The organism is Flavobacterium sp. UW10123, from assembly GCF_040538975.1.
GTDB lineage: Bacteria > Bacteroidota > Bacteroidia > Flavobacteriales > Flavobacteriaceae > Flavobacterium.
This window is the reverse complement of record NZ_JBEWQE010000011.1, coordinates 57,672-115,342: the sequence shown is the minus strand read 5'-3', so window position 1 is coordinate 115,342 and position 57,671 is coordinate 57,672. Positions and strand designations below refer to the sequence as shown.

The following is a 57,671-nucleotide window of genomic DNA, read 5'->3' as shown; positions in this document are numbered from 1 at the left end:
TATATTTTTAATACTCTTTTTTCTAGGTTAAAGTTTCAGTTTTCTAGATGACAAAGTATTTCACTTTGCCCCTTTGAACCTTTGTTACTTTGCCCCTATTCAGAAACCTGAAATTTCGTTCTCTTGCTTCCTTCGTACATTTCATATTTTACCAAACGTGCTTCAAGGCTTCCATTGAAAAGTTTGATTTTTCTTGAAGGTTTTAATCCAACAAACTTTAAAGCTTCAAGATTTGCTGTAATAAACCAAGCATTTGTTCCTGGATAATTTTTCTTTAAAGTGTCTCCAATATTCGCGTAAAATCTTTCCATGTGAATATCTAAACGCTCATCATAAGGCGGATTGAAAACAATATGAAGCTTTCCTTCTGTTTCCTTTTCCGTATCAAAGAAGTTTTCTTCGTAGATTTTAATGTAATCTTCTAAATTGGCATTTCTGATATTATCTTTAGCTTTACTAACCGCACTTGGCGCTTTATCAAAACCTTTAATAGTATAATGAAACTCTCTTGTTTTTTTCATTAAACTATCTACAATTGTATCAAACAAATCATTATCCCAATCTTTCCATTTTTCAAAAGCAAATTCTTTTCTGTTGATGTTTGCTGGAATATTGCAAGCAATCATTGCAGCTTCTGCCAAAAAAGTTCCAGAACCACACATAGGATCTAGAAAATGACTTTGTCCATCCCATCCCGATAATAATAGAATTCCTGCTGCTAAAACCTCGTTAATAGGAGCTATATTCGTAGCCGTTCTATATCCACGCTGGTGAAGCGAAGCTCCTGAAGTATCTAAAGCTACCGAAACTTGATCTCTGTCGATATGAATGTTAATACGTAAATCTGGATACTGCTTATCAATACTTGGACGTTGTCCTGTTCTCTCTCTAAACTGATCTACAATGGCATCTTTACATTTCTGAGAAACAAATTCAGAATGATTGAAATAAGTAGAATGCACCGTGGTGTCAATCACAAAAGTTTGGTTCGCATTTAGATATTTTGACCAGTTTAAACCCGAAATACCTTTGTATAATGCTTGCTCATTGTTTGCTCTAAAAGAATAAATCGGTTTTAAGACTTTAAGTGCTGTGCGCAAAGAAAGATTGGCTTTATACATAAAACCTTTGTCTCCTTTAAAGCTCACCATTCTCACTCCTTTTTCAACGTCCTGAGCTCCAAGCGTGCGTAATTCTTTTTCTAATATTTCTTCAAAGCCAAAAAAACATTTGGCAATCATTTTAAAATTTTCTTCCATTTCTTTTTCAATTAAAAAAAGCCAATCGCCATAACATTTTATTATACTGATATAAATACGTATCGTAGCGAAATAGTTATTTTTCGGCAAAAATACACTAAATTTGCCGGACTTTGAATTAATTGAAATAGAATAAATGTCCGAAAAGCATAACGACTCAATCCAAAATCAAGAAGGCGACGATCAAAACTGGTACTCTTCGTGGTTTGACACGCCTTATTATCACATTCTTTACAAGGATCGTAATTATCGTGAAGCTCAGGTTTTCATGGACAATTTAACGCATTACCTTAATTTGCCTGAAAAAGCAAAAGTTTTGGATTTAGCGTGCGGAAAAGGCCGCCATTCTATTTATTTAAATCAATTAGGCTACGATGTTTTAGGAGCAGACCTATCTGAAAACAGCATTGCCGAGGCCAGCAAAAACAGTAACGAAACATTGCATTTTAAAGTGCACGATATGCGTGAACCTTTTGAAGAAAAGTTCGACGCTATTTTCAATCTTTTCACCAGTTTTGGCTATTTTGAAAGCGACGACGATAATCTGACAACCTTAAAAGCAATCAAAGAAAGTCTATCTGAATATGGTTTTGCTGTTATCGATTTCATGAACGTGGCAAACGTTATTGAAAACCTTGTGCCTGAAGAAGTAAAAACAGTTGACGAAATAGACTTTCACATCAAAAGATATGTTGAAGACGGACATATTTTCAAAGAAATTGATTTTGAAGACAAAGGCAGAAAATATCATTTTACAGAAAAAGTAAAAGCACTAACTTTGAAAGACTTTCAGGATTTAATGGACGAAGCCGGGATTTTCCTGCTGGACATTTTTGGAGACTACAAACTCAAAAAATTCCATAAAACCGAAAGTGAAAGATTAATCATGATTTTTAAGTAAATTGGTTAATCGTTTAATTGTTTAACCGTTTAATCGGCAAAAAAAACAATTAAACGATTAAACGAATCAACGGTTAAACAAATATAAATGAACTATTTATTACCCTTATTTTCTGTACTTTTAGGATATAGCGCGGCTTTGTTTATAAAACCCGAAAACAAAACCAATTTAAAATTACTGCTGGCTTTCAGCGGTTCTTTTTTGTTGTCGTTAACCGTAATGCATCTTCTTCCAGAAGTTTACGAATCGCACAATCATAATATCGGAATCTTTATAATGATCGGAATTTTATTCCAAATCGTTTTAGAGTTTTTCTCAAAAGGTGCCGAACACGGACACGTTCACGGACATGCTAAAATGTCTCAGATTCCGTGGCTTTTGTTTATTAGTCTGTGTATTCATGCTTTTTTAGAAGGTTTCCCTGTAAGTCATCATCACGGTTTAGCTATCGGAATTGCGATTCATCATTTGCCAATTGCCGTAATTCTAACCACTTTTTTCATTAATGCCGACTTAAACAAAAAAGCCATTTTTGCCTTCATGCTTGTCTTCGCTATTATGACTCCTTTAGGGACAATAGCTTCAGAATATTTATCTTTTTTAAATGACTATTATACCGAAATAACAGCAATCGTAATTGGAATTTTATTCCATATCTCATCAACAATCATTTTTGAAAGCAGCGAAGGACACAAATTCAACGTTGCTAAAGTTTCTATGATTGTTCTCGGAATTTTATTGGCATTCTTTTTATAATGTGTCAATTAGAAAATGTGCCAATTAGAAAATTATCATTATCTAATTGGCATTTTTTAATTATCTAATTTAGTTAGCTCTCTTTTTCTCATCCTGATTTCCAAAAGCACGTTCTTTTACATTGATTTTCTTATTTCCAAAATTGTAAATCACAGACAAACGAACAAATCGGTTACTATTGTTTTGATCGTAAATCTGTTTCATACCATTTACAACCGAAGTAAAATCTTTTAAGTAAGAAGTATTAAAAATATCATTTGCCAAAAATGCGATTTGCATCGTTTTATTAAGCAAGTCTTGTTTAAAACCAATATCAAAACTTGACGTATACCCTATTTTGTATAAACCGCTTTCATAAGGTGGCGTATAGCTAAAATCGATTTGAAGTTTAGAATTTTTCCCTAAAACAAAAGTATTATTTGTAGAAAAATCTATTTCTAAACTATTTGACGGAGTTGCATTGATATCTTTTATAAATTCTGTTTTTGAGCCTAAAAAGTACAAAGAATTTTCGCTTGTCCACCAATCTGCAAAAGTTGCCGAATATGTTTCTCCAATTCCATAATTCAAACTTTTAAAATAATTATCTCTTGTTACAATTTGTGTATTTGTTTCTGGATTTGAGGTAAACAAAACGCCATAACCGTTTGTGATTGCATTGACAAAAACAGTAGTTCTCAAAATTTCTTTATAAGAATATCCAAACTCAAAATTGTCACTAAACGAAGGCTGCAAAAACGGATTCCCTTCTGAATAACTATTACTGCTTATATAAATTCGAAACGGATTCAATAAATCAAAACGTGGTCTGTTGATTCTTTTTCCATAATTTAAGGTAAAAGTATTGTTGTCGTTTTTCTTATAAGATGCAAAAACCGTTGGAAACAATTTCAAATAATTATTAACCGTTTCCTGATTTAAAGTTTCAGAAAAACCTTTTGTCTGCGTATTTTCCAGTCTCAAACCAACTTGAAAATTCCATCTTTCATTGATTTTTTTATCTCCGTTAACATAAAACGCCTGATTATTTTCCGTGTAATTAAATCGGTTTGATTGTAAAGGATCTAATTCTGGAGTTCCTGAAATCGTATTATAATAAAGTAAATCACTTACACTGTTTGTAAAACTCATTTTCGCGCCATAAGATAAATTCAGTGCTTGAAACGGATGCTCCATATCAGCCTTAAAACTCCAATTATGAATATCTTGGTTTGAGATATTACGCCCCGACTGATTTACATCAACAAAAGTTCCATCTGCTAAATAGTCGTTTGCGATAAACTCACGATCAAATTTTGAATTGTAATTAAAGTAATCCACATCAAAAGATAATTTTCGGTTCAGCGAATCCAGTTTTGTTATCAAATGCGCATTATACGTTAAACTTCCCGATGCTCTGTCTGCGTAACTTTTATTGATGGTATAATTTTTTAATTGATTCTGAGTATCATATCTGTCTATCACAATATCCGATTGAAAATCTGGATTATTTCTGTCGTTTATAAATTGAAAGCCCGCAGTTGTTTTTTCTGAAAAATCATAATCTAAAGCTAATTTCCCTGATAGATTTTCATTTTTCATTTTTGTCGTCGCGCTCATATTTGAAATTCCGTCTTCAAAATATACTTTTGAAATTTCATCTATATTCATATATCCCGTTTTTCCGTTGACGCTTGCCGAAAGACGAAACTTATTTTTGTTATAAAAGAAATTATCTCTCAAAGTAAAAATTCCATATTTGTTTTGATCATAAGAAGCTGTAATAGTATTTTTCCAAGAATCGCGAGTCCCTTTTTTCATAATAATATTAATCAATCCACCAGTTCCTTCAGCTTCATATTTTGCAGGCGGATTACTGATAATTTCAATATTCTTGATGTCGCTCGCAGAAATTGATTTTAAAAAATTATTCAATTCTTCGCCCGTTAATTCAATAATTCTTCCATCAATCATAACTCTCGAAGTTCCTTTTCCTAATATATTTATCATATTGTTTTGCACTACAACACCGGGTGCGCTATTGATGGCGCTTAAAGCATCTCCTCCAACATTGGTTACATTATTTTCAAAATTATAGACCAAACGATCCGTTTTTTGCTCGATGGTTTTCTTTTTAGACTGAATCACAACTTCAACTAATTTTGTTTCGTTTTCTTTAAGCGTCATAACCCCTAAATCTGTATCTTTTTCTAAGGAAATTTTATTTTCATAATCAGTAAAACCCAAAAGACTTATCCCTATTTTATAAGAACCATTTTTAAGATTGATTTCAAAAGAACCATCTTGGCTTGAAGTTGTTCCTTCAATAATTTTTCCTTCTAAATTTGAGATTGTTATTTCTGCCCATTCTAAAGGTTTTGTTTCGCTTGTAATTTTTCCTTTTAATTTTAATGTTGATTGTGCCAAACAAAATAAAGGCAATACTAAAAAGATAAGGAGATGTAATTTTTTCATGGTTTCTAATTTTAACTTGTTCGATTAATTTGAAGCAAAGTTGCCTTAGAAATTTTGAGTATGCGACCGACAAAAAAAGTCGAACCAATTTCTTCTCAGAAAATTGGTTCGACTTTATAAGATGAAAAGTACGACTTTTTACAAAACCTTAATTAAGAAGCGTTTCGATAAGCCGTAGGCGTTAAATTTGTATATTTTTTAAAAGAAGTATTGAATGATGATTTAGAATTAAATCCTACCTCATACAAGATTTCTAAAACAGTTAAATCTTTTTTGGAAGGATTTTTTAAAATTTCCATTGCTTTTTGAATGCGATACTCATTCACAAAATCAAAAAAATGTTGATCCATTTGGTGATTAATCAAAATCGATAAATCGCGAACCGGAATATTAATTTGATTACTTAATTCTTGTATTGTTAATGACGGATCAAGAAAAGGCTCTTTCTCTATCATATATTGTTTTAAAGTTGAAATCTGGGTCTTAATTTCTTCGTTTTCATTTTCTATTTTTTCAGTTATTTCATTTTCATTTTCATTTTGCGGAAGAATCTCTTTCGTTAATTTTAATCGAGAATTGATTCCTCTAAAAAGTTCCGGATGATTTAATGCTTTCATAACAAACCAGCATATTACGCTTAAAGCCATAACGATCATCAAAACATTTCCCCAAAGAAAAATATCTCTGGAAGCGGTATAGCGTAATAAATTTTTTGAAGCTGTAATAGAATGCATAACTACAAAAACACAATTCATCTGAAAAAGCCATTTGTAGGTAGACGTACTAGGATTGGTATAATTTTCGAGATAAATTCTTTTGTATTTTCTTAAAATCAAGAATATACTTACAATATAAAACCAATACTGAAATTCGATTAGAATTTGAAAAAAGTAAATTTCAAACATTGTACTGTAATGTTCTAAAATAAATTGCTTTTCAGCACCCGATTTCAAATAAATTCTCGGCATTAAAACAAAATTCATCACTATAAATGGAAGTGTAAAGATTAAATGCCTCCATTTTAATCTAAAATCAGAATAACAAACTGCTAAAACATAGAGATAAATTAAAGGCATTTCTAACAAACACACCGTACTTCTAAACAAATCTATATTTATATATTCTATAGGAAATGAATAATCCATTAATCCGCTAAAATCAATCGCTGACAAAATAATAAAACAAGCAAAAAGTCGGTTGGCCAATTTATTCTCCGTCTTTACAGTAAGTAAAAAAAGTGCCAATAATAACGAAACAAAGACAGCAATACGGGCAACACTATCTAAAAATCCTAATTTATCCATTTATCTTTTTATATTAAACAAATATAATATTTTAGTTTATGTAACAAAGTCACATTTTAACCGTCTTTATGCAGAAAAAATAGAAGAAAAAAAATGATTTTAAATCTCTGAGACTTTGCAAGATTGATATAAAATATATTAATTTTGACGAGTCTAAATAACGATAAAATGACATTTACGAAAACTACTGAACAAGCCTCAAAATATGAACATTTAGAGAAGATGTCTGTTCATGAACTGTTATCTAATATAAACCAAGAAGACAAAACTGTGCCTTATGCAGTCGAGAAAGCTTTGCCGCAAATAGAAGCTTTGATTCCGCAAATTGTTGCAAAGTTAAAGTTAGGCGGCAGATTGTTTTATATTGGAGCAGGAACCTCTGGCCGACTTGGTGTTGTTGATGCTTCTGAATGTCCGCCTACTTTTGGTGTTCCGTTTGATTTAGTAAATGGCATTATTGCTGGTGGTGATACAGCCATAAGACGTGCCGTAGAAAACGCTGAAGACAGTACTACAAATGCTTGGATCGATCTTCAAAATCATAATATCAATTCAAACGATGTGGTTATTGGAATCGCTGCTTCTGGAACTACTCCTTATGCTATTAGCGGTTTGGAAGCTTGCAATGCAAATAATATCGTTACAGGATGTATTACTTGTAATGCGGGAAGTCCGTTGGCATTAACGGCTCAATTTCCTATTGAAGTTGTAGTAGGTCCTGAATTCGTTACAGGAAGCTCTAGAATGAAAGCCGGAACTGCACAGAAATTGGTTTTAAATATGATTTCAACTGCTGCAATGATTCAGCTTGGAAAAGTGAGAGGAAACAAAATGGTTGATATGCAGTTAAGCAATGTCAAACTCGTTGATCGTGGCGTTAAAATGATTATGGACGAGATTTCAGTTTCTTACGAAGAAGCTTCTGAATTATTGAAAAAATATGGCAGCGTAAGAAATGCCGTTGATAATTATAATAAGTAAAAAGTTTTCTGTAAAACGTGAAATGTTGTTTCAAACCGCAACTTGAAACAAAGAAAACTTTAAACAAAAAACAAAATGGCAACAAACAAAGAATTACTAAAAAAAGGAGTGAAATATTTATCAGGCGCTCTGCCTCTAATGTTTCTTGGGCCAACATTGATTTATAATGCTTTTCAAAATCAAGGCAACAACTGGCACTATCTAGTTTTAGGAATTGGTATTGTGGCTTGTCTTTCTTCTATGCTTTTAATCTTTTTAGGATTGAAAATCATTATGAAAGGTATATTTAATGACTAAATTGGTCTTCTAAAATAAACCTGTCAGGTTTTAAAAACCTATCAGGTTTCGTTCAACTTTTTAATCTAAATAAATATGGAAAGTCTAATTCACATTCAGAAAACATTTGAGAAAGTTGTTTATATCGATAAGAAAGTAAATAATCGCGAGTTTGAAGATTGTGTTTTTAAAAACTGTGATTTTTCCAACAGCAATTTCAATTCTAATACTTTTCTTGACTGCGAATTTATTGACTGCAATTTATCTATGACAAGTTTGGCAGGAACAAGTTTAAAAAACGTCACTTTCAAAAACTGTAAACTTCTTGGAATTGCTTTTAATGAATGTGACGATTTTTTATTTCAGGTTTATTTTGAAGATTGCGTTCTTGATTATGCTCTTTTTTCAAATAAAAAGATGCCTAAAACCAAATTTATCAATTCATCTGTACGCGAAGTGACTTTTATAGGAACCAATTTAACAAGTTCTATTTTTGATAACTGTAATCTTGACGGCGCTATTTTTAACGAAACACAATTGGCGGGAGTTAACTTTAAAACGGCTTACAATTACAAAATTGATCCTGAATTTAATCCGATGAAAAAAGCACAATTTTCTACTGAAGGAATTGTTGGATTATTGGATAAATATGATATAAAAATTATATAATAAATTATTTTTTTATTGTTCTCAGCGCTTTTTTAATAATATAAAGCGTTTCTTTTGTTGGACTTTGTTTCTCCCATTTTGCACATAAATCTTTTACAAAATCTGGTCTTGTTTTACTGGCATCATTCAGCCAATTTCCAACACTGTCCTGAACATATTTTGAAGGATCACTTTTTAAAGAATTTAGAATTTTTAAAGCCAATTCTGGTTCTTGTTTTAGTTTTTGGATATGCTCACACCAAACTCCTCTTGGTCTGGTCGCTTCGGTCGCAAAACGTCTTATATTCTCATCTTCACTAAAAGTCCATTCCAATAAAATTTCAAGGCTTTCTTCTAAATTGTTTATAATATTGGATCGAATTGCTAACCATGAAATTTCTCTTACACCAAAATGTTTATCAGCTGAGAGAAACTGAATTTGCTGTAACATTTCTTCAATTGTAAGCTCTTCTTTTTTTCCAATTGTATAAGCAGACCAGCATCGAACCAAATCCGATGTATGTTTCGAGATTATTGAAAGTATCTCAGCATCATTATTAAGAATTGATTCAGTTAGTATTCCTGTTCCTATAGCTTCATTTATAGTATTTACGGTTTGTTTTTTCAAATTTATGATATCTGTTAAAATAGGCTCCAAATATTGAATTCGGTTACTTTCTTTCAATAGATTCTCTAAAAGCTTCGTTTGATTCACAGCAAGCCATTCTACCAGATTAGCAGTTTCAATTTCTCCTTTATTGAGCTGTTCTAAAACAGAAGCAGGAATATCTTTTGCCGATCTAGCTCCTTTACGCTTTATATCTTCCATAGTTTTTACTTTGATACAATTGATCTTTTATTATGCTTAAAATTTTGATTATTTTTGTAAAGATCGGAAAGCCCGATAACACTGGCAATACCGCACATTTTTATCCCATAGGGATATAAAAGTCAATTTTATGCAAATGAAGGAACGAAACACTGAAAATAAAATTTGTCCACTAGAAATTGCTGTAAATTCTATCAGCGGAAAATGGAAAATTCCGATTGTCTGGCAGATAAATGATGGCAAAAAAAGACCTAGCGAATTTTTGCGTGGCATTGCAAAAGTGGACAGACGTGTTTTAAATCAGCAGTTAAATGAAATGGTTGAAGATGGTATATTGATAAAACATTCGTTTAACGAACTTCCTCCACGAGTCGAATACACTTTAACCGAAACTGGAAAACAATTAGTAGAAATTCTCTGGAAACTAAATGACTGGGGGAAAATATTGATTCAGGAAAACAAAATAGAACTTCAATCTTAAAATAATCAGATTATGAATGCAGATCACTCTTATCTAGAAAGTGTCAAAAAGCAATTTTTATATTATAAAATGCTTGGCGAAAAGGCAATTGACCAACTTGAGCCAACACAGCTTTTCGTTTCTTTTAATGATGACACCAACAGTATTGCAACGATCATAAAACATATTTCGGGCAATATGCTTTCGCGATGGACTGATTTTCTAACTTCTGATGGAGAGAAAGAATGGAGAAACCGTGACACCGAATTTGAAAACGATTTGCAATCTAAAGAAGAAGTTTTACAGGTTTGGAATAAAGGTTGGAATTGTCTCGAAAATGCTCTAGAGGGTTTAAAACCCGAACAGCTTTCAGATATTATTTACATTAGAAATGAAGGTCATACGGTTATTGAAGCTATAAATCGTCAATTAGCACATTATCCTTATCATGTCGGACAGATTGTTTTCTATGCCAAACAATTGAAAAACAGCGAATGGAATAGTTTATCGATTCCGAAGAATAAATCGGGAAATTATAATGCTGAAAAGTTTGCCAAAGAAAAAGAAATCAAGAACTTTACCGATGATGAATTAAAGAGATTGAAGTAACTAAACAATCTATTGAAAATAGTAGTCCTAGCCCTGATGGTAGCGGCATCCTTTTGTGCTGGGGTTCAGCACAAAAGATATAGCGGACAGCAGGAATCAGCTCCTAAAAAAACAACTTAATTAAAAATGAAAAAAATAGTATTCTTATTTCCAATACTCGTTTTAGTATCTTGCTATAACACAGAGCATAATTGTAAAGATTTTAAAACAGGTAAATTCAAATTTGAAACCGAAGTCAACGGTGAGAAAAAAACAACTTATTTTGAACGTAAAGACGATATTGAAATCGAAACTTTTGAAGGCAAAACAGATACGGCAACCATTCGCTGGGTAAGCGACTGCGAATATGTGCTGCAAAAAAAACATCCAAAAAATATGGCTGAGGAAAAAGCCATCAGTATGAAGATTTTAACGACTTCTAAAGATTCTTACACTTTTGAATTTGGCTTGGTTGGTTCTGAAGAGAAACAGCGAGGCACAGTTCATAAAGTTGACTAAACATATAGTATAAAGCTCCTTTCTGGAGCTTTTATTTTATTATTTGATATGAATCTCTCGCAAAGGCGCCAAGTCGCAAAGTTTTAAAATCCTTTGCGACTTGGCGTCTTTGCGAGATTAAACTTCTCAAGTTTTACTTAAAATAAACTTTAGTGTTTATTTTACGTTTAATTTTTAAATAGTATTTTAGAACTTTAATCTAGCCACATGAAAAATACCATTTCACAAAGAGTCGCGGACTTTTTAAAGAATTATCCGCCGTTTAATTTTTTGCATCAGAGAGATTTAGAAAAACTGTCTGAACAGATTTCTATTATTTATAAAGAAAAGGATGCTGTGGTTTTTGCCGAAAATGACAAAACTCACGACTCTTTTTATGTCGTTCACAAAGGCGCTGTGGCTTTGAAAAAAAGCACTAAAAATACTGTTTTAGACATGTGTGACGAAGGCGATATTTTTGGACTTCGTCCGCTTTTGGCACAAGAAAATTACATAATGGAAGCTGTAGCGCATGAAGAAAGTATTCTTTACGCTATTCCGATTGCCGTTTTTAAACCCTATGCTCTTGAAAACCGAAATGTTGGTAATTTCTTGATAGAAAGTTATGCTTCTAATACGCGAAATCCGTACTCTGATATTCATAAAGACAAATTATATGGTGATGATCAGCTGAATGAAAACCTGCATTCGAGCAATCATTCATTTGACTTAGCGCCAATCAAATATTCGAAAAAAATAGTTACCTGCAGTCCGTCAACAACAGTTAAGGAAGTGGCAAAGATTATGAATAAGAAAAAAGTCGGCGCGATTTTGATTGTAGATGAAATGCTTCCAATTGGCATTTTGACCGATAAAGATCTTCGAAATAAAATTGTTACTGGCGATTTTCCGATTACGACTACTGCTGAAACGATAATGACGAAACCGGTAATTACATATCCTAAAAAAATGACGGTTACCGAGGCTCAAATGGCGATGATGAAAAGCAATATCAGTCATTTGTGTTTAACTAAAGACGGTACAGTAAATACCAAAGCGGTCGGAATTTTATCGAAACACGACGTTATGGTGGCGCTCGGAAATAATCCCGCGGTTTTGATAAAAGCGTTAAAACGTACTAAAAAAATTAAAGAGATAAAGCCAATTCGCAATCGAATTATGCAATTGCTTCAAGGTTATTTGGATCAAAATATTCCGATGACTTTGATTACCAAAATCATTACAGAATTAAATGAAGCCTGCACTACTCGAGTTATCGAAATTTGTTTAGAAAAAATGAGCAGTCCGCCACCTGTAAAATTTGCTTGGTTAGCGCTTGGAAGTCAAGGACGTGGCGAACAAATGCTGCATACGGATCAGGATAATGCGATTGTATACGAAAATGTCAATGAGGTTTTTAGAGATGAAACTAGAGTGTACTTTCACAAATTTGCAGGACTTGTCAATAAAGGTCTTTTTGAAATTGGCTATGATTATTGCCCTGCCGATATGATGGCTTCAAGTCCAAAATGGTGTATGAGTCTGGATGAATGGAAAACTCAAGTACATCATTGGATTACCAATCCAGGGAAAAATGAAGTTTTACTCTCGTTTATTTTCTTCGATTACAGCAAAACTTATGGCGATTCCGAAACTGTAAATCAATTATCAGATTATATTTTTGAAACCATAAAAGCTAATCCAATTTTTTATATGCATTTGGTGAGCGGTGCTTTGCAAAGTCCTTCGCCGACTGGCTTCTTTAGACAATTTTTAGTTGAACAAGATGGCGCAAACAAAGATAATTTCGACATCAAAAGAAGAGCTTTAATGCCTTTAACCGACGCTGCACGCGTTTTGATTTTATCTCATTCGATAAAAGGAATCAGTAATACGGCGGAACGTTTTGAGAAATTGGCCGAACTGGAACCAAATAACAGAGAATTATATTTGTCTTGTTCATATTCGTTTAAAGCTTTACTGAAATTTAGAACCAAACAAGGATTGTTGCATCATGATTCTGGTCAGTTTATCGAATTGGAGTCTTTAACCAAAATGGAAAAAATTAAACTGAAACGTACTTTTAAAACTATAAAAGAACTTCAGGAACTTATTTCAATACGTTTTAATATCTCAAATCTAGTATAATAATGAGTTTATTCAATTTTTGGAAGAAGGAAGAAAACAATCTATTCGATGAAAATGTTACAATCGAAGAAACTCGTTTTGTGGTTTTAGATACCGAAACTACTGGATTTGATTATGATAATGATCGTATTTTGTGCATTGGCGCATTGATTCTTCAAAACGGAATTATTAATGTACAGGATAGTTTTGAAGTTTATTTGGAACAAGATCATTATGATAAATCGACCGCTCAAATTCATGGTATTTTAAAAGATCTGCTTGTCAAACGGCCGACTGAATTAGAAGCTTTACAGCAGTTTTTAGATTTTTTAGGAGACTCGATAATTATTGCACATCATACCATTTTTGACGTCACGATGATCAATAAGGCTTTAGAAAGAAATGGACTTCCGCAATTGACAAACAAAACTTTAGATACGGCTTATTTATACAAAAAGACTTTAATTCAGTCACATTTATTTGAAAGGAAAGATCATTATACTTTAGATGACTTAGCCGATAAATTTGATATTTCAAAAAAAGATCGTCACACTGCTTTGGGAGACGCATATATAACTGCGATTGCTTTTCTCAAGATTGTTAAAAAACTGAAAGAGAAGAAAGCAACCAATTTAAATCAGCTATTCAAATGATTTTAAGATTTTTTTAGGAGTCTTAAATTTACATTCACAACTTTCAATTTACCTTTTCATAATATAAGACTTACATTTATTAGCGTTAAGAAAAAATTAACATAACGTGTACTTTGTTTTAGAGAGATAGCTTTGCCTTAATCAAAAAAATAAAAAACACTTATGAAAGCTAACTTTTTAAAATCAGTTACCTTGCTTGGACTTGCAGGTCTTACTGCAATAAGCTGTCAAAATGATGACAAAGATTCAAAAAACGATGTAAACGCAAGCATCGATTTTACTTCACATTCAAAAGTACCTCCTTTTGTCTATGCTCAAACAGGTTTTGAAAACTTAAAAATCAGTACTTTAATTACAAGTGCAGATGTACTTCCAAATTCACCTTCTTTTGTTTATGGAGCACAGCCAGACGGAGCTGGATTAATGAAAGATCCAAATGGTGATGGATACATTATGATTACCAACCACGAAATTATCCAATCTGTATCAAGAGTTTATTTAGATAAAACTTTCAAACCTGTAAAAGGAGATTATATCGTTGATGGTGTTGGAGGTCTTACTCGTTTATGTTCTGCTACTTTGGCAACTCCAGAAATTCATGGGTTTGGACCAGTTTTTTTAACTGCAGGAGAAAGCGGTCAGGAAAGTATGGTTCACGGAATTAACCCTCTTGGATTATCTTCTGATAAAGCAAGAAAAGACAGAGTTTTACCAGCTTTAGGGAAAGCAAGTATGGAAAACGCTGTTCCGCTTCCAAAAGAAGCTTATCCTGGGAAAACAGTTATTTTAATTGGAGAAGATCAATCGTATGCAACTTCTCATGTAAGTGCTGGTCAGTTAATCATGTACGTAAGTACAGTTGGTGATTTATCTAACGGAAAATTATACGCTTTAAAAAGAACTGACGGAAATCAGGTTGAAACTACTATGAAGTTAAACAATTCATACCCAGTTGAATTTGTTGAAATTCCGAATGCAAAAAACTTAACTGGAGCTGTAATCAATACAACGGTTAATGATTTAAAAGCAATTCGCTTTTCAAGAGTTGAAGACGTAGATTACAGAAAGGGAAGCGCAAGCAACAATAGAGAAATCTATTTTACTGCAACTGGTCAGGCAACTAACAACGCTCCTGTTGAAGGATACACCATGTGGGGAAGAGTTTATAGAGTAAAATTAGACGCAACAAACCCATTAAAAGGAACTTTAGAATTGGCTGTTGAAGGTGACAGTACTCCTGGAACTGGAATTATCAATCCTGATAACTTATGTGTGACTGAAAACTATGTATATATTCAGGAAGATGGAGACAGTTATTATGCAGATGCGAAACACGATTCGTACATCTGGCAATACAATATTGCTACAAAACAAAATAAAGCGTGGTTAAACATGAACCACAAAAGAACGGATACAGCTTGGAATACACTTTATAACCAAACAGGTGAAATGAGATTTGGAAGCTGGGAATTTGGAGCTATGCAAGACATTTCAGATATCATTGGTGTTCCAGATACTTTCACTGTAAATATTCACCCCCATACTTGGCAAAGTGATGCATTTAAAAATGCTGATGGTTCAGGAACTCAAACTAACAAAGAGGGAGGACAAACTGTAATTATTAGAAACGTACAACGCTAATAATTTCTACCAAAATCTATTGACAACCCTTATTTTCCGATAAGGGTTGTTTCTATTACAACTCCACTATGAAATTAAAATATTTTACCTTTCTATTCCTACTGTTTTCTTTTTTCTATTCATGCAAAGAAAACGAAGCCTTAAAACCAACGGTTAAACAAGAATTGCTTGTCGATTTAAGTAAACTTAGTAATGAAATAACTCAATTTCAAAAGCTTACAAAAAGCAATTCTTCACAAAAAGAAATTGTAGAGCAATTTAAAAAATCACGTCTGGCTTACAAAAAAGTCGAATGGGCAATTGAATATTTTATTCCTGAAACTGCTAGATTTATGAATGGCCCTGCTCTTGACGAAATGGAATTGGAAGAAAACCGATCATTTGAACCTCATGGTTTTCAAGTTATGGAAGAAATGATTTATCCAGAATATGACAGTAAAAGCAAAGAAGATTTAATACGAGAATTGAATATTTTTAAATCGAATATCAAACAACTTAAAAGTACTTTTGAAGTCATTACAATAAGTGATGATTACGTTTTGGATGCCATTCAGCAGAATGTTTTTAGAGTTATTGCTTTGGGAATAACTGGTTTTGATAGTCCGATTTTGCAATCTTCAATTCCTGAAGCCAGAGAAAGTTTAATCTCAATTCCTGAAACTCTTGAAAAGATTAATGCAGGTAATAAATCATTGTCTGCTTTAAAAGAAATTACTAAAAAAGCTCAAAAGTACTGTACCGACAATACTAATTTCAATGCTTTCAATCGCGCAGTTTTCATTTCAGAATATTTAAATCCGATTTCAAAAAATTTAAAAGCTTTTCAGAAAGAAGAAAACATAAAAAATGTCAAGAAAAGCAGTCCGCTAAAACCAACAATTGAAACTTTATTTGATAAAGATGCTTTTGATGTAAATGCTTTTGTGCTTTCTAAAGAGTATAATTTTGCTAAAGAAAAAGCGGTTTTAGGCGAAAAATTGTTTTATGACAAAAGTCTTTCCAAAAATAATGACCGAAGCTGTGCAACTTGCCATAATCCAGAAAAAGCTTTTACAGATGGCTTAAAAACAAATGTTTCATTAACTGGAATGAATTTACCACGAAACACTCCTACTCTAACTTATGCTTCTCTGCAGAATGCTCAATTTTGGGATATGCGTCAACTGGACTTAGAAAAACAAAGTGTTGATGTGATTCAGAATAAAGATGAAATGCATGGCTCAATGGAAAACATTCATGCTAAAATTCAGCAGGATAAAGAATATGTTGCACTCTTTAAAAAAGCCTATCCAAAAAATTCAAAACCTGAAGCTTGGCAGATTCAAAATGCCATTGCCAGTTATGTACGCTCATTAAATGCTTTTGATTCGAGATTTGATGAATATATGAGAGGAAATAAGAATATCTTAAACAAAGAAGAAATTGAGGGAATGAACCTGTTTATGGGAAAAGCAAAATGCGCGACTTGCCATTTTACGCCTTTATTTAATGGAACTGTTCCTCCAAGTTATTCCAAAACCGAACACGAAGTTATCGGAACTCCGAGTGAGCCGTCAGGGACATCCTTAAGTCCAGATAAGGGCCGTTACATTTACAACCAAATGCCTCAGTTAATTGGCGCTTTTAAAACGCCAACTGTTAGAAATGCAGCTGTAACTGCTCCATACATGCACAACGGAGTTTTTAAAACTCTAGAAGAAGTGGTTTCTTTTTACAATAAAGGTGGCGGAATTGGTTTAGGTTATGAAGTAGAAAACCAAACACTTCCTTTTGACAAACTAAATTTAACGGTAAAAGCAGAAAAGGCACTAGTTGCTTTTATGAAAACGCTAACAGATAAAAAATACCAGTAAAACCAAAATAAATCTCTATTAAACAAAAACGCCGAAAAGCAATTTTTTCGGCGTTTTTTCATTTTTTTATTCTTCTATGAAAAGTCGATAAGGAAATACGTTTGATGACCTATTTTTTAAGTTCTTTATAAAACTTTCACATAAATAATCCCATTCTGTAGTTGATAGATAATTTCTCTCTGTTGCATTTATTTTTAGATAAATATCTACCGTTCTACTAAAACCTGCTTTTACAGAAATTTCTTTTCGCGTTCCTTTTTCTATTCTTATATCTGTTAGATAGCTTTTAAAATGATTAAACCCAAACGCTTTTATATCTGCAAATGTTACGATTCTGCCACGAGTAAGTAAAGCATTTCTATAAGCCAAAATACGGTCTTTATTATTCTGCTTGTTCATTCCGCCCACAGTATTGGTAACCAAAACTGCCTCTTTACTTACAAACAGCATATCTTCTTTAGATTCTAAAACAGTTCCTGCTTTGATGTCATTTCCTTCTTCTGCACAAGTTGACCAATAATGTATAGCAAAGGACTTTCCTAAAGATTCGTCAAACTTTGGCTTAATCATTATGTAAGGATCATTATTTTTAGAAAAACTACTTTCTCTCGCCTGTTGTTCTACAGAAGCTAAAAGCTGATTTATTTCAACCAAAGAACTGTTCATAAAGTCTTTACCCAAACCGGCAAAAGAAGAACTTTCATCTTTTAACAAATCTAATACATTTTGAAGTAACTCTGATGCACTTCTAGAATCAAATCTCGAAACACCGCCTGTTCTTAATACGGCATTTCCTTCTTCAAGCACACCATCTTTAAACTCTTTTATTTCATAATGATTATTGAATCCATCGATAACGGTATCAACATCCAAATAGAAATTATTGTCTGTTTCTAATGCGATATAAGACAAGAAATTACCAAGCGTTTTATTGATAATATGCTTCTTTTTGTTTATTACAGGGAAGCAATTTGCGGTAAAAGAAACATTGTCTAATATTTGCGGAATTAACGATTCTGGAAAAATCATTTTTACCCAAATAATCGGATTATCATTTCTTTCTGTTACAGCTTCAAAGCATTTATACTCTGAACTGTATTCATTAAGCGGTTTATATTTTAATGATCCTTTCAGGGTATAAAAATTATCAAAATAAAACTCATTTACTTCCTGCATAATTTCGCTCAAATGCGTGTAATTACGATTGATAATATTCTCAATATCAATATTGTTTACAGGAACATTGTAACCTTCTTCTACATCAATTTGCACATCATCCTGAAAACATTTCATTTGCTTTAAATAGTAATGAAACATTTCTTTCTGATGTATATTTTTAATGTCAATATATAACATTAAATCTTCGATTTCTTCAACTTTCGGATTGGTTAATTCAATTCCTAAGAACACAACACCAGAAGGCAATGAATTCTTATAATCTCGTATGCTATCTTTATAAAAAAGATTCGAAATCTCAAACAAATTACGCTCATACGCCACATATTTTATCTCTGCAGACGACAGCTTTACTTCTAATGTTGGCGACAGCGCAATTTCTTTAGTAATTGGCGCCAAAGGATTGTAAATATTATGAATTCTTCGATTTGCCGACATCTGATTCTGCAGTGAAACTTTCATATTATTCTCTATAGGTAAAGCATGCAAAATTGCTCTTGCAGGTTTTACTCCTGTAGTAACTTCTGGAAACATAATTTCTAAAACCCTTTCAACTACACGAGTTTTTGAGTCTTCAAGCTCATGAGCTACTTTTTCTAACTCGTAAGACAATGCATTAAGCATCATTGATACTACAGGATCAAAAGATGTTTCCATCTCAACATCTGAAAAGCCCCATGACCTAGCAGCTCTTTTTAGCACTCTGTCTTTTATTCTGTCTTGTCTCATTATTTATTATAGTATTGCTAAGAACCTTTTTAAACTAAATGATATATTAATAAAAAGCTTAATCTATTTTAAAAAACAATTCTCTTTATAAATTTTTCTTTGCCAATCTCCCCAGAATCCGATTATTTTCTAAGAACCATTGTCCATTAAAATTCTGAAGTTTTATGTTCTCTCTAGAACTCGAAAATGGCCCTGGATTTTGCTGAATTATTTCGATAAAATTTTCTTCAACCTTAGAAATAATTGCAACATGACCATAAGGATTAAGCAGTGATTTATTATAAATTATAATGTCATTTTCTTTTGGTTTTTCTTTACTTGGATTTGAAAACTGAATTAAGTTTCTTTTTTCATTCATTTTTCCATCTCCAACCGTTTTATCATAAAAATCTAAAGCATTTCCATAGGAATCAGGCATTTTGTGTTTTAGACATTGATAATAATATCTTTTAATAAACTCCACACATTGGTATTTCATTCCCAAATTGTAACCATCATCGGTCAGATTTCTACCTGTCGAATTACCTACACCTCCATTATAGTATACATTTATACCATTTAGACTATCGATTTTTTCACCAACAGAATGATTCAAATTCCAATTGACTTTTTTTATAGTTACTACAACAACATATATTAGAATTAATACACTAATGGAGATTATAATTATTTTCTTCATGTTCTCGATCAATAATTAGATGGCCTTATCTCCAAGATTTGCTGCCCAAGATTTAGATTCTATAATTGGATAATCTGGTGTTTTTATTTTCAGTGAATTGTTATTCTTTTTAGCTTTTTTGTAATTCTCATACACACATTGATAGTTTGGTATATAAGCTTTAGTCGATTCAAATGTAAAGGTATAGACAGGCACAAAACAAGTCAGATAACTAGAATCTATGAAAGTATATTCATACTCTAGTTTTTCTAGAAACTCTTTATTGGTAAGCTTTTCAAACTGACCTGATAGATTCACTCTCTCATTTTCCGTAAAATCTTTTACATTTTTAACAGCCCATTTAGGAAGTTCTTTTTTTATTATTTCTATTTGATTATCATTTAATACAAGTGGTGATTTTTCTTTTATCAATGTTTCGCTGATACACTCACATTCTGCATTATTAATTTTATCATTTATTTGAACAGGTGTATTTCCCCAAATTTCATAGGTGCCATCCTCTGTCCTGCATGGCATATTTTTAAGATAGTATTCGTTTAGCAAAAAGTACCCCAAAATGATAATAATAACTAAAACAATTGCTTTTTTCATGTTTACATTGACTTAAAAGTTTGCATTTCAGGTGGTACACCTTTTGGTGAATCTAATAGAATCATAGGATATTAATTCGGGATCCGTCGCGAATAATTTGTCCTTCCTGATTGTCTACTTTATAGTATAATAAAAAACAACCTACGAAATGTTCTCCATGTGCATATTCAGCCTCATTTTCAAACCCATGGATATATACAAATTTGCTATTACTAAAAGTTATTTTTAAGCTGTCCGTTGTATATAATTTATACTGTTCTAATTCTAGTTCTATTTGAGTATTAGCATTTTTCTTTGTGTAGTTCAATTCTTCAAAAACTTTACCCTTCCTTATTACCTGCATTGTCATTTTCTCTTTAGTCATTTTTTCATATCTATTGCTAAAAATCAATGACAAGTCTCCGTTTCTTAAATTAACGATTGTATCATTTGTACAATTTGTACAAATTTCAGATTTTATGTTATTTTGTCTACGATCCATTAAAAAAATATACAATCCAATTGCCAAAACAAAAAGTACGAACCAAAATATTTTTTTTCTCATTACTTTTATTTATTTTAACTTGATATAGCCATTATAATTATTCATAAAATGATTAGATGTTAGTTTTTTTTTTAATATTTAGAGCTCCCAAATGGATCGGTTTCCCCGCTGGCACGAGCGTCTAGCTTGTAGGATAAATATTAAAATCTTTCAGGGAAATGTGAATATGCAAATTTTAACAATGAAACAAAAAAACATTTTTTACTTATATATTATTCCTCTACATATATTGTATTTAACCCTTGATTATCAATGATTTTAGAATCTATTTTATAGCTCTCAATTCCACAAAAATAAACACCTTTATTTTGTCCCGCCTTTTGTCTTATACCTCCATTCTTAAAATCATATATTTTAATTTTTTGATTCCTTACTTTTATCAATAATGTGTCTGAAACCATTATTTTAGCATTGATCAAAATTTCATATCGATTAAAATAATTAGCTTTTTGAAGTTTAATGTATTTAATTTTTTTCTTTCCCAAAACCTCTATAGTCATAGCTTTTAAATCAGATAGATTAAAGCTTGAACCAAATTCAACCCAAATGTTTTGTCCGTTTGCTACAAATTCATTTTTTGAACAGTTACACTCTTCATAATATTCTAAAATTTTATGACAACAATATGTCACCGCAAGGAACACACCAAGTAAAATAAAACAGGTTAATGTTTTTTTCTTCATAATTACTTAACTTTAATATACCCATTATAATTATTCATAAAATGTGTAGACGTAATTTTTTTCGTTAGATATCGAGAAGCCCCATTAGGATCTGTACCCCAACTATATACTTTAAAATCTATTTCATCTTGTTTTGCACCAAAAATGCCTGCTTTGTAACTCCATATTACTGGAGATTCTAAAACTACCCAGTGCAAGTCTAAAGAAGAAGTATCCCAGATATCATCAATTAAATCAGAATCGATCATTAGCATTAGTTTATAACCTAATTTTATTTTTACATTAATATCGTTAATTTTATTTTTAATATCTAAAGTAGTAAATACTAAAGGCTTTACAGGATTATAAACTCCTTTTGAACTAACATCTTTATATCCAAGCAATTTTTCAGATAGTTCTATCATTAATGGTGGCCAATTTATTGCTTGAAATTCCTCTTCTCCTCCCTTATATTTTGGATTGTTAGTATTTCTAGTTCCTGCCAATGTTATGTAGTCAATTAAAGGCATATTTACTCTTTTACCTTTCTCATAGTGTGTTGGAAATTTCACATTTACTTTCCCTCCTATAAAAGGCTCTTTCTCTAAAACCTCAATACTTGGTTTGACTGTATAACTATTAACTGTAGCAACTCCTGTTCTAAAAAGTTCCTTTGCAAATTTTTTATAGACATCTGGCTGTTCTTTAGCAAATAAATAAAATATGCATGCCATACCACATAAAGAAGTTCCTGACTGGTTAACTAACCAAGGTTTAGCATGGTCAGTACGCTCAGTTATTTCGTCTTCAACAAGCATTCTATCAAACCACCTAAAACGATTATGTTTCCATTCTTTATATTCACCTTCTTTCTCAGGATCATTTATAAATGCTCGAACATAAACAAAACGTCCACACATATCTTCATCATTCATCGTTATTGTTACCGAATCTCCCTTTGTTGAAAGAGGTATTTCTAACCACTTATTTTGTGATAGGCTATGGTACTTAATCATCCATTTTATATCTGTGATAATTGCTGGAGGACTTTTAACATAACTCTTTACTTTAAAATGATATGCTTTTCCAAAAATCATTCCGAGTTGAGTTGTTCCTGATCTATCATTCTTAGATCCCAAATCTAAAGTTGTTAAAAGCTCAATTTCTTTAACAGCTTCATTCACTATTTTTACAGGTGGAGCTTTCGGCTCCCCATAACTAATACCTGCATCGCTAGTTAAACTAACTGATGTACCTGAATTATAAACAATATTACCTTCCGAATAAATATTATGATCTCCGCCAGTAGTTTTTGTTATAGTGCCTCCTACAATTCTTATTCTGCTCATACATTAGTAAGATTTAGATTTTTCGGCACTATTAACCTGCATTTCTTTTTTAGAGTGTTTATTTATTCCACCTTCACTACTATTGTCAATTCCTTTTACTCCAATTTCTTGCCTTTCTTTAGCTGTATGAGATTCCAAATTACCTTCAATATTTTCCATAAAATTCCCCATAACTGATAACATACTATCACCACCAACAGTAGTATTAAGCATCATACCTACAATACTCATTTTATCGGCTCCTGCACTTTCTGTAATATTCATTCCTGCATTAGCAGTAATATTCTGCGAAGCATTAAAATTGATATTTTGTGCATTAAGATCAATCGTATTGTTTGCTGTAATGCTAATATTACCACCAACAGTATCCATTAGTATTTCGTTTCCGTTTTTATCAGCAATTATGATGCTCTCGTCTTCAGTAAATTTTATAACATGTCCGCTACGAGTATGAATTGCTTTTATATTGTTCTGTGCATCTGCGTAACCGCTTGAATCTTGTCCGTTATATTGGGCTCCAATCACATACGGATTCTGTACATTGTTACCTTCAAAACCAATTAAAACCTCTTCTCCAATTTCTGGAACAAAATAGAATCCTTTTCCTGAACCAGAATAAGGCTGTACCATTCTTATCCAATCTGTCACTGCCGTACCGCTTGCACCGTAAAATTCGACTCTTACACGTCCTAACCCTTCTGGATCATTATTTTCTTTTACGTGTGCTGGCTGTGTTTCGGCTTTACCGTAAACAAATACATCGGTGTAATGCGGTGCAGATACATCTGCAGGAATTGCTTTAAATTCACAAGAATAATTTCCATGTACCTGAGAATGATGTACCACTTCAATAGCTATTAATTCGTGCTGAACCGTCTGATTTTGAATTGTAAAAACCTGTCCTAAACCAATTGGAAAATAAGAAATACCGCTATAATATACACTATTGGCATCACTGCCTGCAGTTTGTAGTTTTACCATCTCATCAAGTTCGTCTTTATTTGTTGCATTCGCAGTATAAGAGCCATTGTTCAAATCAGAATTTGCTACAGTTCCTTGATTGTAACCTACAATAGCAGCAAAACTGTCTTTACTGCCAGATGAAGTTTTAGTAGCTGCTTCGCGAAGAGTCGATACATTTTTATAATCATACCCATTCAGCGAAATTTTATGCGAGCTCATATTGGCCTGTATCTTAAAACTATGCAATGAAGCACCATTAATCAATTTAGTTTGGCTATTTTTTGTCTGTCCGAACTGCATACGCATTCCATCAAAATAAAACCATTGTCCATAACGAGTCGCCAATCTTTTTAGAAACTCAAAACTGGTTTCGTTGTATTGCAAAAGGTTTTTAAATTCTTTTAGATAGGTTGATTTAATAGACTCTCTCTGATAAAATTCTCCTGGTCCTTCAGCAAAAATACTCAGTACGATATCATCCATACTGCGGTCTTTAAATGTTCTTGCTTTTTTCATGTCATCAATAACGATACTGTGACTTACGCCAGAAACATGCAATCCTGCCGGGCTTCCATCAACATCAATAGAGGATAGTTCTGTAATTATACCTTTGCTCATTAGTCTAATTCCTGTAAGACTTTTAAAAGTAAAAATTACCTCATCGCCAAGATAGGTTCTCAGTGCTTTAGCTTGGTCTGCAGGATTAATTACCGCTTTGCCAGTATATTGCCAAACGAAAGAAAAATGATGATGGTCGGCCATTTTTTGAGATAGCTTTAGATCATAATAAACAACGTTTTGGGTAAAACTGCCTATAGTTATATGTACTTGTTCGGAAAAATGTGCCATAATAATGTGTCCTTGTTTTTAATCAGCATTAAACAATTAATCTAAAGCAATCCAATTATTTGAGAATTTAGCATCTCCAAAAGTCAATTCTTTTGCCACTAATTCCATCGTAATTCTCATTGGGATTTCGGTAGTGCTTGTAAACTGCTCATCATAACCAACACAAAATGCTTTCGTAAACGTAAGTTCTTTCATTTTACTCAATGCATCTCTTCTGTAAAAAATAATTTTTCCATCCTTGGTCAAATCACCATTTAACATCCAAGATAAAAAATGACTGTTCTGACTTGCTTCAATTATCATTTTTATAACTCCGCCTTTAGCGTTTCCTGTAGGCTTGCTTGTTGTGTCGATTTCTTGTTTAAAACCAATATTAAATTCAAGAACATTAAATTCTTCTCCGTCTATATGTAATTTAGATAAAAAACTCATTTGTAGATTTGTTTAGATAATTAATTTAGGAAGTGCGAAAATCCGATTCATAATAATTGAAAACTGGATATTTCAAAATAGAAAAACAAAAAAGGAAGTCCAATTATCGGACTTCCTTTTAGTTTAATAAAGATTGATAAAGCCCAAAGGATTATACCCAAGCATTATCAAATTCTCCTCCACCCATCGAAATTTTGCGAGCAGAAATCATAAAAGTTTCAGTTAATGGATTGTCACTGTTATGATCAAAGTTTTCTTTGTACTTAACCATGTAAGCTTCTGTAAACTTTAGCTCTTTTAAAGTAGCGTTTGAATCACGTTTGATGAATTTTACTGACCCGTCTTTTCTTTCGAAATTGTTAGTCATCCACTCAAACAATTCAGTGCTTCCAGTTGATTCAACTTCAATCATAATTCTTCCTCCACGTGTTACTGTAGATGGGCGCCCAGAAGCATCTGTTTCTTGAGCTAAATCATAACTAACGTTTAATACTTTGTAATCTTTTCCTGCTACTGTTAATGATGTTAAAAACGACATAATGAAAAATTTTTAATTATTTATTTATTTATACTGTAAATATATAAATAAAATCTTATAATAATAAACAATTTAATAAAACTTTATTTACAATATGTAATTCACAAGTTATCAAGTCTTTAAAAAGCAAATAAATCTTTTTGAAGCCTACTGAAATAAAAATATTACTAAAAAAGGCTATTTATATGATAACGGCCCAACAAAAAAGTATCCTCTAAAATCAAAATCACGGTTTGTGCTTTTTATTGTGGCTTCTATTATTATATCAACTTTCTTTTTTGACCTACTGACATCATCAACAAAATACCTTGTTTCTGATAATTCAACGATAAGCTCTTTTACTTTTATTCTCTTTTCATGAAAAGCCAAAGACTGTTTCATTGTTTTTGAAATAATTTCTTTTAACGTATTTTCATTCATCAGTAAATCAAAGTCGATTTCCCAGATTTTTGATCCAAACGTTTCATCAAACTTGCACTCACCAAATGTTGTAGTGGCCAGTAAAATGATCTGTTGCGCGATAGAATGCTCAATCGAAGTTTTTTCTAGCTCTTTTTTTTGCATTACGCTATTAAAATCTATCGGAAGTTTGTAAAATGCTCCTTTCATATTTTACTTTTTAAATATAAATCAACTTATTAGCTCGGCCTTTTTTATCTGTTTCCATTTCCTTAGAAACCTTCTTACGTTTTATGATATGCAGTTTTACTGATGGAGTGAGTTTTAGGAATTTTTCTCTGTATAGTATATCTCCAATAAACCTCTGCCCTTTTTTCTCATCAACAATTACAAAATAGCTTATTCCCTTCTCCACTTTTAGTGTATTAATATCACCTGCAAAAAGCTGAATATTTTGTTCTTCCTTTTGAAAAGTATAGGTAAGTTTATCTTCATTTAACTGTCTGTATCGTGAAATGTCATACGTTTCCATTTCTTCTTTTAAAGGTTCAAAAGGAATATTTTCAAAAAGAAAGTTATTTGGAGCTAAGAATTTTAAACCCAGAAAACTCCATAATCCTTTTTTCTTTGTTTGCTCTTTATAGAAAAAAGTATCACGAGTAACTTTATATACTTCTTTCTCGTTTGTTTTATCATCTGTAACTATCATTTGATAAACCGGAATCTCTATTTCAGCAGGAATTTCGACACCTTTCAAATTAGTATTCAAATAAACCGATCCAACCTCTTGTTCTGAAATTGTGATATTGATACTATGCTTTTTTAAAGCAGAATCTGTTTTTACAATTACTTTTCCTTCTCCGCTTCCTGCATAAAAAACAGAACCGTCGTTATCTGTAAGTCCTAATGAAAGGTTCAATTCTGGAAATGGCATATTTTGTTTTTTTAGAGATTATATTTTAGATGATATCAAATTCTCGTAATTCATTTATTTTTTCTTCCTCACTTTGTAGAGCTTTAAACAGTGCAGATAAAACCTTATATTTTGATTGTCAACTTCAGTGGGACTAAATTCATAGTCTTTTTTAAACGTAAAAAACTTTATTGTGCTTATGGAGTTTGACATTAGCTTCTTAATATCTTTTCTTCTAAGCTCTAAAGCTGCAGTTCCGTCACAATTAACTTGAAAACTATTTTTTAATAAATAGCGATCTCCGTTTTTGAAATATAATTCCAGAGGCTGTTCTTTTTTTACACAAACATTATCTGTAAAAATTTTAAAATATAAGTAGATACTGCTTTTTCTTTTACCTAACTGAAAAACAGCATATTCGTAATCTTCGTTGTATACACGAAGTAAAATTGGTGTCGCACTTGCAAATAACTTTCCTGAAAGCAATAAATCATTTTGCGTAATAGGACAGCTTAAAGTATCAATCTGATTTACTTTTTGTGCTTTAATCGAATTTGCTATTGAAAACAAACCGACTAAAAGTAAAATTTTAAGTACGTTCATGAATTTGAATTATTTGGTTTGATCATTCAAAAGATCAATGTTTTGTTGAAAAAAGAAGCACAATTTTATGTGCTTCCTTTTTTTATTTACTGTACAATTATTTTTGTTCGTAATCTGTATCCCATTCTGTTCCGTCATCACCTTTGTGACCATCCATTTTAATAAGGAAGTTTTTAGCAGGGAAATACGGTTTCATATGGATATCCATATAGATTCTGTCTTTTTGAATTGGATCTTGTTCAAATCTGCGGATTTCAAAATTCTCAATTAATTTATCTGGACCCGTGATTCCGTCAAGGAAAGCAACGATCTGATTCATAATCTCTTTACGTGTTTTTGCAGTAAAGTTTTCGAAAGCACGACGGTTAAGGAAATCCATTAATACTTTAGTCACATAATCAAAAACACGAACCACAGAATACGTTTGTAATCCTAAGTTATCTCCGCTGAATAATGTTTTGGCAGAGAAAGCCATTACTTTACCGTATTCATTTACCATCGGAACCAATCCTAAGTTCTCAAGATTAGCAATTTCGCTTTTCTTAAGATCAAATTTCACTCCGTCAACTTCATTAATTCCTCCGAATTTCTTACCAGCAGTAACCTGAGACATTAATGTTTTGTATATTTTTCCTGCTAATGCAGCAGAAGGTGCAACGTGCAAATCTTCGTTTTCTCCAATTTGATCAAATCTTCCACGTCCAACAAGCCAGTTGCAAGTCATGATTACGTTAGAACGATATACATCTCCTCCAGTTAAAGAAGCAGCGTCAAACATTTCCATTACATCATCTGGTTCGTCAAGGTGTTCGAAATCTGTAACCAACATTACTTTGTTTTCATGTGCAATTTTTGCCCATTTTTCGATTACTTTATTTGATCCTAAATATCCTGGAATTACCAAAATACCGTAGTTGTTTTTAAGGTCTAAACGATCGTAATTATCAACTAATTCTGCATGAATCGCATCAATAAAACGAGTATTGTCAAGATCTTTTAACTGATCTAATTCTGCGTTTACGATCGTAACATTTTTTACTTTATCAGATTCTGTGTTTTTAAAGAATAAAGCTAACGTTCTGTAAGCCGCTTCAATTTCTCTTGTATCTTCAACAGCTTTAGCAAGGTTTTTTTGCAACAAAGCTTCAGACTCTTTGCATTTGTCTTCACTTTGCGCCACCATATCAGTCAAAGCTTCATTGTTGCTTAAAACTGAAGACCAAAGTTCTAAAGTCTTTAAAAGTGTTTCTCTTTCTTTTGCTTTGTTTACTTCTCCTAAAAAGATTTTTCTTCTTGCTTTTCTATCTGGATTAAGGTTTTGAACTCCTTCAATTGCCATTTCCAACAAATCAAAACCGCCGTATTTAGCCAGTTTTTCAACATTCTTTTCAATTGAAATTCCTTTAACTGCTTTAGGTTCTAATACCGCTGTATCCAGATCTCCTTTATATGCTTCTTTACTTGACATATCTATACTTTTTAATTTCTTATTTGTTCTCTTTTAACTCATTGATCAATGCTCCTAGGCTTTCTAGCAAAGCTTGTTTTGCTTCTCCGTCTTCTAAAGCCGCTTTTAAAATCTTATTTGATTTTAACTGACGAATAATTTTTTGGTACTGATCTTTTTCTGTTTCAAGATCAGATAAAAAGCTGCTTTGTGTTGTAATTCCTTTTATACCAAAATCACCTAAGTTTTTAAAGTTTAAAGGCTCAACTTTAGTAGCGCCATCAGCAGTTTCAAAATTTACTTTTACTTCTGGTTTAAAATGTTCGAATGCTTTTTCGATGCTTGTAATTCCTTCTACCAATTCTGGTTTTACAGGAGCATCTACCGTTAATTTTTGAGCAACAAGTGTTCTGTTCTGAGGGATTGCAGTGATCGCTTCATCTGCATCAATTTTTACTTCATTACCTCCAATTCCATAGTTTGACAACATAATTTCAAATTTTTAAATGATTAGTTTATTAATTTCTTTATTCTAAATTTCTAATTATTGATTTTGGTAAACCTGACGACATACATCTAAGTCCCTGCTTACTTTTTCTAACTCTTCTTTGTACGTTTTAGCCGATTGGTTCAAACTGTCTATTAAGTGCGAATTGTGCGTAAGACTCCTAATCTGTTTTTTGTAATCAATGATATTCTTGTAGGCTAGAATAACATTGTTATATAATTTTTTGTTTTCGGTAGTGTCTTTGGGAACTTTTTGATAAATATTGGCAATCATAACATTTGCCAAACGCTGCTGAAAATCGTTATCTACTTTTGGTGAATTGATTGAATCGATTGTCATTCTGATACTGTCTATTTTAACCGAAAAATTAGTCTGATAATCGTATTCTCTTTTCATCATTTCATTTTCTGCTTTCAGCATTTTGTTTTCTGCTACAGGCATGTAAAAGTTGAACGAAACTGCAATCAGCATAACTGCAAAAGTCAGGACAAAGGCAATTAAAAAAGCAATAAATGCTTTTTGGCGTTCCTGTTTATTTAATACTTCCATAATTATATTACTATTTTATTTTTTAGTCTTTTATAAAGAAACCGTGACGTTTCGGGTTATGAACGATGTCTTTTTTCTCTGTTTCGGCAACAAATAATTCGATGTTTTCTTTTTTCTTACCGATGTAATCCAGTTTGCTTAATGTTTCGAATAATCTCTCTATTCTGTTTAAAGCATTTATAGCCAATGAAGCCGTTTTATCGATATGCACGTGATCGTAGCCAGCATTTATAAGCGTAGTAAACAATATTTCGAAATCTCCTTGCGAAATATCACACCATTCGGCAAAATAGTTTAACAGCTCTTCTTTTCCTGCTCCTGATTTTGAATCGATAAAATTCTTCATCACTCTGGCAAATGCTACCACTGTACTTAACATTGAAGCTGGATGCTGGTGCAATGAAAACCAGCGGAACTGTGTTAAACAGCTGCCTAAATAATATCCTGTATTGTCTGCCAGTTGCATTACGGTTTGTGGCAAAAGTCCTGTCTGCTGTCCTCTGTTTATTTTTTGAGAAATCTGAACCGAGTAAATCTCAATCTGACCAAACGAACGGGCAATCTGCGCTTGCATATCAACCAGTTTTGGATGACAGGATACGGTTACAGAAGACGGAATATAGTCTTCGTCTAAAACTGTTGTATCTCCAATAAGGATTTTACCAATTGCGAGATAGAAACCGCCGTATCCAATTCCTGAACGGAATTCTTCGGCTTTAATTAAATGCAGTTTGTATTCTGGCTGTGTGTACGGATATCTTGGCGGAACTTCATCTGGATCTGGTTCGCCAAAAGGGATTCTCTTTTTAGAATTAACCGAAATACAAGCCAATAAAACCAATTGTTCGCCGTCTTTTATTTCGTAAGTATCCTCTGGATAAGGAATCTGAAGATCTAATGTATCTGTATTGCTTTTACTGATTTCAATTCTCGATCCGTTTGGCGTTATGGCGTGGCATTCTTCTACACGAACGCTAAGCAATTTGTGATTATCGATTCCTAAAGTGATTTTTGTGGCCTCTTTATTTTGGTTTCCAGAATCCAGCAGACCATAACTTATAGGCGTGGTATGAATACCAATTGCATCATTTACCAACTCAGAAACGTTGTCCTGAATAGATAAAAAATGACTCTTATTTATCTTCATCCCGTCAATCCAGTTTACGGGAAAATGACTTAATTTTTCGATCATAATTCTATAGTTTTTATTTTGAAATGAGAATCTTTCGTTTCTTTTTTTGTTGGTTTAGATTTTGATTATTAGTGCTGTTTTATTATTATAACAAGATTTTACTGGTTAAATAGATACAATTAGGCACACTGAGTCGGATTTTAAGCTTTTATCGTGGACTAAATTTTTAAACCAGAAAACGTTTTTATGGCTACATTTTTATTTTTCTGTATTTAGTAACAGAAATCAAACATGATAAGTTTACATGAATTTTCTTTCCACTTTATCCATTTTGTAACATCTTTATATTCTTCAATATAATCACATGATGTTTTTGCAACTGATTTGATTTCCATAGAGTCTCCTTTAATCTCCAAAGCTTCATAATAATACGTTTGTTCTTCTTTTGAACTGTTTTCAACTTTTGAAGTAAGATGAATAAAAGCTGTTTTAATATATGCTCCCCATGAATGGAATTTATATTTACAGTCTTTCTTACTAACTAATCTTTTTTCGTTATTTATATAAATAATTAAAAAATCATTATCAGTTTCAGGCTGTTCAGCATCGAAACAAAATATTTTATATTCTATATTTGGAATTATTTCTCTAGCAATAACCATTTTCGGGAATTTAATATCAAAAGGTTCTTCTGTGTTATTTTTCAATTTTATACTGCCATATACAGTCTTATCTAAATTTAAAATTTCAAAATCCTTATCAATTGATAATTGAACTACACCAGCACCTCTTAACTCATTTTCAGTATAAAATTTAATTCCTCCATATTCTGTACTCATCATATTCAATGAATCTATTAAACAGGAATTATTACTTAATTTATCATTATCTACAATTGGTCTATTAGAGTAATTTCTTTTTTCAACATTATTATGATTTGTTGTTGTTTTATCATTACAAGAAATCAATATTATTACCACTAAGAAATTAAATATTACTTTCTTCATTATAAATTTCATTATTTTTTATACTCTTAATTAAATTAATTTTCCCACTATTTTTATCAATCCTATATTGATTCCAAGAATTAAAAAAAATGATAATAAGAACTGAAATAAGATTTATTAATTTCTTCATAATTTCTATTTTTAAATTCCCCCAGCTAGCAAAAGCATAAAGCTTTTACTAGCTGGGGCTTTTCTTTTCAATATGTCAAGGAACCTTGTTATATATCAATATTTTTTTGTCAACTCTTCCAGGGCAAGTATCTATTCGTCACTACCTAGATTATCAATAATTTCTTTTAAATTTTCTATTCCAAAATATTTATTCTTAATAATTATATCTATTATTTCAGGATGAGAAACTGATAAGTCTTCAATTGCTGTTGACTCATTATTCCATAAGGCAGTATTTTTATATTTAAATTTATTTTTTGCTGGATTTTCTATTGATGCAATCAATGCAATTATATTTGCTTTCTGTACATCATTAAACTTTTTTGAAGGATCCTTTTCAAATACTTTATCTAAATCTCCATCATACAATATTGATGCGTAATCTGACAAAGCATAAATAAATCTATTGTCCTTTTCATTTGTTGTTTCGTTTACATATTTGAGTAAACCATATCGAATAGAAAAAGAATTATCACAATTTTTAGAAAAAAATAAATCGCCTATTTTTTCTACCTGAATTGGATTTTCATTTTTGTATTTTTTATACAGTTCTTCTAAAGCTATTTGATTAATTTGTTTCTCTTTATCAAAACCAAATTTGACAACCAGGTCAATTAAAAATTTTTTATCATTAGCAAGAAGCCATACTAAATCGACTTTACTATTATTAAATAAAAACTTATTTCTAGATAAAAAAGTTTTCAAATTTTGTTCTCTAATTCTAGATAAATTTTCTAATGAACTCCATTTATATATTTTAATATTATTAGTGATTAGCGGGAGTTTCTCTTCTAATATTTTCATTTCTGGATAAACTTTTTCATAATCTAAAATCTCAGGAATTGAAAATAACTCCGTAATAAAATTACCTTCCTTACTAATGTAGAATGACAAATCTTGTTGCTCCTCTGAACTATTTTTCAAGAATTTTATTTCTCTATCACATGGATTAGTAAAATCTAAGTAAACATTTTTTTTTGCAGAACTATAATCTAAACTCCTTTGAAAAGTTTTGTTCACCAAATCAATAAACACATTATTATCAGGAATTTGATATCCATTTTTAATCAAATAATCTTTTAATATCTGATTTGATGAATTCAAATCATTTTCTAAAAAATTATAATTAGGATAATCTGTTTCATTCTTTTCAGCAGCATAACCTGCTTTAATTTGCTTTTCTAATAATAATTTTAAATCGTTGTTTTCAATATTATTTTCCTTCTTTTTTGAATCACAAGAATTAAAAAATATGATAAAAACAATTGTAATAAGATTTATTAATTTCTTCATAATTTCTATTTATAAATTCCCTCAGCTAACAAAAGCATAAAACTCCTGCTAGCTGGGGCTTTTCTTTTCAATATGTCAAGGAGCATGTATGCTATTATATTATTCCGCTTTTATCTTAGTTTTATATACATATCCTTTTTTCCTTTCTTTCGTTTGCACTAACCACCAATCTCCTGAATTATCTAAAATTTCAATTTTAGTTCCTGTAGCAATTTTTTGAAGAATTTCAGAAGATGTATTTTTCTCTTTTCTCAAATTTGTAAAACCATCAGAATCACTTATTTTATTTAAATTAAACTTTTTATGAAGCAAATTTATTATTTCATTAATTTTAGAATTTGAAACAATATAACTTTCATAACCATCTTTTTTATTTTCTTGAATTTTATTTTCTGATTCTTGTTTAGTCTGAGAGGAAATCTCTAAATCTATTTCCGAAACAACATAATGATTAATTATTAATGTTTTAACAGCGTTAAAATCTTCTTGTTTTATTGCTTGACTCATTAAATCATTTAGCAGAGTAACATCTATCTTGTACTTGGTAATAAAATACTGTAGCCAAGCACTGTTTGTGTAATATTGTAAATCAAAAAAAGTTTCATTATTTACTAAATATGATAAATTTTCACTATCAAAATCTTCAGGCGAAGAAATCTCATCAAAATACTTTTCAAGCTTTTTTTTGAAATCTTTAATTTCTGGAGTATCCTTATTTAAATCCTTAGGCGCAAAATCGATATTAGTACCTTCATTAAATAAGTCAGTGAATTTTATTTCATTCTTTATCTCGTTTGTTTGTTTTTGATTATTACAACTTAAAAAATCTCTAAAACAGTTTTGTTTAGTTTTTACTTTCTTAAAATTAGGTTCAATGGGATCTAAAGCATTTAATGATAAATATAGTGCATCCCTTTTTGGAGGAATGATGAACCAGCCAACAACACTTTCTACAATTTCTTGAGTTTTAGGATTATCTGATAAATTATTTCTTGTAAAAGCTTTTATTATAATAGTATCATTTCTGATATTATCAATTCTAACCTCATACTTTTCTTTTTTTTCAAAATCACTGGTGTAAAAAAGCTGAAAAAGAATTTTTTCACATTCTGATTCCTGTATGCTAGAAGTTAAAGAAATTTTACTTTTTAATTCAATTTTATCTTTTTTCCTTTCACAACTCATTATCATGATTGACAAAAAAACAAAAAGCATTACTCTCATTTTTTCCATTTTAACTTATTTATTAACTTCTTTTAATTCCCTCAGCTAACAAAAGCATAAAACTTTTGCTAGCTGGGGCTTTTCTTTTCAATATGTCAAGGAGCCTTGTTTATTTATGATAATTTATTATCAAGTTTTTTATTTAATCCTTTCATAAACTCTTTTAGGTACCTTACTTAGGTCTTTATTTTGAGATTTCATCAATGATAAATATTTTTGATACGATTTTTTTGCATCATTATTTTCATCAAACCCCCATTGAGCATCTCCTAAGTTTAAGTACGCAACCACTCTATCTGGTGAAAAATTAGTTACCTCTAGAAGTATTATTCTTGCTTCATTAAAATTTTCATTTTCAATTAATGTAAAAGCAGCATCATTATACAAAGTAACATTTTGGGCTGAAACTGGATTATTTTTTAATATATCAGCAATTTTATAAACATCTAATTCAATTAACTTTTGTTTATTTTTTATGTCATCAAGAGAAGAACTTAAATCATTATTTTTTGCATCTCCAAACTGCTCAATGATACTATCAAAATCAAAATCTTTAATAGATACTTCAATTTGTTTAGTGTTTTTTTCTTCTCCTGTTGGTAAACTTTTAAAATATGTAGCAGAATTAGAAACCCAGTTTATGCCTTTTTTATAAAACTCAATGTCAATTGAATTTTGTCCACTTATAATAGTTAATGGTAAACCCGTAGTTTTTATATGACGAATTTTTACGTTACAATTATCAAAACATCTTTCAAGGATTAAATTTTCTTTTTTATCTAATAATGATATACAATTATCATCCTCTACTAAAAGGACATTTCCATCATTTAGAGTAAGAGAATCATTAACCGAATCACCTACATCATCATTAGTGACACAATCAGCTTTTGTACCTTTTATTGTTTTTATTTTATTAGTGCTAACCTCATTTACAAAATATTTAATAACAATTGGTAAATCATTATTCTTAATTTCCCATTTAACAAGACCTTTTTCTTTATTTACAAATAAAAATTTATAATATGATTTTTCCGTTTTATCTGTAAACAATGATATTCCTGTTTCATCTTCTTTTATATGATCAATCTTTGCTTTAGTACTTTCCATTGTACCATTCTCAAAAATTGAATCATTAACAATTTTTATATCTTCACCTTTATATCCACAATCAATAATCAAATATTCATTACCTCTCTTTTGTACCTCTATCCAAGTACCTCTAAAATCTTCTTTACTATCCTGAGATTTACATGATAGCATTAAATTTAATATTAATAATATAATTACTTTTTTTTTCATTTTTTCTTATTGTTTCTTATTTGGGTTACTGTATAAACATGATTATTGTAGGCCGTTTTACCTTTTAGCGAATAATTAGATGTATTTAAATAAAGGCGATTATCATTACTAGCTCCTTTACTTTCGTGTCGAGTACCAACATCATAAAATCTATAATATACTTTACCATTTTCACAAGACTTACCAACTATTACAATAAAGTGATCTGTTGTACCTTCATTAAGTGTCCCTCCTTTATAATTTAAGTCATGATCTACTCCTACTTGAACAGGATTTCCTGCTTGTAATTGCAAGTCTAAATATTTAATTCCTCTTTTTGATTCCTCTGTATCAATAATTAAAGCTGTATGATTACTATTTTCTAAAGCAGTTTGATATTTACTAAATTTTGAAGTAGATGTTAATCCATGCTTATTTAATATATCATCGCAAGTTTTTTTACAAGCGACTTTTTGTGCCTTTGAATCGCCCCATTTTGGATCAAATTGAGTTTGCCATTTTACTTTATCCGTTAAATCAAAATGAATAACTTTACATTTTAGGCAATTCTCTTTTGATGGTGTGTTTGCTTTTTTATCACTTACACAATTTTGAGGAAATTTGAATATTTTTTTCAATTCTCTCCATGCAATTTCTCTATCCTTATAGCCATTAATTGAAGAACTTTTTGATGCTCCAGGATAGTTAATCAATCTAGAAGTATCAAAAATACTATCTTTATCAGCATACTCGTTTATTCCTATTTTTTTCCAATACCATGCACCTGTATCAGCAGCAATATTTAAGTCATCAGCAACTTTTTCATAATCACTAACGATATCAATCCCCGACTCTTTTTTATATTTTTTATAATTATCTTCCCAAGTTAAATGTTGAAAACCTCTACCTCTGTAAGGATCATATCTAAAACCAGAAGTTCCTTTTCCTTCTCGAGTTGCCGTAAAGTACATAGTTTCAACATACATATTAGCTAGAAAATGAATTTTTCTTGCACATGTATTTATTTCATATTTGGCAAATGCTTTATTTAAAACTTCTGCAAATTTTTCAAATGTTCTATCTGATTTTGGGACTTTTGCATACAAATAAAATAATTTATCACTATGATAAAATGTTATTGTCTTATCAGCATAATAAGTATTATCTCTAATATTTTTCACCATTGTGGTCAGCTCAGCTGCAGTAATATCTCTATTACAATAACAATTTCCCTTCTTTTTATCTTTCTTATCATTCTTATCCGCTTCACCAATCTTCGCAGCCTTATTAGTATGCTCTACAGGATCTGGTTTAAAAACTTTAGCATCTACATCTACAACCGCACTTTGTTTATTCATACTTGCATCTTGTACAACTTCGACATATGCAAACACTTCTTGTTCTGCACCTTCTCCCCAATAGCTTCCTCCTTTGCTTCTTGGAATTTTATTAAGAGGAACAACTACAGCATATATATTTGATTTAATAGTAAATTTTTCATCAAATAATAAATCATCCGAAATCCCGTCTTCATCGTATAATTTAAGACGTATTTCTTTATCTATCAAACCTTGAGAATCTATCCAAACTTTGATTTCTTTATCTTTAAAAACTCCGCTTATCGCACGTCCTGCAGTATCTGTAAGATGTACTCTGGTAATTGCTGCCTTAACTTTTGGAGCACTAGTAGAACCAGAAGCTGGGACTTTAGTTTTTGGCTGTGTCGGCTGTGGTACAGAGGCTTTAGGTTTAGGTGTTGCTGGCTGTTGTACCGGAACTTTTGCTTTATATGGTGCTACAGGCGTTTCCAGATCATTAACATTAACATTGTTACTTGCAATTTTATTTTTATTAAAATCTGTTGTAACATAGTATTCATGAATTTTTCCTTCTTCTGGACCGTTTTGTTTTGCAATTTTCGCAAAACTCGGTCTCAGCAAAAAATCAACATCTGCTTTACCATTTTTAACAACTCCTGAAAGTGTCTGTATTATATTTTTTTCATTTGCTTTATTATGTCCTGCACCAACAGCATCATCTTCCCAAAGGGTAACATATACTTTGTGTTTTTCCATATGGAGACAGTTAACCCTTGCTTTTAGAGTCTGTCCGTAAGAAAGCGGTTTTGACGGTTTTTGTCCGTTTTTATTAAGCAGTTCTATACTTTCAATTTTTGGTTTTTCCGCAGGATGTGAAGTTATATTAAGGCGTGCCACATCTTCTCCTCTTCTTGCCAGAATGCGGATGCCTTTTCTTTCTAAACTTTTTTGAAGAAAGGTATAAGAAATTCTTTTTCCTGTTTTATCATTTTCTTTAGTCTTACGCCATCTTCCGTTTTCTAGAATATATATTTCCCATTTTACAGGCTGTTCAAAACTATTATTAGAAGCTGAATTTTGAAAAGGCAGAATACTCGGTAAAAAAGTATTTACTGAGTAGAATTCTTCCTTACCTACAACAGGATCTGGATTTCCAATTATTTTAAAATCTGACATACTATTTAATTTTATTTACAAATAGAATCACTCTCTTCTAAACTCTCTTGAAATTTTGAGGTATTAACCAAAGGATTTATTTGATTATTTACCTGCGGCTTAGCTTTTTTAGCATTTTGTTTGCTCGCTTCTGCTTTCTGTCCGTGTTTGTCTACTTCTATGCAATCTGGTCCTCCAATCGGGCAAGTTCCTTTACTGTCTTCCAATAGAATTTTTCCTTGATTGCTTAAGGTTACTTTTTCGTAAAAAGCGCTCCACTTGGTTATTGTGGCCTGACACGGCAAATAATCTCCACTTCCATTTGGCTGCATTTTGCATTTTCCAAATGTATTTTTCTCTAATGTCTGCCCAATTTCTTTGTCGGTCGCAATGAGTTTTTTCTCAGCTTCTTTATCATTAGCATAATGCTTATCCTGCGATTTTACTTTTAATATATCTTTTTTGGGTTCTACGCTAAATTTACATTTTAGTGAAGCTCCCTGAACTACTATATGTTTCTCACTCATTGCCTTACCATTATAAATATTACATTCGCTTAACTACTCTGTTTTAACTCTTTACTTCTGAGTTTCTTCTTTTTTTAAAGATTCAATTTGTACGATCACTTTTATTGGTTCATCATACTCAATATTGCATTCTAAATCTATTTTTTCGATACAATAACTATGTTCATCAAGAAAATACGACACCTTGAATTTTCCTTTCCACGGGTCAAATCCAAAACTGGCTTCACTTCCAGAATCTATATAATCTCCATTTTGCTCTACTTTTACCAAATTTGATTCATCCAAAATCGAATCTATCTTTTGCTGAACCGCAAACTTCGATTCTTCATCTTTCTCTAATGGAAAAAAGACTTCGTTTTGAAACGAATAATTTGAGGTATAACCAACGTAAATACCACTAAAAAAAGCCCTTAAAAAATAATCTGAAGCCAGAGAATTAAGTAATGTTTCAGAATTTTCTAAAGCATATTCTGTATGTTCAATATAATTTTCTGCAACCTCACCTTCAAAATAATCCAGAACTTCTTCTTTTGTATCCTTCCATCGGTTTTCTATTTCGTCATAATTGTAAATATCAACCCACTTTCCAGATTCATTCACCACAATTTTTAAGGGATATAAAACAGCAGCAGTTTTAGCGGCCAGTTCATCCATAATGGTATCTGGTATACTATTATTGACATAAATAGATCCTTTATTTATCTCAAACAAATGATAATTATTTCTATCAGTAGCAAGCCATTTTACACTTGCTTTCATTTCTATTGTATCAACAGCATCTCCAAAAACAGTGGTATAGCTAACTTGGTAATCATTATCAATTTTGTCTGCAACAAATGGCAGTGTATAATTACTTGCTAAACTAACTTTTTGAGGCTTTTTTTCTGTTTGTTCCTTTTGCTCTTCAATAGTTTTTTCGGGTGCTAAAATCAAATACTCTAAGTAACTTTTAAAATCAGCTTCTATTAAATCAGGAATTTCACAGTATATATTATGATATCTTCTAAGTTCCTGAGCATCGATGCCAAGATCACGAGCAACACTTTCTAGTGTATCTCCTTTCTTAATTTTATAAGTACGAAACTTATCGTATGATGGCTTTTCAGGTTTATCTATGTAATACATAATATCTCAATAAACATTAAACTGCTAACTCTTCTTCCTTCGCTTTCTCTTTCTTTTCATTCTTAGGTTCATACATGAAACCTTCTTTATCTTTACCTTTTTTATTTACTTTGGTTTCTTCTTTTTTCTGTCTTTTACAAATAATCACTGAATTCTCAGTAATACCATTCATACCCAAAGTATATTTTGCATCTACATATTTGGCTGTTTGATACCATTTTGGCTGTAAAAAGAATACCCAGCTGCAATTTTCACCGTTTTCTTTTAAATCAATTTTACTTTCAGCATTATGCTCATTATATCCCGAAACGGTATGATAGAATAATGCTCCAAAATCAATTCTCACAGGACCTTTAGATCGTAATGAAGTATATTTTGTATCGCTTTCTTTTTTCTGAATCAATAAGGTAATCAGCAATAAATCTTTCATTTCAAAGTTTTCAATCTCAGGAAAAGGATTTTTTCTTTCCGGAATTTTCCATGTAACATATTCTTTAGGAGGAATCTGCATCATGTAGTTAAAAACGGCGTAAACACCTGTCGGCACTATAAATACCAAGAAATGAGAGCACATTAAAAAAGTCAGCGCAATTCCGTTTAAGGCGGTATAAATAATGACAAACAATACGCTTGAATAAAGTGTTATTAAAAATGAAAACAATAATTCGATACCCACAACGCCTTTTAGGTTAAACTCGTTAAAGTACCATCGATACAGGTAAACATTAAGGATTCCAAATAGCAGTGACGCAATTTGATAAAATCGAAATTCGTCTGAAAGCTCTGTAAATAGTTTGTTGTAGCCTAAAAAACCAACTAGAGCATATATCAATACAAATGAAAAAATATAGATGTAAAATTTTCTTTTATATTGTGCTGCAAATTCTTTTATTTTATCGCTGAATACCATAGTAAGTATAGCGCTTACTGCTATGATTACTACTAAAAATACAATAAGCCTAATATCAATAAGGGCTAATAAATGCTTTTTTACCATTACTAAATTCGTGTTGTATACCCTAACACAGGTTCTTTACTAAAATTAAACTCTTCTGTTTCTTTATTAATCAATAACACTGTTTTTACGTCGACTTCCATTGGAAAAAAATGCTCGCAAAAACAATCTATAAATATTTTTATATCGCCGTTTTTAAGATATTGCTGGTAAGGTTTATTGGTAACAGGACCAATTTCTATCCTTAAGTTCATAGAATAATCCATGTAATCTTTTCCAGTAATAAAATCGACTCCTAATCTATTTTCTCCTAACCTGACCTGCTCTCCTTCTTCGCTATATTCTTTAGAACTTGTTGTTGTATAGGTTACTTTTTCTTCTAAAATGCTTGATAAACATTGGCAGGCAAGTTCAATGTCTCCCACTATTTTGTATGCATAAGGCAGCAGCTGTATAAATTTTGAAACTAAAATTTCAGGGTAAATGTGTGATAATCCCCAAAAATCATAGAAAAAATCCAACGGTTTGCTTCCGTTCAGTTTATATAAAAAATTCCTTTCAACACTTTCTATTTTAGTACGATAATGAAAAATTTCATTTTCAAAAGGAGTAAAAAAAACACGAGCTTCGGCTTCTTGCTTTTTCTGGTGTTTATGCTCCTTTATCATCTGTTTTACAGACTTATCAGAATTATTTTCGGTCAAACTATGTACAAAACCTTCTGGAAGCGCATCATACATGCTATCGCGCGATAATCGTATATTTAAATATTCCTGTTTATCATAATTATCATCCTGAATTACTGCCTCCAAAATGTCGCTTCTGTACGCACGCGAAAATTGTCCCTGATTAGAAACCGTAATTTCATCCGGCACAATTGCTTTGGACTCAAGAAGTTCATTAGCAATAACTTCAGCCCTAATGTCATACGAAATATTCTCAATTTCGAATGCAAGATCCTCAAGACTTTTTTTACTTCTTCTTTCCATCCTCGTTGATTCGTCCTGCGCCTATGTATCGTAACTGAAAATATTCATCATTGAAATTATATATTGCAAGACCTTTGTCTGTACAAGCCAGAATTCGGTCATTATGCAGGTACAGACCAACATCAGATATCGGATGGTCTTTATCGTATCGAAAGAAAACAAGATCGCCTTCGGCAAGAAAACTTCGTCCAGTAAAAATTTGTATAGATTTAGACTTCCACATACCTGCTGGATCTTTTGGAAGCGTAACTTTATAAACATCGCTGTATAAAGACTGTAGAAAATAAGAACAGTCAATTCCTTTTTTAGAAAAGCTTTTCTCTTTATATGGCGTATTAAGCCATGGATCTATGTAGGAGTATAATTTGTAGTTGGTAATTTTATTTGGCATTACAGCCAGAATAATGGAGTATTTTTCTTTTAGAGCCAGCATTTCGTCACTTAAATTCTCTGGATTATCATTGACGATGGTTTTATTTTTTAAACCTGTTTCATTCATTTGAGCCTGTTTTTTTAACAGTTCCAAAGAATAATCATATTTGAAGGGAATCTGCGAAATATATTTTTGAGCATGGCATTCTGTAAATAAATGCATCATAAGAATCATTATAACAAACTGCCTCATAAAAAATATTATTTAGTACTCTTTTTTTAGATAATTAAACATTATTTCACAACCGAAATGGATCATTTTTAAATTTTAAGCAACATAAAAAACAAATTTTTCAACTTACTTTTATTTTTAAACCTGAGAAAATTCTTCTTTTCGAACGTAACTCATTTATAATGAATTTATTTACATTTTTGGATGTGGCGGCTACAAACCTAACAAAATATTTTGTAAGAATACAAATAAAATTTGTAAAATTTATATTATAAAATCGAATCATTTTAAAATAAATAAAACTACATTTGCTTCCAATTTTTGTTAAAATTATCTTACATAGTAAAATATTAAAATGAATCAAAAAAATATTGATATTAGGGTAGTATTTTTTTTTGCACTTCTCTTACTAGCTGGAATTATAGCGTTTATCATTCAATTTTTTAACCATGTCGATTGTCAAGATGCCAAGTTTTACATTTTTGCAGATCATTCACAATCAGAGGAATCGACAGAATTTTACGACAAAACTCCTAATGCAAAATCATGGATTTGGGATTTTGGGGATGGGTCAGAAAAAGATGTCAGAAAACAGACTTTTCACATCTATAAAAATCCAGGAAAATACTATGTGACTTTAACAATAAATGGCAATTGTACCCACACAAAAGAAATCACTATAAAAGATAAATATGCGGCTGATAAAATAGGTACGCCAAAAATTATTGCTCCCAGAACTATTACAGTTGGACAGCCTGCTTATTTTAAATCAATCTCAGATGATGCCAAAACTTGGGAATGGGCTTTTGGTGAAAATAAAGGCATAGACGAAACTTCTTCTGCCCCCGTTTACAGCTTTATTACTCCGGGAGAAAAAACAATCACTTTAGTCATAAATGGGGATTTCAGTCGTGTGGCAAAGAAAATTATTTATGTACATCCTAGAGTTATTAAAAAAACTAATCCTTTGGATGTCAGCTCTTATGAATTCGAGAAAAAAGCTGAAGCCTTCGCACTGCCTCGAGGTTCTATAAAAAAAGATCCGCTTGAAGAAATGCTACAATATGTTCCAGTAGCGCCAAAAACCAAAACTGTAAAAGACAGTATTGCTCTAGCTAAAAAAGCACCAAAAATATCTGAGGATCAATTTGAAATCTTATTAAATAAAGTAGCAGAAGGAAGCAAAGTAAAAGATGATTTTACAGATTTTTTATGTGATGACCTGGATATTCCGGTTGTTAAAAATGACAAAGATTTATTGACTTTTTCTGAATTATGCACTTCGGTAAAAGGGAAAAAAATAAAGATAGAATCAATACGTCTTAACAAAAACAAACAAACTAATTGTGTTAAAGGAATAAATATCAGCTATAAAGTAAAAAAGTATCTGATATGGTCTAAAGATTAATTTTGGTATGGAAGAAGAAAAAAATGTTTTCAGCACAGAACTATTAAGTGCACTTGAAATTGCTAAAAAAATTGCTAAAACTAATTCAAATAAATACTATTCAGCATCCCATTTATTAAAAGCTATTTTAAACAGAGATTTATCGCTTTTGAAAAGGCTTGAAACTATGGGCAAAGATGTTTACTATCTTGATGAATGGTCAGAAGTTCGAATCGAAGAAGAGCCAAAAACCACTCATGTTCTTGATGCTGAACCAAGCGATTTGATCGACGATATTATAAAAGAAGCAGAATCGGTGCGAATTGCTTTGAATGAAGATGAAATTAGCCTTTATGCTATTATAATTGCTCTAAGCTCTCCTGGCGTAGGTTTCAACTTCGATCAAATGAAGTCCTACCCGATCTCTAGAAATGAATTGCTAGAAGATCAGATTGTCATTCCACAAACTGAAAACGGTATAAAACAAGAAGTAAAAAAAGGTTTTTTAAGTAAATATTGCGTTCATAAAAACCTTGAAAAAAATAAAAAAAGAGTATCTGCAATTGGGCGTGAAGCCGAATTGAATGCCATAAAAGAAATACTTTGCCGATTTTCTAAACCTAATGTGCTACTTATTGGCGATCGTGGCATTGGGAAATCAATTTTAATTGATACTCTTATTCAAGATGTAATAGCCAACCAAGTCCCAGATGTTTTAAACAAAGTGCAGCTATTTGAACTTGATCTGTCATCACTTATTGCTGGAGCTTCATATAAAGGAGAAATAGAAGATCGCTTAAAAAACTGCATTCAGGAACTTAAACAATATTCGAAAGCTATTTTAATTATTGAAGAAATTCATATTTTACTGGATAAAAATGGAGGAGATTCAGGCGTTTCAAATGTTCTTAAAGGCGAGCTAGCAAAAGGGTTGAATATTATTGCCACCTCAACAATAGACGAATTTTCAAAAAGAATCGAAAAAGAGCAAGGCCTTTCGGGAATGTTTGACATCGTTAAACTGGAAGAAGCGGATGATGAAACTCTATTTCGAATGATTCGTGAGTCTATTAAAATTTATCAAGAGCATCATAAAATACAAATAGATGATGAAACTATTTCAGAATCTATTCGATTATCAAAAAGATATCTAAAAGAAAAAAGCCTTCCTGAGTCAGCCTTTAATTTGATCGACCATACAATGTCGGTTTTAAAAACCTCTGGAGAAACTTTTCTTAACGAAAAACAATCTATTGCCAATAGATTAAATCTTCTAAAAGAAAACAAAGACAATTTATCTGAAAATCAATTAATAAAAGAATACAATTGGTTCTTGGTTGATTTAATGAACAAAACAGCATTTTTAATGGATCCTGATGAGCAAAATGAAAAAAGAAATTTTGAATCATCAGAATCGATTTTTAATTATATTGAAAACCTTATTAATACGCTTGAAGAAAAAGCACTTGACAAACGTTCTCATATCGAGGCTTTTGATTTGTCTTTGATAATTGCTAAAAAAACGGGAATTCCCGCAGGAAAACTTAAAGAAGAAGAAAAACAGAAACTTAATAGCATTGAGGAAGTTTTAGGTCGAAGGGTAATTGGACAGGATCATTGCATTGAGACAGTTGCCGGCTCTATTTTAGAATCACGATCAGGTTTAAGCAAAGCAGGACAGCCAATTGCATCATTCTTTTTTCTAGGACCAACAGGAACTGGAAAAACCGAATTGGCCAAATCATTAGCTGAATTTCTTTTTCAAGATGAAAATGCTATTATCCGTTTTGATATGTCTGAGTTTAAAGAAGAACATTCAGCAGCATTGTTATACGGTGCACCTCCCGGCTATGTTGGTTACGAAGAAGGCGGATTACTAGTAAACAAAATTAGACAAAAGCCCTATTCTATTGTTTTATTTGATGAAATTGAAAAAGCACACCCTTCTGTCTTTGACGTATTTCTACAGATTATGGACGAAGGAAAACTTCACGATCGTTTAGGAAAAGAAGGTGATTTCTCTAATGCAATTATTCTATTTACTTCAAATATTGGGGCAGATCATATCGTTAATACTTTTAATAATGGCGAAATCCCAACATCGAGTTCGTTAATGGAAATTATGGCCAATTATTTTAGACCTGAATTTTTAGGACGATTAACTGAGATTGTACCCTTTGCTCCTATAAGTAAAGAAAATGCTTTAAAAATATTCGAAATCCACCTTAAAAAGGAATTCATTGATTTATTAAAGAACAGTAAAATCACAGTAGAAATTCCTTTAGAAACTAAACTATATCTCGCTGAAAATGGCTATAATGCCAAATATGGCGCAAGACCTATTAAAAACATTATTAGAACGCATTTAAGAAGACCTTTAGCTAAAAAAATAATTTCTGGAGAAGTAAAAGAAAACGATAACATTTCGGTAATTATTGAAAACAACGAAGTAAAATGGGTCATAACAGAACCTATTTCAGTTGAGAATTAATTAAACCTCATCAAATAAAAAAACGCTAAGAACTAATTCTTAGCGTTTTCTCATTTATTATTCTAAAACCAAACCAATCTGGCCATCATCATCTAATTCTGTTTCAACAGAATCATCTTCTGGAATTTCAGGTTTTTCTGGAACTTCTTCAACAGGTTCCTCATAAGGAAGTGGGTCTAATAAATTCACTTGTCTCAACTTATCTGTCGTTAATTGGTTTCCTAAAGCTTTAAAACCTTTTACGGCTATAAAGTCTTCCACATCAATATGCAGATCGTCTTTTTGAACTCCTTTTACTTTTGCAAAAACCAATTGTGCTACAGGACGATAATCAGTAGATACAATTTCTAACTGCGAATTTGGATGATCGGTAATGAAACTTTCTTCTTTTCCTTCATTTTCAACTAAGAAACGCTTTAAGAAATAACGCTCTTTTTCCCCATCATAATAAATCGCTGAAATTGGTTTTTTAGGTTTCCATTTTTCCAAAACAATCATATCTTCATCAAAATGAGTTGATAATTCTGGAATGATAACTTTCAATTTTCCTGTTTGGTTAATTATCAAAATTTTGTCTGTTGGCTTAAATTCACCTAGCAATTCTCCTCTTGCATCAACATTTAAGCGTTTTACAGTATCATCAAACCAAACTTTTCTTGGCAGTAAAGTAGAAATTCCTTTTTCTTTTAATTCGATTTTCTTGATTGGGTATTTGGTTACTAAGTTTCCTTTTGAACCACGTCCTTTAATCGCTAAATTAGCAAAGTCAATATCAAATTTCAGTTTCTTGATCGTTCCAACCTGACGCAATAAAATAGTCACAACCTCAGCTTCTCCATTTGGATTGTGTGAGAAATAAACCACCTGAGAACCATTTGTACCATTCGTTAGATCGTAAGCTTTATCACGCGTTACACCAGTAACATTAAAACGTTTTATATAAGATGGCCCTGATTTACCGTCACGATACATCATATTATAAATGGTACGTTTATCGTTTTTGTCGAAAACGGCAGCATGTATAATGTCTTTTCCTATAAAAGTTTTAGCATCGACTTTTGTGATCATCAAGGTTCCGTCTCGCAAAAACACGATAACATCGTCAATATCAGAACAGTCGCCTACATATTCATCTTTCTTTAAACTTGTTCCTACGAAACCTTCTTCGCGGTTTACATATAGTTTTGTGTTACGTAAAACTACTTTTGTAGCCTCAACGTTATCAAATACACGAAGTTCTGTCTGGCGTTCTCTACCTTTTCCGTATTTCTCTTTTAATTTGGTAAAATACGCAATGGCAAAATCCGTAAGGTGCTCTAAATTATATTCGACCTCTTTCATCTCGTCTTCTAACTTCGCAATTAAATCATCGGCTTTATCAGAGTCGAAACGTGTGATACGAATCATCGGGATTTGAGTCAGTCTTTGTAAATCGTCGTCATTAATTTCTCTAACGAATGATTTTTTGAAAGGCTCAAAACGATCATATAAATATTTGTAAAGTGATTCTCTGTCACCATACAATTTGAAGTCGATGTACATTTCTTCACGAATGAAGATTTTCTCCAAAGTAGAAAAATGCCATTTATTTTTTAATTCTTCTAATTGTATTTCTAATTCCTGACGAAGTAAATCGACCGTTCTCTCTGTTGAAATTTTCAACATTTGAGAAACTCCAATAAACAATGGTTTATTGTCTTCGATCACACATCCTAAAGGCGCAACAGATGTTTCGCAGGCTGTAAAAGCGAATAACGCATCAATTGTTTTATCTGGTGAAACCCCAGGGAAAAGATGAATTAAAATTTCAACATCAGCCGCGGTATTATCCTCAATTTTCTTAATTTTGATTTTACCTTTTTCATTGGCTTTCAAAATACTGTCAATTAAACTCGATGTATTGGTAGAAAACGGAATTTGCGTAATCACCAATGTATTTTTGTCTAATTGCGAAATCTTAGCACGCACACGTACACGACCGCCACGCATTCCGTCATTGTAATTGGAAACGTCGGCAATACCCTGTGTCATAAAATCAGGATAAAGCGTAAACGGTTTTCCTTTTAAGATTTTAATCGAAGCGTCAATTAATTCATTGAAGTTATGAGGAAGAACTTTCGTTGAAAGTCCAACCGCAATACCTTCTGCTCCTTGCGCTAAAAGCAATGGGAATTTTACAGGAAGGTTGTTTGGCTCTGCACGACGTCCATCATACGAAACTCCCCAGTCTGTAATTTTTGGAGAATATAAAACCTCTAAAGCAAATTTCGATAAACGAGCCTCAATATAACGGGGCGCTGCTGCACCATCACCTGTTAGAATATTTCCCCAGTTCCCTTGACAATCTATCAATAAATCCTTTTGACCAATTTGCACCATAGCGTCACCAATACTCGCATCTCCGTGTGGGTGATACTGCATAGTGTGACCAACAACATTGGCAACTTTATTATAACGACCGTCATCCAGCTCTTTTAAAGAGTGCATAATACGACGCTGAACAGGCTTGAATCCGTCCTCGATAGCAGGAACTGCACGTTCCAAGATTACATACGAAGCATAATCCAAGAACCAGTCTTTATACATTCCAGTTACTTTGGTAATAACGTCTTCGCCTTCTTCTTCCTGATTTTCGTAAAAATGTGCTCCTTCAAAATGTTTTCCTTCCCCATCAATCACATCATCTTCACCATCTTGAATATTATCCAGATTTTCCTCTGAATTATTCTCGTCGTCGTTTGGAATTATGTTATCGTCTTCTTCGTCTTTCATTTTTATGCTGAATTTATTTCAGTATTTTATTTTAAAACATTATTGTTTAATTTTTTTGTTGTTTTCAAACTATCCAAAAACAATCTTTCTTTTTCTTCCTTTTCTTCTGTATCAACAAAATATTTGATTCCAGCTTTCTTGAAAAAATCTTTTACATCATCTTTACAATAATCCCAACTTTCTCTCAAATTATTAGAAGATTTAGAAGTTCCGCATTGAAAACAAACTTCAATATGCCCAATAATTTTATTTTTATTATTATAAAAAAGAATCAAATTTCTCGGCATATAACAGCTCGAATAAGGAGCAACATCACCTTCAACTTTACAATGAATCTTTATTAAATCAAATAATTCATTAATTTGAGTTTCCTTCAATAATGTAACTTTTTCATTAACCATCGAAGTATCAAAATCGATTTTATTATTTATAATAATTTCTCTATGCCTTAGTGTATCCCAAGCTAATCGATCCGGATAAGAGAGTATTTCAATCTTTTTAATCGCTTCTTTTTCTAAATCAAAAGCATCAGAATAATCTAATTCTCTCTTGCTTTTAATTTCATCTTCCAAATCTTTATTTCTATTACATGAAAATAAAGTCGAAATAATTACTAAAACTAAAAGCTTCTTCATTAATCCAAAATTTCGAAAAATATTAAGCCTCTTCAAGCTCATCAATCTCAACCTTCAGGTTCTTGATAATAAACTCCTGTCTGTCTGGTGTATTTTTACCCATGTAGAAAGATAACAACTGCTCAATCGAAGTATGTTTATCCATCATAACCGGATCAAGGCGAATAGTATCTCCAATAAAGTTCTTGAACTCATCTGGAGAAATCTCTCCCAAACCTTTAAATCGGGTGATTTCTGGTTTTGGTTTTAATTTTTCGATCGCGTCTTTTCTTTCTTCCTCAGAATAACAATAAATCGTTTCTTTTTTGTTTCGAACCCTGAAAAGTGGCGTCTGCAAAATATACAAATGCCCTTCTTTGATTAACTCTGGGAAAAATTGCAAAAAGAATGTAATCAACAATAAACGAATGTGCATTCCGTCGACATCGGCATCGGTTGCGATTACAATGTTGTTGTAACGTAATTTTTCTAGTCCGTCTTCGATATCTAATGCCGCTTGCAATAAATTGAATTCTTCGTTTTCGTACACAATCTTTTTAGACATTCCGTATGAATTCAAAGGTTTACCACGCAAACTGAAAACGGCTTGCGTATTTACGTCACGCGACTTTGTAATCGATCCAGAAGCAGAATCTCCCTCGGTGATAAAAAGTGTACTTTCTAAGTTTCTTGGGTTTTTGGTATCAGGAAGATGCGCACGGCAGTCTCTTAATTTTTTATTGTGAAGATTGGCTTTTTTCGCACGATCTGTCGCCAATTTTCTAATTCCTGATAATTCTTTTCTTTCGCGTTCTGCCTGAAGAATTTTACGCAATAAAGCTTCGGCTGTCGGCGGGTTTTTATGCAGGTAATTGTCCAATTTCGTTTTGATGAAATCATTAACGAAAGTACGAACAGAAACCGCAGGCGTTCCATCATCAGAACCCATATCTGTAGAACCTAATTTGGTTTTGGTCTGAGACTCAAAAACCGGTTCCATCACTTTAATACTAATCGCACTGACAATCGATTTACGAACATCTGACGCTTCGAAATTCTTATTGTAAAATTCACGAATTGTTTTTACAACCGCTTCACGATACGCCGCTAAGTGCGTTCCTCCTTGCGTTGTATTCTGACCGTTTACGAAAGAGTGATATTCTTCACTGTATTGCGTTTTACTGTGTGTTAACGCAACCTCAATATCGTGATCTTTTAAATGAATAATTGGATACTCTAAATCTTCTTCATTAATCGTTTCTTCTAATAAATCACGAAGTCCGTTTTCTGAATAGTATTTTTCTCCGTTGAAAATAATCGTCAACCCATTGTTTAAGTAACAATAGTTTTTAACCATTTTAACAACATATTCCATACGGAATTTATAGTTTTTGAAAATCGTTTCGTCTGGCGTAAAAACAACTTTCGTTCCTTTACGCTTGGTCGTATCGATTACATCTTCTTCTAAAACTAAATTTCCTGCTGAAAACTCTGCTCCTTTTTGTTTGTCATCACGAACCGATTCTACACGAAAAAAAGTAGAAAGTGCATTTACCGCTTTTGTTCCGACACCATTCAAACCAACTGACTTCTGGAAAGCTTTAGAATCGTACTTTCCTCCTGTGTTCATCTTAGAAACTACGTCTACTACTTTCCCTAACGGAATTCCACGTCCGTAATCACGAACAGAAACCGTTTTATCTTTTATAGATACTTCGATAGTTTTACCAGCACCCATAACGAACTCATCGATACAGTTGTCTAAAACCTCTTTTAAAAGAATATAAATACCATCATCCGGTGATGATCCGTCCCCTAATTTCCCGATGTACATACCCGGACGCATACGAATATGTTCCTTCCAATCGAGTGAACGAATATTATCTTCGTTGTATTGATTTTGCTCTAGCATAAATGAATTTAGGATTTTTTGCTAATGTACCATTTCTTAACAAAAAATGAAAGTGTATTTCTTTTTTGTTATGAATAATAACAGTTTAAAATCTATTTAAATTGATTTTAAAATAAAATGGACGATAAAACTATACAAAAACTGCTTTTTCAGCAAAAAACACTATTTGATTCCCAGCACTTCTTTCGCCAAAGCAATCATTTCGGGAGTTCCCGTGTTTTTGTTTTTTTCGTCTGAAAGTTTTACGACTCCTTGCCAATGTACATTATCAGGTTTTGTATCCGTTAATTTTATAACCATATTCATGGCTGGAAGTCCTACGTCGTTGGTAAAATTTGTTCCAATTCCAAACGACATTTTTATTTTATCCTGACAGAAATCGGCAATCTTTTTTACTTTGTCATAATTGAGCGAATCTGAAAAAACAATGACTTTTGATTTCGGATCAATTCCCATTTTATTATAATGAGAAATTACTTTTTGAGCAAACTCAATCGGATCGCCACTGTCATGTCGAACGCCATCAAAAAGTTTGGAATATTTTTTATCAAACTGATTGAAAAATATTTCTGTAGTATAGGTATCTGTTAAAGCAATTCCGAGATCTCCGCCATAAACTTTTGTCCAGTTTTCAAGACTTATAAAATTCGCCACCTGAAAACCATATTGCGCCGCATGAAACATAAACCACTCGTGAGCATGTGTCCCTAAAGGTCTTCGATTATTGACCATTGCAAAATGCACATTACTTGTACCAATAAAGCTCTGTCCTCCATAAGCTTGCAAAGTCTCATTTACAAGACTCTGCACGTCGTAAGAGTGACGACGTCTTGTTCCAAATTCTAAAATTGAAACACCAAGCCTATTGTAATTCTCTATTTTTTCTTTCGTCAGACTTTTTACAGCCTCATCATCTAAACGAATTAAATGATTCGATTTATAAAAAAGCTCAGAAATCAATGCCATTAGCGGCACTTCCCACAAAATGGTTCTATACCAATAACCTTCAACGGTAACTTTTATTTCTGAGCCTTCCTGACTAATCTGAACTTCAGAGGGATCAAAACTATATCCCTGCAGAAAATCGAGATAAGTTGGGTCAAGATAAGGACAATAATGTGCTAAATAACTTTTCTCTTCTTTTGTTAAGCGAAGATCTGCCATTGCGTCTACAGAATTTCGAAGTAATTCTGCAAATCCCTCAGGAAAAATATGCTTGCCTCTATTTATAAATCCGTATCGAACTTTTGCTTTTGGAAAAAGTTTAATTACAGCATGCTGCATCGTAAATTTATAGAAATCATTGTCTAAGATTGATTTCAGAAAAGTTGTTTCCATAGCGCTCAAATTCGAATCATTCTTGCTAAGATACGGCAATTTTAACAAAAGAAGAAAGATCTAAAATCTAATCTTTTATTTCGAAACTATTTTAAAAGAAACAACACTATTACCGTCTACAAAAACAGTTATGTAATCACCTATGTTGCTATCAATTAGAATCTGAAATTCTAAACCTCCTCGCTTTTCTTTCGGGTTTTGGACTTTAACAGGCTGATTTCTTTTATTCAAATAAAAAACCTGATTGGATTTTGATACGTTTTTGATTTCAACTGTAATTCTATCCCCGTTTCTGGCTTCAATTATTCCAGAATCTGGTGACTTGATTTTATAGTCTTTTTCAATTGTAGTATTATAAATAAGAGGTCCATTCAAGAAATCTTCTTTATTCAATCTGTTTCCTAAATAAGAACCTGAATCTGGAAAATGCTTCGCAAAGAAATAATCTGGATCTGTATCAAAATATGCAGGATTAAAATCGTTGACCATTCTGCCTTTACTGCTATCATAATAGCCTTGCCCCCAAGTTACATCCAAAAGACGCCATTTTTTATCAATCAAAACCATATTCCAAGCATGATTGGACGAAGTGTTTTTTCGACCAATATCTCTAACTGAAATCTTAGAATCGCCACGAATTATTTCGCATTTGATATCCATCAAAGAAGCCAAATGCTGATACAAAGCCGTAAATCCTTCGCAAACTGCTTTTTTAGATTTAAAAGCTTTTTGAATTAAATTATCGTTGATCTGTTTGATTTTTCGCTGTTTTTCAGCTTCAGAAGAATAACTGAAACCTTGCGTTCTTGGCGGATTCAAATACGCATTGTAATCGTATCTTATATTGAAAGCAATCCAACTGTAAATAGCGCGCGCGCGATCATAGTCCGAATCAAAATCTTTTTCGATTCTGTCGGCTAATTTTTCGGTCGTATCAAAACTTTTTGGGTATTTCGCAACTATTTTATCGACTTCACTAATCTTTTGAGCAAAAGTAAAATTGATAAAAAGAAGATTTAATAAAAGGAAAATAAGGGCAATCTTTTTTTGTGGCATTTAAAAATTTGATTTAATAATATCTTTCAGTTCTTGATCTAATTCAGAATTAGAGATTTTATTTTCCTGTAAATCAAAATTCGAGCCAAATGCTGGCAATGAGAAACTTCCTTTAATTTCTGCACCATAACGGGGGAAAAGATTTTGTGCAATTCCTAAAACAGACGCGCCTCCTCTTCCGCCTGGCGAAGTCGCCAATAATAACATTGGTTTGTGCTGAAAAACATCTTTTTCAATTCGGGAACTCCAATCGAAAACATTTTTAAAAGCAACAGAATAGTTTCCGTTGTTTTCTGCCATTGAAACCACTAAAATATCAGCTTCTTTAAGTTTATTCAAAAATGATTGTGCCATTTCATGCTGTCCGATTTCTTTTTCAAGATCTACGCTAAAAACCGGCATTGCAAAATCGTTTAGATCCAAAACCTCAACATCTGCATTTTCAAACAAGCTTGATGCATAAGTTGCTAAACGTTTGTTGATTGACTGTTTGCTGTTACTTCCTCCAAAGGCTACTATTTTCATATTTGTGGTATTTGCTGTTTTTATAATTGATTTAAGATTCTATTTCGAAAATCTCTTTTTGTATTTCTACAGAATAATCATTTGGCGAAATACTTCCTCCGAAGGCTTTCGCATAGACTTTAGTAAATTCTGCTCCAAAATATAAAATAATAGCCGAATAATATACCCAAACCAAAATTATAATTACAGAACCCGCTGCACCGTAAACACTTGCAACAGTTGAATTTCCTAAATAAACTCCAATTGCAAACTTGCCTATCATAAACAAAATCGCAGTACTAGATGCTCCAATAAAGGCATCTTTCCATTTAATGATTCCATCAGGTAAAGTTCGGAATATAATAGCAAAAAGCAATGTGATGCTCGCAAAAACAATTAGAAGATTTACCACATAAAAAAGATAGACTGTCGTATCAGGAAAATACATTTTTAAACGAGCATTCAAAAGATCTAATATTGCATTGACCATCAAACTGACAATCATTAAAAAACCTACTGAAACAATCATGGAAAATGACATTAAGCGGTTTTGAATAAACTTTTTTAAGCCTTTATTTGGTTTTGCACGAAGTCCCCAAATGTAGTTTATGGAACTCTGAATTTCTGCAAAAACTCCCGATGCTCCAATTAAAAGCATCACAACACCAAATACAGTTACAAAAACATTACTGTCTGATAATTGAACATTCTTGATTGCCTCCTGAATCTGTACAGCAGCATTATTTCCAACCAATCGATTTATCTGACCATATAACTGACCTGTGACTGCCTCTTCCCCAAAAAAGAAGCCACAAATGGTAATTATAATAATCAATAAAGGAGGCAAAGCAAAAATGGTATAATAAGATAACGCCGCGCTTAACTTTATCGCGTTGTCATCATTGAATTCTAAAAATGTTGTTTTTAATAAATACCAAGTTTTCGAAAAGATATTGTGATTTTTCATTTGCTGATTTTTTGATATTCACTCAAATTTAAGCATTAATGAAAATTTTTAACTTCTTGGATTTTTGATAGGTTTTATATTTTTCCCATGTTTATAGATTTACTGGCGCAATTTTATTTATAATGACAAAAAATCCCTTTATCATAAACCGTCCACAAACTTGCCCTTTGATTAGCAGCTTTCAAGGCATTATTTGCCCAAGTATTGCAAGTATAAAAAAGACTATAACTTCCTTTAGCTTCATAGAAAGCATCTTTTTTCCCATAGCTATGACCTTCAATCCATTGTGGATGAATTGGATCGCTAAAACTATTGGAAATATAATTGACTAAATTTTGGTAATTCTCTTTAGAAACCAAAATACGTTTGCAATCATCACCTTCTCTTAGCTGTTTAAAAAATGTAGCATGTACAGCAGATGAACTGATTCCGAAAGCGGCTTTAAAAGCTGTACTTGCTTTTAAATCTGCCCATTCTGGAGTTTCAAGATAAAAACCCTTATCACCCCAACCAAAAGCAATATAATTCATTAACGAATCTTTTGATTGAGTTTGGTTAAATCGAATTTCGTTTCGCCAATCTTTAATTTCATTTTTGATTGGAACTACTATATCGGTATGAACTCCGTTTGAAAGAATGTAAATTGGAATTGCATTTTGCTCTTCAACCTGAGCAACATCTGAATTTACCGTAATTTTAGAAATAATCAAAACAGAAGAAATATACACGGCAAGAAAACTGAAAATTCCGAAAAGCGTCCAGCCTAGAATTTTGAATGACTTTTTTAGCATTTTGATTGGTTGATTTTAGATTAGTAATTGGTTATTTTTTCTGTAACCAATTTTTGAGCCAAAAATTTTTAAGTTGCTAAAATTGTACGCAGATTATACTGATTCGCTTTCGCGAAAGCGCGGATTTTTGTCATCCTGAGGAACGAAGGATCACACTAGAAATTCCGCACTAAGAGTCGCCAATCTTTGCAGGATTACTTGTGTGATCCTTCGTTCCTCAGGATGACATACTTTGTGTACATTCGCTTTTAAGCATAAAAAAACTGCTGAATCTCTCCAGCAGTTTTAATCTTTATTCTTTCTTCTTTACTCTTTCTTCTAAAAAAGACTAAACGTTAAAACGGAAATGCATTACATCACCATCTTTCACTATGTATTCTTTCCCTTCCACTCTGAATTTTCCAGCTTCTTTTGCTTTTGCTTCAGAACCGTATTGAACGTAATCATCGTATGAAATAACCTCTGCACGGATAAAACCTTTTTCAAAATCAGTATGGATAACTCCAGCTGCTTGAGGCGCTGTAGCTCCAATATTGATTGTCCAAGCGCGAACTTCTTTTACACCAGCTGTAAAGTAAGTTTGTTGTTTTAATAACTTGTAAGCTGCACGAATTAAAACTGATGCTCCTGGCTCTTCTAATCCCATATCTTCTAAGAAAACCTGACGCTCTTCGTAACTTTCTAATTCTGTGATATCAGCCTCTGCTCCTACTGAAAGCACAATAACTTCAGCTTCTTCGTCTTTTACCAATTCACGAACCTGATCAACATATTTGTTTCCGTTTACTGCAGAACTTTCGTCAACATTACAAACGTATAAAACTGGTTTTGCTGTAATTAATTGGAAAGCTTCCATAAGAACTTCTTCGTCATTGTTTTGAGGAACAATAGTTCTTGC

Annotated in this window: 53 protein-coding genes (1 of these 53 only partly in view); 14 read left to right on the top strand and 39 right to left on the bottom strand. The window is 31.9% G+C overall.

Annotated features, from left to right (window positions below; genetic code table 11):
- Positions 1-95: 95 nt before the first annotated feature.
- Positions 96-1,259, bottom strand: a complete 1,164-nt coding sequence (locus ABXT06_RS14250) for a THUMP domain-containing class I SAM-dependent RNA methyltransferase (RefSeq protein WP_354591344.1) — start codon at positions 1,257-1,259, stop codon at positions 96-98.
- Positions 1,260-1,395: 136 nt separating this feature from the next.
- Between ABXT06_RS14250 and ABXT06_RS14245 the strand changes: the two genes are divergently transcribed.
- The gene (locus tag ABXT06_RS14245) at positions 1,396-2,160 is read left to right on the top strand and encodes a class I SAM-dependent methyltransferase (protein ID WP_354591343.1); all 765 of its coding nucleotides are present in this window, start codon (positions 1,396-1,398) and stop codon (positions 2,158-2,160) included.
- Between the two features lie 87 nt (positions 2,161-2,247).
- Positions 2,248-2,916: a ZIP family metal transporter gene (locus ABXT06_RS14240; protein WP_354591342.1), complete on the top strand. Its 669-nt coding sequence runs from the start codon at positions 2,248-2,250 to the stop codon at positions 2,914-2,916.
- 69 nt (positions 2,917-2,985) lie between these two features.
- On the opposite strand, the gene ABXT06_RS14235 is transcribed toward ABXT06_RS14240, so the two are convergent.
- Complete coding sequence (locus ABXT06_RS14235) at positions 2,986-5,370, bottom strand: TonB-dependent receptor domain-containing protein (RefSeq protein ID WP_354591341.1); 2,385 nt, start codon at positions 5,368-5,370, stop codon at positions 2,986-2,988.
- Between the two features lie 152 nt (positions 5,371-5,522).
- Entirely contained in the window at positions 5,523-6,674 is a 1,152-nt protein-coding gene (locus ABXT06_RS14230; protein WP_354591340.1) for a helix-turn-helix domain-containing protein, read from the bottom strand.
- A gap of 168 nt (positions 6,675-6,842) precedes the next feature.
- Between ABXT06_RS14230 and murQ the strand changes: the two genes are divergently transcribed.
- The 3 genes from murQ (at position 6,843) to ABXT06_RS14215 (ending at position 8,600) form a co-directional block, all read left to right on the top strand.
- Positions 6,843-7,655 carry an N-acetylmuramic acid 6-phosphate etherase gene (gene murQ, locus ABXT06_RS14225; RefSeq protein ID WP_354591339.1) on the top strand — a complete coding sequence of 271 codons (813 nt, stop codon included), beginning with the start codon at positions 6,843-6,845 and terminating at the stop codon, positions 7,653-7,655.
- Positions 7,656-7,730: 75 nt separating this feature from the next.
- A complete protein-coding gene (locus tag ABXT06_RS14220) occupies positions 7,731-7,952 on the top strand; it encodes a DUF6095 family protein (protein WP_111378576.1) in 222 nt (73 codons plus the stop codon).
- Positions 7,953-8,027: 75 nt separating this feature from the next.
- A complete protein-coding gene (locus ABXT06_RS14215; protein WP_354591338.1) occupies positions 8,028-8,600 on the top strand; it encodes a pentapeptide repeat-containing protein in 573 nt (190 codons plus the stop codon).
- Between the two features lie 4 nt (positions 8,601-8,604).
- On the opposite strand, the gene ABXT06_RS14210 is transcribed toward ABXT06_RS14215, so the two are convergent.
- Entirely contained in the window at positions 8,605-9,408 is an 804-nt protein-coding gene (locus tag ABXT06_RS14210; RefSeq protein WP_354591337.1) for a DNA alkylation repair protein, read from the bottom strand.
- A 130-nt stretch (positions 9,409-9,538) separates the two neighbouring features.
- Here ABXT06_RS14210 and ABXT06_RS14205 point away from each other — a divergent pair, with 130 nt between their 5' ends.
- From ABXT06_RS14205 to ABXT06_RS14175, 7 genes are all read left to right on the top strand, one after another.
- Entirely contained in the window at positions 9,539-9,889 is a 351-nt protein-coding gene (locus tag ABXT06_RS14205; protein WP_354591336.1) for a winged helix-turn-helix transcriptional regulator, read from the top strand.
- Positions 9,890-9,901: 12 nt separating this feature from the next.
- Positions 9,902-10,477 (top strand): DUF1572 family protein, encoded by a 576-nt coding sequence (locus tag ABXT06_RS14200; RefSeq protein WP_354591335.1) that lies wholly within the window; start codon positions 9,902-9,904, stop codon positions 10,475-10,477.
- Between the two features lie 126 nt (positions 10,478-10,603).
- On the top strand, positions 10,604-10,975 hold the full coding sequence (locus tag ABXT06_RS14195) for a DNA topoisomerase IV (RefSeq protein ID WP_354591334.1): 372 nt from the start codon (positions 10,604-10,606) through the stop codon (positions 10,973-10,975).
- 207 nt (positions 10,976-11,182) lie between these two features.
- Positions 11,183-13,102, top strand: a complete 1,920-nt coding sequence (locus tag ABXT06_RS14190) for a DUF294 nucleotidyltransferase-like domain-containing protein (RefSeq protein WP_354591333.1) — start codon at positions 11,183-11,185, stop codon at positions 13,100-13,102.
- Between the two features lie 2 nt (positions 13,103-13,104).
- The gene (locus ABXT06_RS14185; protein WP_354591332.1) at positions 13,105-13,734 is read left to right on the top strand and encodes a 3'-5' exonuclease; all 630 of its coding nucleotides are present in this window, start codon (positions 13,105-13,107) and stop codon (positions 13,732-13,734) included.
- A 162-nt stretch (positions 13,735-13,896) separates the two neighbouring features.
- Positions 13,897-15,375, top strand: coding sequence for a PhoX family protein (locus tag ABXT06_RS14180; RefSeq protein WP_354591331.1), 1,479 nt, complete (start codon positions 13,897-13,899; stop codon positions 15,373-15,375).
- 68 nt (positions 15,376-15,443) lie between these two features.
- On the top strand, positions 15,444-17,228 hold the full coding sequence (locus tag ABXT06_RS14175; protein WP_354591330.1) for a cytochrome-c peroxidase: 1,785 nt from the start codon (positions 15,444-15,446) through the stop codon (positions 17,226-17,228).
- A 66-nt stretch (positions 17,229-17,294) separates the two neighbouring features.
- Here ABXT06_RS14175 and ABXT06_RS14170 read toward each other — a convergent pair whose 3' ends face one another.
- The 26 genes from ABXT06_RS14170 to ABXT06_RS14045 all read right to left on the bottom strand — a co-directional run bounded on the left by ABXT06_RS14170 (position 17,295) and on the right by ABXT06_RS14045 (position 42,962).
- Positions 17,295-19,133 (bottom strand): type VI secretion system baseplate subunit TssF, encoded by a 1,839-nt coding sequence (locus ABXT06_RS14170; protein WP_354591329.1) that lies wholly within the window; start codon positions 19,131-19,133, stop codon positions 17,295-17,297.
- Positions 19,134-19,218: 85 nt separating this feature from the next.
- On the bottom strand, positions 19,219-19,812 hold the full coding sequence (locus tag ABXT06_RS14165) for a CHAP domain-containing protein (RefSeq protein ID WP_354591328.1): 594 nt from the start codon (positions 19,810-19,812) through the stop codon (positions 19,219-19,221).
- Positions 19,813-19,827: 15 nt separating this feature from the next.
- Positions 19,828-20,403, bottom strand: coding sequence for a hypothetical protein (locus tag ABXT06_RS14160; RefSeq protein ID WP_354591327.1), 576 nt, complete (start codon positions 20,401-20,403; stop codon positions 19,828-19,830).
- Positions 20,404-20,464: 61 nt separating this feature from the next.
- Positions 20,465-20,947, bottom strand: coding sequence for a hypothetical protein (locus tag ABXT06_RS14155; RefSeq protein ID WP_354591326.1), 483 nt, complete (start codon positions 20,945-20,947; stop codon positions 20,465-20,467).
- A 212-nt stretch (positions 20,948-21,159) separates the two neighbouring features.
- Positions 21,160-21,630, bottom strand: coding sequence for a hypothetical protein (locus ABXT06_RS14150; protein WP_354591325.1), 471 nt, complete (start codon positions 21,628-21,630; stop codon positions 21,160-21,162).
- Between the two features lie 2 nt (positions 21,631-21,632).
- Positions 21,633-22,958: a hypothetical protein gene (locus ABXT06_RS14145; protein WP_354591324.1), complete on the bottom strand. Its 1,326-nt coding sequence runs from the start codon at positions 22,956-22,958 to the stop codon at positions 21,633-21,635.
- 3 nt (positions 22,959-22,961) lie between these two features.
- Complete coding sequence (locus ABXT06_RS14140; RefSeq protein ID WP_354591323.1) at positions 22,962-24,683, bottom strand: type VI secretion system Vgr family protein; 1,722 nt, start codon at positions 24,681-24,683, stop codon at positions 22,962-22,964.
- Between the two features lie 123 nt (positions 24,684-24,806).
- Positions 24,807-25,202 carry a type VI secretion system tube protein TssD gene (gene tssD / locus ABXT06_RS14135; protein ID WP_354591322.1) on the bottom strand — a complete coding sequence of 132 codons (396 nt, stop codon included), beginning with the start codon at positions 25,200-25,202 and terminating at the stop codon, positions 24,807-24,809.
- Positions 25,203-25,353: 151 nt separating this feature from the next.
- Positions 25,354-25,740: a type VI secretion system tube protein TssD gene (gene tssD, locus ABXT06_RS14130; RefSeq protein WP_029269192.1), complete on the bottom strand. Its 387-nt coding sequence runs from the start codon at positions 25,738-25,740 to the stop codon at positions 25,354-25,356.
- Between the two features lie 177 nt (positions 25,741-25,917).
- Positions 25,918-26,349, bottom strand: coding sequence for a GPW/gp25 family protein (locus ABXT06_RS14125; protein WP_111424126.1), 432 nt, complete (start codon positions 26,347-26,349; stop codon positions 25,918-25,920).
- 10 nt (positions 26,350-26,359) lie between these two features.
- Positions 26,360-27,073 (bottom strand): hypothetical protein, encoded by a 714-nt coding sequence (locus ABXT06_RS14120; protein WP_354591321.1) that lies wholly within the window; start codon positions 27,071-27,073, stop codon positions 26,360-26,362.
- Positions 27,074-27,127: 54 nt separating this feature from the next.
- The gene (locus tag ABXT06_RS14115; RefSeq protein ID WP_354591320.1) at positions 27,128-27,655 is read right to left on the bottom strand and encodes a hypothetical protein; all 528 of its coding nucleotides are present in this window, start codon (positions 27,653-27,655) and stop codon (positions 27,128-27,130) included.
- 97 nt (positions 27,656-27,752) lie between these two features.
- Positions 27,753-29,123, bottom strand: a complete 1,371-nt coding sequence (locus ABXT06_RS14110) for a DUF5458 family protein (protein ID WP_354591319.1) — start codon at positions 29,121-29,123, stop codon at positions 27,753-27,755.
- Between the two features lie 19 nt (positions 29,124-29,142).
- Entirely contained in the window at positions 29,143-29,592 is a 450-nt protein-coding gene (locus tag ABXT06_RS14105) for a hypothetical protein (RefSeq protein ID WP_012025252.1), read from the bottom strand.
- 54 nt (positions 29,593-29,646) lie between these two features.
- Complete coding sequence (gene tssO / locus ABXT06_RS14100; protein ID WP_160782442.1) at positions 29,647-30,159, bottom strand: type VI secretion system TssO; 513 nt, start codon at positions 30,157-30,159, stop codon at positions 29,647-29,649.
- A 22-nt stretch (positions 30,160-30,181) separates the two neighbouring features.
- Positions 30,182-31,351 (bottom strand): hypothetical protein, encoded by a 1,170-nt coding sequence (locus ABXT06_RS14095; RefSeq protein WP_354591318.1) that lies wholly within the window; start codon positions 31,349-31,351, stop codon positions 30,182-30,184.
- A 212-nt stretch (positions 31,352-31,563) separates the two neighbouring features.
- On the bottom strand, positions 31,564-32,298 hold the full coding sequence (locus tag ABXT06_RS14090) for a hypothetical protein (protein WP_354591317.1): 735 nt from the start codon (positions 32,296-32,298) through the stop codon (positions 31,564-31,566).
- Positions 32,299-32,559: 261 nt separating this feature from the next.
- A complete protein-coding gene (locus ABXT06_RS14085; RefSeq protein ID WP_354591316.1) occupies positions 32,560-33,762 on the bottom strand; it encodes a hypothetical protein in 1,203 nt (400 codons plus the stop codon).
- 99 nt (positions 33,763-33,861) lie between these two features.
- A complete protein-coding gene (locus ABXT06_RS14080; RefSeq protein WP_354591315.1) occupies positions 33,862-34,995 on the bottom strand; it encodes an SH3 domain-containing protein in 1,134 nt (377 codons plus the stop codon).
- A 129-nt stretch (positions 34,996-35,124) separates the two neighbouring features.
- The gene (locus ABXT06_RS14075) at positions 35,125-36,288 is read right to left on the bottom strand and encodes a tetratricopeptide repeat protein (protein ID WP_354591314.1); all 1,164 of its coding nucleotides are present in this window, start codon (positions 36,286-36,288) and stop codon (positions 35,125-35,127) included.
- Complete coding sequence (locus ABXT06_RS14070; protein WP_354591313.1) at positions 36,285-38,762, bottom strand: glycoside hydrolase family 19 protein; 2,478 nt, start codon at positions 38,760-38,762, stop codon at positions 36,285-36,287. The genes ABXT06_RS14075 and ABXT06_RS14070 overlap by 4 nt, the downstream gene beginning before the upstream one ends.
- Before the next feature lie 11 nt (positions 38,763-38,773).
- Positions 38,774-39,268, bottom strand: a complete 495-nt coding sequence (locus tag ABXT06_RS14065; protein WP_274256076.1) for a DUF4280 domain-containing protein — start codon at positions 39,266-39,268, stop codon at positions 38,774-38,776.
- A 51-nt stretch (positions 39,269-39,319) separates the two neighbouring features.
- The gene (locus tag ABXT06_RS14060) at positions 39,320-40,393 is read right to left on the bottom strand and encodes a LysM peptidoglycan-binding domain-containing protein (protein WP_354591312.1); all 1,074 of its coding nucleotides are present in this window, start codon (positions 40,391-40,393) and stop codon (positions 39,320-39,322) included.
- A gap of 16 nt (positions 40,394-40,409) precedes the next feature.
- Positions 40,410-41,390 carry a TssN family type VI secretion system protein gene (locus ABXT06_RS14055; protein ID WP_354591311.1) on the bottom strand — a complete coding sequence of 327 codons (981 nt, stop codon included), beginning with the start codon at positions 41,388-41,390 and terminating at the stop codon, positions 40,410-40,412.
- A 2-nt stretch (positions 41,391-41,392) separates the two neighbouring features.
- A complete protein-coding gene (locus ABXT06_RS14050; RefSeq protein WP_354591310.1) occupies positions 41,393-42,337 on the bottom strand; it encodes a type VI secretion system baseplate subunit TssG in 945 nt (314 codons plus the stop codon).
- Positions 42,321-42,962, bottom strand: coding sequence for a C40 family peptidase (locus ABXT06_RS14045; RefSeq protein WP_354591309.1), 642 nt, complete (start codon positions 42,960-42,962; stop codon positions 42,321-42,323). The genes ABXT06_RS14050 and ABXT06_RS14045 overlap by 17 nt, the downstream gene beginning before the upstream one ends.
- Before the next feature lie 334 nt (positions 42,963-43,296).
- Here ABXT06_RS14045 and ABXT06_RS14040 point away from each other — a divergent pair, with 334 nt between their 5' ends.
- Both ABXT06_RS14040 and ABXT06_RS14035 read left to right on the top strand, forming a co-directional pair.
- Positions 43,297-44,349: a PKD domain-containing protein gene (locus ABXT06_RS14040; protein WP_354591308.1), complete on the top strand. Its 1,053-nt coding sequence runs from the start codon at positions 43,297-43,299 to the stop codon at positions 44,347-44,349.
- A 7-nt stretch (positions 44,350-44,356) separates the two neighbouring features.
- A complete protein-coding gene (locus tag ABXT06_RS14035) occupies positions 44,357-46,819 on the top strand; it encodes an AAA family ATPase (protein WP_354591307.1) in 2,463 nt (820 codons plus the stop codon).
- A gap of 57 nt (positions 46,820-46,876) precedes the next feature.
- Here the strand turns inward: ABXT06_RS14035 and ABXT06_RS14030 are convergent, their stop codons facing one another.
- The 9 genes from ABXT06_RS14030 to ychF form a co-directional block, all read right to left on the bottom strand.
- Positions 46,877-49,591, bottom strand: a complete 2,715-nt coding sequence (locus tag ABXT06_RS14030; RefSeq protein WP_354591306.1) for a DNA gyrase/topoisomerase IV subunit A — start codon at positions 49,589-49,591, stop codon at positions 46,877-46,879.
- A gap of 26 nt (positions 49,592-49,617) precedes the next feature.
- A complete protein-coding gene (locus tag ABXT06_RS14025; protein WP_354591305.1) occupies positions 49,618-50,226 on the bottom strand; it encodes a hypothetical protein in 609 nt (202 codons plus the stop codon).
- A 22-nt stretch (positions 50,227-50,248) separates the two neighbouring features.
- Positions 50,249-52,117, bottom strand: coding sequence for a DNA topoisomerase IV subunit B (locus ABXT06_RS14020; RefSeq protein WP_354591304.1), 1,869 nt, complete (start codon positions 52,115-52,117; stop codon positions 50,249-50,251).
- A gap of 162 nt (positions 52,118-52,279) precedes the next feature.
- Complete coding sequence (gene pncB / locus ABXT06_RS14015) at positions 52,280-53,455, bottom strand: nicotinate phosphoribosyltransferase (RefSeq protein ID WP_354591303.1); 1,176 nt, start codon at positions 53,453-53,455, stop codon at positions 52,280-52,282.
- 75 nt (positions 53,456-53,530) lie between these two features.
- Positions 53,531-54,511, bottom strand: a complete 981-nt coding sequence (locus ABXT06_RS14010; protein ID WP_354591302.1) for a transglutaminase domain-containing protein — start codon at positions 54,509-54,511, stop codon at positions 53,531-53,533.
- Positions 54,512-55,036, bottom strand: a complete 525-nt coding sequence (locus ABXT06_RS14005) for an NADPH-dependent FMN reductase (RefSeq protein ID WP_354591301.1) — start codon at positions 55,034-55,036, stop codon at positions 54,512-54,514.
- 31 nt (positions 55,037-55,067) lie between these two features.
- Positions 55,068-55,982, bottom strand: a complete 915-nt coding sequence (locus tag ABXT06_RS14000) for a YihY/virulence factor BrkB family protein (protein WP_354591300.1) — start codon at positions 55,980-55,982, stop codon at positions 55,068-55,070.
- A gap of 113 nt (positions 55,983-56,095) precedes the next feature.
- Positions 56,096-56,773, bottom strand: a complete 678-nt coding sequence (locus ABXT06_RS13995) for a TIGR02117 family protein (RefSeq protein ID WP_354591299.1) — start codon at positions 56,771-56,773, stop codon at positions 56,096-56,098.
- 328 nt (positions 56,774-57,101) lie between these two features.
- Positions 57,102-57,671 carry the 3' portion of a redox-regulated ATPase YchF gene (ychF, locus tag ABXT06_RS13990; protein WP_354591298.1) on the bottom strand. Its footprint extends 525 nt past the window's final position, so the window shows 570 of its 1,095 coding nt (coding positions 526-1,095); its start codon lies beyond the right edge, outside the window; it ends in the stop codon at positions 57,102-57,104.

Bases quoted from the DNA above. Each gene is read 5' to 3' on its own strand.
- ABXT06_RS14195 (WP_354591334.1), top strand. From the start codon at position 10,604: ATGAAAAAAATAGTATTCTTATTTCCAATACTCGTTTTAGTATCTTGC.
- ABXT06_RS14115 (WP_354591320.1), bottom strand. From the start codon at position 27,655: ATGAACGTACTTAAAATTTTACTTTTAGTCGGTTTGTTTTCAATAGCA.
- ABXT06_RS14220 (WP_111378576.1), top strand. From the start codon at position 7,731: ATGGCAACAAACAAAGAATTACTAAAAAAAGGAGTGAAATATTTATCA.
- ABXT06_RS14235 (WP_354591341.1), bottom strand. From the start codon at position 5,370: ATGAAAAAATTACATCTCCTTATCTTTTTAGTATTGCCTTTATTTTGT.
- ABXT06_RS14070 (WP_354591313.1), bottom strand. From the start codon at position 38,762: ATGTCAGATTTTAAAATAATTGGAAATCCAGATCCTGTTGTAGGTAAG.
- ABXT06_RS14005 (WP_354591301.1), bottom strand. From the start codon at position 55,036: ATGAAAATAGTAGCCTTTGGAGGAAGTAACAGCAAACAGTCAATCAAC.
- ABXT06_RS14140 (WP_354591323.1), bottom strand. From the start codon at position 24,683: ATGGCCGACCATCATCATTTTTCTTTCGTTTGGCAATATACTGGCAAA.
- ABXT06_RS14250 (WP_354591344.1), bottom strand. From the start codon at position 1,259: ATGGAAGAAAATTTTAAAATGATTGCCAAATGTTTTTTTGGCTTTGAA.
- ABXT06_RS14055 (WP_354591311.1), bottom strand. From the start codon at position 41,390: ATGGTAAAAAAGCATTTATTAGCCCTTATTGATATTAGGCTTATTGTA.
- ABXT06_RS14110 (WP_354591319.1), bottom strand. From the start codon at position 29,123: ATGTCAAGTAAAGAAGCATATAAAGGAGATCTGGATACAGCGGTATTA.
- ABXT06_RS14020 (WP_354591304.1), bottom strand. From the start codon at position 52,117: ATGCTAGAGCAAAATCAATACAACGAAGATAATATTCGTTCACTCGAT.
- ABXT06_RS14145 (WP_354591324.1), bottom strand. From the start codon at position 22,958: ATGAGCAGAATAAGAATTGTAGGAGGCACTATAACAAAAACTACTGGC.
- ABXT06_RS14095 (WP_354591318.1), bottom strand. From the start codon at position 31,351: ATGATCGAAAAATTAAGTCATTTTCCCGTAAACTGGATTGACGGGATG.
- ABXT06_RS14040 (WP_354591308.1), top strand. From the start codon at position 43,297: ATGAATCAAAAAAATATTGATATTAGGGTAGTATTTTTTTTTGCACTT.
- tssD (WP_029269192.1), bottom strand. From the start codon at position 25,740: ATGTCGTTTTTAACATCATTAACAGTAGCAGGAAAAGATTACAAAGTA.
- ABXT06_RS14150 (WP_354591325.1), bottom strand. From the start codon at position 21,630: ATGAAGAAAAAAACATTAACCTGTTTTATTTTACTTGGTGTGTTCCTT.
- ABXT06_RS14240 (WP_354591342.1), top strand. From the start codon at position 2,248: ATGAACTATTTATTACCCTTATTTTCTGTACTTTTAGGATATAGCGCG.
- ABXT06_RS14000 (WP_354591300.1), bottom strand. From the start codon at position 55,982: ATGAAAAATCACAATATCTTTTCGAAAACTTGGTATTTATTAAAAACA.
- ABXT06_RS14175 (WP_354591330.1), top strand. From the start codon at position 15,444: ATGAAATTAAAATATTTTACCTTTCTATTCCTACTGTTTTCTTTTTTC.
- ABXT06_RS14080 (WP_354591315.1), bottom strand. From the start codon at position 34,995: ATGGAAAAAATGAGAGTAATGCTTTTTGTTTTTTTGTCAATCATGATA.
- ABXT06_RS14200 (WP_354591335.1), top strand. From the start codon at position 9,902: ATGAATGCAGATCACTCTTATCTAGAAAGTGTCAAAAAGCAATTTTTA.
- ABXT06_RS14190 (WP_354591333.1), top strand. From the start codon at position 11,183: ATGAAAAATACCATTTCACAAAGAGTCGCGGACTTTTTAAAGAATTAT.
- ABXT06_RS13995 (WP_354591299.1), bottom strand. From the start codon at position 56,773: ATGCTAAAAAAGTCATTCAAAATTCTAGGCTGGACGCTTTTCGGAATT.
- ABXT06_RS14170 (WP_354591329.1), bottom strand. From the start codon at position 19,133: ATGAGACAAGACAGAATAAAAGACAGAGTGCTAAAAAGAGCTGCTAGG.
- ABXT06_RS14165 (WP_354591328.1), bottom strand. From the start codon at position 19,812: ATGAAGAAAATAATTATAATCTCCATTAGTGTATTAATTCTAATATAT.
- tssD (WP_354591322.1), bottom strand. From the start codon at position 25,202: ATGAGTTTTTTATCTAAATTACATATAGACGGAGAAGAATTTAATGTT.
- ABXT06_RS14205 (WP_354591336.1), top strand. From the start codon at position 9,539: ATGCAAATGAAGGAACGAAACACTGAAAATAAAATTTGTCCACTAGAA.
- ABXT06_RS14025 (WP_354591305.1), bottom strand. From the start codon at position 50,226: ATGAAGAAGCTTTTAGTTTTAGTAATTATTTCGACTTTATTTTCATGT.
- pncB (WP_354591303.1), bottom strand. From the start codon at position 53,455: ATGGAAACAACTTTTCTGAAATCAATCTTAGACAATGATTTCTATAAA.
- ABXT06_RS14075 (WP_354591314.1), bottom strand. From the start codon at position 36,288: ATGAAAAAAAAAGTAATTATATTATTAATATTAAATTTAATGCTATCA.
- ABXT06_RS14035 (WP_354591307.1), top strand. From the start codon at position 44,357: ATGGAAGAAGAAAAAAATGTTTTCAGCACAGAACTATTAAGTGCACTT.
- ABXT06_RS14060 (WP_354591312.1), bottom strand. From the start codon at position 40,393: ATGTATTACATAGATAAACCTGAAAAGCCATCATACGATAAGTTTCGT.
- ABXT06_RS14125 (WP_111424126.1), bottom strand. From the start codon at position 26,349: ATGAAAGGAGCATTTTACAAACTTCCGATAGATTTTAATAGCGTAATG.
- ABXT06_RS14180 (WP_354591331.1), top strand. From the start codon at position 13,897: ATGAAAGCTAACTTTTTAAAATCAGTTACCTTGCTTGGACTTGCAGGT.
- ABXT06_RS14065 (WP_274256076.1), bottom strand. From the start codon at position 39,268: ATGAGTGAGAAACATATAGTAGTTCAGGGAGCTTCACTAAAATGTAAA.
- ABXT06_RS14030 (WP_354591306.1), bottom strand. From the start codon at position 49,591: ATGAAAGACGAAGAAGACGATAACATAATTCCAAACGACGACGAGAAT.
- ABXT06_RS14245 (WP_354591343.1), top strand. From the start codon at position 1,396: ATGTCCGAAAAGCATAACGACTCAATCCAAAATCAAGAAGGCGACGAT.
- ABXT06_RS14210 (WP_354591337.1), bottom strand. From the start codon at position 9,408: ATGGAAGATATAAAGCGTAAAGGAGCTAGATCGGCAAAAGATATTCCT.
- ABXT06_RS14120 (WP_354591321.1), bottom strand. From the start codon at position 27,073: ATGCCATTTCCAGAATTGAACCTTTCATTAGGACTTACAGATAACGAC.
- ABXT06_RS14105 (WP_012025252.1), bottom strand. From the start codon at position 29,592: ATGTTGTCAAACTATGGAATTGGAGGTAATGAAGTAAAAATTGATGCA.
- ABXT06_RS14230 (WP_354591340.1), bottom strand. From the start codon at position 6,674: ATGGATAAATTAGGATTTTTAGATAGTGTTGCCCGTATTGCTGTCTTT.
- ABXT06_RS14155 (WP_354591326.1), bottom strand. From the start codon at position 20,947: ATGAGAAAAAAAATATTTTGGTTCGTACTTTTTGTTTTGGCAATTGGA.
- ABXT06_RS14090 (WP_354591317.1), bottom strand. From the start codon at position 32,298: ATGAAGAAAGTAATATTTAATTTCTTAGTGGTAATAATATTGATTTCT.
- murQ (WP_354591339.1), top strand. From the start codon at position 6,843: ATGACATTTACGAAAACTACTGAACAAGCCTCAAAATATGAACATTTA.
- ABXT06_RS14085 (WP_354591316.1), bottom strand. From the start codon at position 33,762: ATGAAGAAATTAATAAATCTTATTACAATTGTTTTTATCATATTTTTT.
- ABXT06_RS14215 (WP_354591338.1), top strand. From the start codon at position 8,028: ATGGAAAGTCTAATTCACATTCAGAAAACATTTGAGAAAGTTGTTTAT.
- ABXT06_RS14010 (WP_354591302.1), bottom strand. From the start codon at position 54,511: ATGCCACAAAAAAAGATTGCCCTTATTTTCCTTTTATTAAATCTTCTT.
- tssO (WP_160782442.1), bottom strand. From the start codon at position 30,159: ATGGAAGTATTAAATAAACAGGAACGCCAAAAAGCATTTATTGCTTTT.
- ABXT06_RS14160 (WP_354591327.1), bottom strand. From the start codon at position 20,403: ATGAAAAAAGCAATTGTTTTAGTTATTATTATCATTTTGGGGTACTTT.
- ABXT06_RS14045 (WP_354591309.1), bottom strand. From the start codon at position 42,962: ATGAGGCAGTTTGTTATAATGATTCTTATGATGCATTTATTTACAGAA.
- ABXT06_RS14050 (WP_354591310.1), bottom strand. From the start codon at position 42,337: ATGGAAAGAAGAAGTAAAAAAAGTCTTGAGGATCTTGCATTCGAAATT.
- ABXT06_RS14185 (WP_354591332.1), top strand. From the start codon at position 13,105: ATGAGTTTATTCAATTTTTGGAAGAAGGAAGAAAACAATCTATTCGAT.